Below are 51,098 nucleotides of genomic sequence, written 5' to 3'. Positions count from 1 at the left end.
TCCGAAGAAACGCGGTCGTCCCAAGAAAGATACCACAGCCAAAGACTTGAAAGGCTCTCGGTTTGCTCTGGGAAAGGCTCCGGAGCATCTCACCAAGAAACAGCAAGCTCAGCTTGAATTCATTGCCAAGGCTGACAAGCGGCTGTATCGTGCCTATCTGCTAAAAGAGAAACTCCGTCTTGTTTTCCAGTGCGAGAATGTCGCTATCGCCAAGAAAGAACTGGACGGATGGATTAAATGGGCTCAGCACTGTCGCATCAATGTGTTTGTCGAGCTCCAACGGAAAATACGCCGTCACTACGATGCCATACTGGCAACAATGGAGCATCATCTGTCCAACGCCGTACTGGAGGCGACCAATCGGAAAATCAAGCTATCCGTTTACATGGCCTACGGATTTCGTAATATAGACAACATGATTGATATGATTATGCTCCGCTGCTCCGACATTGATGTAAGGTTACCATGGGATTATGAAGCTACTTAGCAGGCTGGGAATTTCTCCACACAAACTGATGATGCCTCAAATTTTGCCAGATGGAACAATTGTCATCAAGGCACATCCTACCAAAGACGAACAATGCCGTTGCGGCATATGTGGCAGAAAATCTGTCCACTATGACAATGGCCGCGGTGGCACCCGTTCTTGGCGGGCTTGCGACTGGAATACCCACAAAGTCTATATTGTAGCAGATATACATCGTGTCATGTGCCCCAAACATGGGGTCGTTACGGCATCTGTTCCTTGGGCAAGGCATAAGTCCCGTTTTACAAAGGAATTTGAGGAGCTGGCCACTTGGCTCTCCTTGTCCTGCACGAAAACCGCTGTTGCCTCTTTGCTCAGGATTTCTTGGAATACCATCGGCTCTATCATTAGCAGGATGCGGGCTGAACTTGATGCAAATCCAGCCGCACACTTCGTGGGACTTGTCCGCATAGGCGTTGACGAAACCAGCTACAAGAAGGGACACAAGTACATAACGGTGGTCATCAATCATGACACAGGTAAGGTTATCTGGGCTCATGAAGGACATGGCAAGACCATTTTCACCAAGTTCTTCAAGCTGCTGAGCAAAGAACAACTGGCCAATATACAGCTTGTATCTGGTGATGGTGCCAAATGGATTCAGGCATGCATCAACGATTTTTGTCCGGTAGCCAAGCGATGCATTGACCCGTTCCACGTTGTACAGTGGGCTACTGAAGCCCTTGACGAGGTGCGTCGTTTAGCATGGCGTGATGCCTTGAGGAATCCAGCAGATAAGACTCCGAAGAAACGCGGTCGTCCCAAGAAAGATACCACAGCCAAAGACTTGAAAGGCTCTCGGTTTGCTCTGGGAAAGGCTCCGGAGCATCTCACCAAGAAACAGCAAGCTCAGCTTGAATTCATTGCCAAGGCTGACAAGCGGCTGTATCGTGCCTATCTGCTAAAAGAGAAACTCCGTCTTGTTTTCCAGTGCGAGAATGTCGCTATCGCCAAGAAAGAACTGGACGGATGGATTAAATGGGCTCAGCACTGTCGCATCAATGTGTTTGTCGAGCTCCAACGGAAAATACGCCGTCACTACGATGCCATACTGGCAACAATGGAGCATCATCTGTCCAACGCCGTACTGGAGGCGACCAATCGGAAAATCAAGCTATCCGTTTACATGGCCTACGGATTTCGTAATATAGACAACATGATTGATATGATTATGCTCCGCTGCTCCGACATTGATGTAAGGTTACCATGGGATTATGAAGCTACTTAGCAGGCTGGGAATTTCTCCACACAAACTGATGATGCCTCAGATGTAGAGCAATGGCGTTCTTCAAATATTTCAATCCACGCTCCTCATGCGAGGAGCGACATGATATCGACGCGATCGGCGCGGACGTCATCGAATTTCAATCCACGCTCCTCATGCGAGGAGCGACGTCAGTGGTCACGCTTCGACGAGTGGAGCGACATATTTCAATCCACGCTCCTCATGCGAGGAGCGACGGTCGCGTTGTGCGTTTGGAAGTAGTAGAGTGCATTTCAATCCACGCTCCTCATGCGAGGAGCGACCCGGGCGCCTTTCGCCAAATGGCAACAGAGGGTATTTCAATCCACGCTCCTCATGCGAGGAGCGACCGCCGCAGTATATACACCGCATTTCTATAGCGCGATTTCAATCCACGCTCCTCATGCGAGGAGCGACTCACATGATTTCTTTAGAAGCTCTATTTTTTCAAATTTCAATCCACGCTCCTCATGCGAGGAGCGACGCCGGCACCTCGTCTCCTTCCCAGAGGGACGCCTTATTTCAATCCACGCTCCTCATGCGAGGAGCGACAGAAGCAGGATCATGATTTTTTTCAAGATGCCACGATTTCAATCCACGCTCCTCATGCGAGGAGCGACGAAAGTACGAGGCTGTAGAGGCCGGATTCGTTGATATTTCAATCCACGCTCCTCATGCGAGGAGCGACTTGTACGCATTGTTCGCCGCTTCCTGATTCTTGTTATTTCAATCCACGCTCCTCATGCGAGGAGCGACTGTAGTAGTCATGCATGAGCTTGACGGCCATGTCATTTCAATCCACGCTCCTCATGCGAGGAGCGACCACAGCCGCCTATGAGGGAGACACGGACGCACAAATTTCAATCCACGCTCCTCATGCGAGGAGCGACGCCGCACGTGCCCAGATACTATCCGCCGCGAACGGATTTCAATCCACGCTCCTCATGCGAGGAGCGACCATCGCCCAAATTGCAAAACCTTGTCCTTCAACGATTTCAATCCACGCTCCTCATGCGAGGAGCGACTGGACAGACGATGCCACACCACAGAGGACATCTGATTTCAATCCACGCTCCTCATGCGAGGAGCGACACATTGTTTTCCCCTTGGGCGATACTCCAGCGTTATTTCAATCCACGCTCCTCATGCGAGGAGCGACTTAACTCAACGATTGCCTGTGCAAACTCACTAGATTTCAATCCACGCTCCTCATGCGAGGAGCGACCCTGATGACAACATAATATGACAACGTATCTCATTATTTCAATCCACGCTCCTCATGCGAGGAGCGACAAACATTCCTTTGTTCCTCCATCGACAATCAATAGATTTCAATCCACGCTCCTCATGCGAGGAGCGACGTTACTCATCATCCATCCACGGGATTTATTGAGATTTCAATCCACGCTCCTCATGCGAGGAGCGACGCGGATCGAGAAGACAAAGCGCAAGTAAGCGCAATTTCAATCCACGCTCCTCATGCGAGGAGCGACAAGACGACGCCGCGGTGGCAGACCATACCCTCTTTATTTCAATCCACGCTCCTCATGCGAGGAGCGACGTCAAGAGCTGGAAGGTGCGCCACTCCTGGGACCATTTCAATCCACGCTCCTCATGCGAGGAGCGACCCAGGCGGGCGAATGCGGCGAGGTCCTTTTTGTTGAATTTCAATCCACGCTCCTCATGCGAGGAGCGACTTGCCCTTCGTCTTGCGGTGCTTCGGATTGCCAAAATTTCAATCCACGCTCCTCATGCGAGGAGCGACGAGGCGTGATCTCGCTCAAGACGGCCGACAGGATATTTCAATCCACGCTCCTCATGCGAGGAGCGACGAAAAACGCAGAGGATTCCATGCAACAAGCAATGATTTCAATCCACGCTCCTCATGCGAGGAGCGACAATTATATGCTTCAAATTCGTTCACAATCACACATTTCAATCCACGCTCCTCATGCGAGGAGCGACTTTACAAAATGATAAATAATGATAATATCAAATGATTTCAATCCACGCTCCTCATGCGAGGAGCGACATCTCCCCCTGACTCCTGCCCTTCAATGGCAGCATTTCAATCCACGCTCCTCATGCGAGGAGCGACTATACCATTCTTCCTCTAGTGCATTTCGCTAAAATTTCAATCCACGCTCCTCATGCGAGGAGCGACTTCAGATGGCGTCAATTCCACCGATTCGTCAGCAGATTTCAATCCACGCTCCTCATGCGAGGAGCGACCTCAAGTTGTCATTTACCATTTATGGATACCATCATTTCAATCCACGCTCCTCATGCGAGGAGCGACTTCAGCTCTTTAAGATGTTGATTCATCTCTTCAAATTTCAATCCACGCTCCTCATGCGAGGAGCGACGCGATGGATAAGGCTTCAGGCGCACTTACTGTAATGATTTCAATCCACGCTCCTCATGCGAGGAGCGACGTAAACAGTTTGTAGACGAAGATACACCGTAGGTATTTCAATCCACGCTCCTCATGCGAGGAGCGACGTTTCTCGACGTATGGCCCTTCATGCCACTCATCAAATTTCAATCCACGCTCCTCATGCGAGGAGCGACACATGGCTGAGATGATGTACACGGCCAGCACGAATTTCAATCCACGCTCCTCATGCGAGGAGCGACAATGCACTCAGGAGTGGCTTTGTACTTATGGAAATTTCAATCCACGCTCCTCATGCGAGGAGCGACTAGAAAATACGGTTGTTTACCGTGTCTGCCTTGAATTTCAATCCACGCTCCTCATGCGAGGAGCGACGGACATGAGGGGTGCTATCGGCTGTACCAATTTGGATTTCAATCCACGCTCCTCATGCGAGGAGCGACACGGATAGCATAGTGTTCGCCCTTGTATACGATGATTTCAATCCACGCTCCTCATGCGAGGAGCGACACAATAAAGGGCATAGGATTGCATTGTGTCCAGTATTTCAATCCACGCTCCTCATGCGAGGAGCGACGTCATCCCGCATGTCGCGGGCAAGGGCGTCATATTTCAATCCACGCTCCTCATGCGAGGAGCGACTTTAGGGGTAACGGGGCTGAATACTTCTCCGATTATTTCAATCCACGCTCCTCATGCGAGGAGCGACCGAACCGCCATTTCCATTCATGACGATCGTATGATTTCAATCCACGCTCCTCATGCGAGGAGCGACGATACGCCACTCAAGATTCAGGCGAACACGTTTATTTCAATCCACGCTCCTCATGCGAGGAGCGACCTTGACTGTGGCGAGATATTCTTGGAGTCTTGATTTCAATCCACGCTCCTCATGCGAGGAGCGACGAAAGGGGTGAGGACGTGGCAGATGACAAAGCAAATTTCAATCCACGCTCCTCATGCGAGGAGCGACCTCGAGTGACCGCATCGGCCCCGATAAGCTCATATTTCAATCCACGCTCCTCATGCGAGGAGCGACGGCCTAACTCTTCATCGTCGGATGCATCGTAGATGACATTTCAATCCACGCTCCTCATGCGAGGAGCGACGATATTACAATGAGAAAACAATGTATACACAATATTTCAATCCACGCTCCTCATGCGAGGAGCGACGACAATTCCGCAAACGATGACTATAGAAGACGTGATATTTCAATCCACGCTCCTCATGCGAGGAGCGACGCCGACTTCCAACCGGCAAAAAGCCCAGTCCAGCTTATTTCAATCCACGCTCCTCATGCGAGGAGCGACTGATCGCATAGATTGACTCGATGATTGCCTTCTGATTTCAATCCACGCTCCTCATGCGAGGAGCGACTCGAGTACATGCACCTAATACTCTAGACCCTTATTTCAATCCACGCTCCTCATGCGAGGAGCGACTACGAGGTATCACGCTGCGTAGCATAGCGCAGAATTTCAATCCACGCTCCTCATGCGAGGAGCGACGCACCGTAGAGAGCGAGTTGTCCGTATAGTCGTAATTTCAATCCACGCTCCTCATGCGAGGAGCGACGACAATCTGTACTACATGCAGTACAATATAGACAATTTCAATCCACGCTCCTCATGCGAGGAGCGACCCGCCCGGGAGATTATGTCTTTGGCAGTGATGATTTCAATCCACGCTCCTCATGCGAGGAGCGACTCTGCACTGACACAAGCGACAAATAGCCCTCTGATTTCAATCCACGCTCCTCATGCGAGGAGCGACGCAATTACTACAGATCACGGGGTAACCCTGGACATTTCAATCCACGCTCCTCATGCGAGGAGCGACTGACACGCGGAGATGGGCTGACCTGCTCGGCACATTTCAATCCACGCTCCTCATGCGAGGAGCGACGTGCGGATGCGTGCAAGCAGTTCCGGCACGACGACATTTCAATCCACGCTCCTCATGCGAGGAGCGACTGTGTCAATTTTAGGCATTGATTTGCCTGACTTCATCATATATTTTTCGCGAACCTATCCCTTCTCTCCGAAAATGCCAACTTCTAGGCATTTATCTTGCAAACTCCATTTTCTGTGTGATGGCACTTCGCACTTTGGCGACCTATAGACCTATAGAATCATAGGTGCTTCTGCATCATAAGACGGTTTCGCTCCTATATGTTCTATTTTGCTCTTATAGTTCTTGCCGAGGTTGTAGAAGCGTAGACTGTCCGTATCTGTGTCAATGACTTTTTCTAGCGCATGGCGAAAGGCTGCGTACTGTGCGGTGTCAAGATTGCATTCAAATACGGAATTCTGGACACGTTGTCCGTGGCGCACACAGATTTTGGCTACATGGCGCAGTCGCTTGCGCCCTTCTGCGGTGATCGTATTGACATCATAGGTAACCAATAACAGCATATCTTCCCCCTCTTTCAGTTCAGCTCTATCCTCACGTTATTCCATTCCGGCCATCTTCTAGAGCAAAGTGAATCCTTCCCTTACAAAAAGCAGATCATTTCCATAGGAATGCAGGGTATTCCGCCAAATCGCCGCGCAGCGTGCGTGCTAGCAGGAGTGACTGAACATAGGGAACCAGCCCCCAAGGTATCTTTTCTTCCAGGAATGGATGTGTGATGGTTACCTGCTTCTTTGTTTGCCAAGCATTCAAGAACTTCTGTCTGCCGATTTTCTTGAGATAGGTTCCCCCATCCTCTTTCTCCTCAAAATCTGTACCTTTCATGACACGGTTATTGATAAGTGTTATCACAAAACGGTCGACGAAAAGGGCACGCAGTTCTTCCATGAGATCCAGCGCGAGCGACTGTCGTCCGGAACGGGGCCGATGCAGGAATCCCACATAGGCATCCAAGCCAACACTTTCGAGTGCCGCTGCACAGTCGTGTGCTAAAAGGGTATATCCGAAAGAAAGCATTGCATTCACACGCCCAACAGGTGGTCGTTTCACACGGCCAATAAAAGGAAAGGCCCTTCTCTGCTGCAAGATGAGCTGTCCAAACAACTGAAAATATTGGCGTGCAGCATCTCCCTCCAAGCCGCGCAATTGATCATCATCTGCCGCAAGATGTGCCAAGCGCATATTAGAAGCCATAGACGCGCTGCACTCTTCTATAGCATTTACATCGACACTATCTGCATGATCACGCCGTGCGCGCTCCAGTATGGATCTTGCATTGCATATTTTAGCTGTGATGAAGTCCCGTGCGATGATCAGTCTGGCTGCTCCATCATCGGCCACACGATACTGCTGCTGCCTCAGCAGGACATTCCCTGGATTCTCCCCACTGACTCGCGCAAGGAATTTCCCATTCGCTGTCAGAAATGAAAATCCTATCGCGTGACTTGCACAGGCACCCAGCAAAGCAGGGCTTGCACCACGCCAGCTAAAATCGACAATGCTCTCCAAGGTCAAGAGTGGAACACGCCCCAGCACCTTTTCTCCCTGTCTCACGACAACATTCTCATTCTCGAGAGCAAGATATGCATCTTCCGTCAAGACAAACAGTGTATTGAGCAAACGGCGCATTCACCTTTCCCTCCCCAAAGCATCGGCATAATACGCACCGACATCGTGATGTTTCATGAGACGCGGCAGACATATCGGCTTCAACGAGCAGGCTTGGCACGCTTTGCTCGGCTTTACACGCGGTGTATGGCCGCGCGCCATATCCTGATGCATTTCCGAAAAAATCTGGCGCACGCGCTCGCGCAGGCATGAATCAAATGTCACTTCCTCCCGCCGATGCGGTGCAGCATAGAACAGTGCACCTTTGGGCACATCTGTACAATACATCTCTTCGAGGCACATGGCCTGCGCGCAAAGCTGGAGCCTGTCAGCATCCAGAGACTTTCCCTCACCATGTTTGTACTCAACAGGATACGGGACCCAGAATCCCGGATGCTTATGGAGGACTGCCCCCTCCTCCGCCTCATGGAATTCAACCACATCACAGACTCCCGACACGCCCATCGTGCGGGAAAATACGCGCAAACCTCTACTGATGAGCAAGCTGCCTCGTTTTTCCTTCTGACATGCATCATGGCATTTTTCGTGCAGTATCCTGCCTTCTGCCGTGCGCAGATTCTCTTGCCAGATCTGCTCGATGTGGATCAGAGCCCATTGACGACGGCAGAAGGCAAAATGCTGGATGCCTGAGATCATGAGGTATTCGTCTTCAGGATATTCCATACGCTACCTCAAATCATCTGGATGCAGGTAACACCTGTAGGGAGATCTGTATCGTCGACCGTCACCGTATAGTCGCTATAGGCACGTGCTGGTTTCTCTGCTTCTTTCTTCTCGACTTTGATGCGCTCAAAGAGCTGATAAGCCGGTGCATTGCCGAGTTCACTCTCATGCTTGAACACGATGAGCTTGCGCACAGCCATCGTGCCACGCGTTGCCGAGTGGTCATTCTCAAACATATTGATAATGGCCCGCCAGAGGAGCGCCAAGTCCTCCTCCGAGAAGCCCGTCACCTTGCGTGCAAGATTGGCAGAGATGTAGCCGTGCGCAATATAAAGACCATAGGGAACGATGAACTTGTGGCCCAGCATCATATGCTTGCCATCTTCCTGCTCTTTTTCTGAAGCGACTGTCACACGGGAAATGCCGATTTCCTGGGCAAGGATGGGTTCGACACTGCGTGCAAAGTCAAGCTGGACAGGGCCTCGAACTTGACCACAGTTGAGTTTTGCATTGACAAATGTAGTCATGACCGCGCCGAAGGCGCGAATATCATAGAAGTTCTCGCACATGAAATCGCGGATCTTGAGGTCAATATCTGCATCTTTCTTCTTTGCTTCCTTGATCTTTTTCTCATCGACACCAAGGTATTTATAGGCCTCACGGTTATTGCGCTCCAAGGGGACATGGTCTTTGACATAGATGCGGTAGCCCGGTGCGTCTTCCTTGGCAGCCTCGACGTAATTGCGGATCTTGCGCTTGAGGCAGACATCCGTCACCAGGCCGAGGCCCGTTTCCTGATCGATGCGAGGCATATTGCCTGCATCCGGGTCACCATTGGGATTGCCGTTCTCTACATCAAAAATAATCTCAAAATCGTAACGGTTCTTGATTGGCTCTGTCATGATTCAGTCCTCCTTTTCCACAGCAATCTTTGCTGTTTCCGCTTCCTTCAGTTCCTTTTTCTCATACCGTGCCTGCGTCTGCTGATAATAGCCGAGGATGAACATGCCTTGTTCTTCTGCATTCAGGACTTTCGGTATACCTTTCGATGCATCCAGCATCCCCATCAGGTGCGTCATCTGTTTTTCATAATATGTTTTCAGTTTTGGACTTTCCCCTGCGAGTTTCTTGAGATGATGATTTGTCAAACGCTCCAAGATGGGGAACACTCTCGACGGCGTTGTGCTCGCCACATCAAAATAACGGTCTTTGACGGTCGCATTCAGGCTGGGATTCGCTGCCTTTTGGATTCCCTCACGCAGGGAGAAAATCCGTCCCAAGATATATGCAGGATCTGTGATTTCTTCATTGAGTTTCATGCGCAGTTCTCCTCTCTTCTTGTTTTTCATGAGATAAGCCTTGATGATTGAGGCGCGTTCTCCTGTAATCTTATAATGTGGCGGCTTTGCCTCCGTGTCATCGACCTCCGCATGAATGCGCAGCAATACCTGTTCATAGAGGCTAGCCGGATACATCGCATCCTTGAGGATTGCAGTGGCCGTACTTCCTGCCAGGATAGGCAAAGGGCGCTTATTGGAAGCGTTCGGAGAAACAGTCGCCTGCAACCATGCCCAGAGCGGTGGAGCATTCCAGGGCTTGCGCGGCGGCATCACGATAGCCGCCCTTTGGCGATGTGCCTTCACATGCTGAAGGAAATCGCCAAAGGCACCTCTCAGGAAGAATCGCACCGAAAGACGCGCCGCATTCGGTGCGATTCCCAAGATGTAGAATGGATTCGAATAGGGGATCTCTGTTGCCTCAAAGCAAATTGGCTGTCCCTTGACAAGATTCTGAAAGAGTCCATTGAGGGCCTCTTCCGTCAACTGCTTCTTGTCGCTCATCCCGCCGAACATCGACATGGACAGGAGATCCTGCGAGGCTTCGTTCTCCATCTCCGCCCAGTAAACGACTGCGGTGTCACCAATAATCTGCCGATGATCACTGTCCGCCAGCAGCGCATTGAGTGCCATTCCATAAGCAAACGATGCCGCTTCGGAAACAGGAGCATTGGCTCCCTGTTCATGGCAAAAGGAATTACTGGATTCCATATTGAACGAAACGAGATTGGCACCAGATACCTGCGCGCCGGGAACGCCCTTGATCTTCGGATGAAGGCGCGCAATCGGCCCCTTCTTTCCTGTAACCAAGCAGATTCCCTGCGCATCGTCCTGCTGCGCTGTCATGGTACGCTCCCAACGCTCCGCAATTGCTGCATCCTCCTGCACAAAGTGCCCCTGGAACCGGAAGACAAGATTCCCGCCCGCCGCCATTTCCGGAAAGAGTTCCTTCATCGCTTGATTCAGCTTTGCTTTTTCGGGCTGCCATTGCCGGAAGAATGACAGCACAGCACGTGCTGCAGGAACATCCATCCCTTGAAGGAGCTTCTCATGCAACTCTTTGGCTGATGTGAAGCGCTGCAGTGCATCCTGCCTCTTTTTCTCTGCTTTTGCCGGGTCATCCTCTTCTTCAGCGATGCCCAAGAAATAGGTAGCAGTATCGCAGAGGAAATAAGCCGGCGGCTGCCGACCTGACCGCGGTGGATGGTCGGGCACAATCATCCGACGAGGACGGATGACCGTCTTCTTGCCCTGACTCTGTTCTTCTCTGAGGTCATAGACTCGCAGGAGCTCTCCATTCTCCGCGAGTTCCAAGGCAAATGAGACGCCCACATGGCACCAGCCGCGCTGCGGCGCATCACCGTGCTCTGCCATTGTCTGATAGCGTTTTGCGAGTGCTTGAAGAATCATCTGTACACCTCCACTCCACGCAAATCCAGTACGCCGTCCCGGAGCACTGCGCGGAAAAACTGTGGATGGATATGCATTGCATCTGAGTAATCCATATCGTAGAGCATGAAGCCCAAGTCCTTCTCTCCCCGCAGCTCCTCCGGAACCTTCAAAGACACATCATCCTCACAGGGACGCAGCTGCGCAGGGAACTCTCGGCAGCCCAGGTAGGGCTGATGATAGTTCTGTCCCTTCGCCAAGCGCCGGCGAAATATCTCTGAGAATTTCCCGGGATTGTCACTCACTGCTGCCTGCGGTGTCATCTCAAAATGCGCCGTTATGATATAGTGGACATCGGTGAGCAGAAGCGACGCTCGCTGCATGATTTCCCTTGGCGTCGCGATGTAAGGAGGCCGCTCCCCATTTGCCATCGCCTGCCATATGACTCGCGCCTTTGCCTTCACCCCCACCTCATTGCGCCGTACTGTCGTGAACTTGATGGGGTTCAGGACACGGATTTCATCGATGATCCATTTCAGGCCGGGATGCCAGAAAACGGCTTCCAAGATGCCGCGCGCGGCAGACGGCGTTATCAGATCATAGCTTACTCGCTCTGCTTTCAGCTCAGGACGCGTGAACAGCGCAAAGTCACCGCGCACATCTATTCTGACTCCATATCCCATGAGATCACTCCTTTCTTTCACTTATATTTTATTTAAAATCTTTACACCTATTATCATACTCTTATGATTTCGTCTTGTCAATTCTTATTTCCTCCTGCTATAATGTTTTTGTCGTATCGAGGATGCGCGATACGGGGATTGAAATACTTACATTTTTTTTCGCAGCAAAAAGGGCAGGGAAATAACTCCCTGCCCTTTTGCTGTAAGCAACGACCTGTATGAAGTCCTGCGCCCACTTCAGAAGACAACGGCCTGACCATCGGGGATATCCGTTTTCAGCCCCAACGCATCCTCATCGTACCAGCTCATATCCACAAGGACAAAGAGCGCTGTGCTGTTCTCCCAAAGTGGAACAACAACCCCCGCATCAAAAAGACGCTGGAACGGCGAGGGCCTCCCCTCATGCGGGACATTCTGCACGCCCACGGTATAGACGCCTGCACGGCGCAGCAAAGTGCGGCCGCCAGCGCCTTGATACTCCTTGAGCTGTTTCAAAAGGTCTCTTGCCTCTTCATCGAAAGGAATGAATACCGGCACGGATCGATCATCAATCAGCTGAAACTTCTGGTCGATCTCCTTCAACGGTGGCATTTTCTGGCGACAGAGCTTGAGTATCTCCTTCCTGTCCAATGCCATTTCCCCTGAAATGTCGTAGAGTTCTCTGAAATACGCCTCGACCGCGTCAGGATGCGAGAGGCGCGCTGCATATCGGTCAAAGATGCTGTCTGCCACCTTGCCTCGCCGGTCGAGCTCAAATGGCATCTTGTTTCCCTCCAATCGGAAGACTGTGACGATGCTGTCCTCCCGCGGCCTCTTTCCCTCGCGGTTGCAGCGCCCTGCCGCCTGAAGAATGCTGTCAAGTCCCGTAAGTTCTCGGTAGACCAGCGGAAAATCAAGATCAACGCCCGCCTCTATCAGGCTGGTCGAAATGACGCGACAGGGTTCCTTATCCTTCAGTCGAGCGCGAATCTCATGAAGAACGCGAGTGCGGTGCATTGGGCAAAGGTTTGTCGAGAGATGGAATGTCCCCTCCTGTTCTGGCATTGCTTCATAGAGCTGGCGTGCCATTCTCTTGCTGTTCACGACAACAAGCACTTGCATCTTGCCAGCGACTTCCTCGGACAGGGCTTCTGGCGCATATCGGTCCGGACAAACATCAAAGGTCACTCGCGAAAAGAAGTGGAACTGCTCCTCAACATGCGGACATAGTTCTTTCATGCTGCCGCTGAAGAACGGTCCAAGAGCCGGCTGCGTGGCCGTGCAGAGAACCGCTGTACATCCATAGTGTTCAACGAGCGTCCGGATTGCTGTCACGCATGGCTTGAGGAAATTGAGAGGAATCATCTGTGCTTCGTCGAAGATGATGAGGCTGTGCGCTATATTATGCAGTTTCCGGCATTGAGACGTTCGGCTTGCATAAAGTGAGGAAAAGAACTGCACATTCGTCGTCACGATGATTGGCGCATCCCAGTTCTCCGTCGCGAGCCTCTGCCGCCGTCCATCTTCCCGTTCATCATCATACGATGCATTCGCGTAGTGGACGACAACATTCTTCTCACCGAGAAAATCCTGGAATACCCGCGCATTCTGCTCAATGATGCTCGTATACGGGATGACGTAGATGATGCGCTGTACCTCACTGTCCATCCTGACGGCCCGATGTAGGGCAAAGCCAAGAGAAGCGATTGTCTTGCCTCCGCCCGTCGGCACGGTCAAGCGATAGGGATGCTCCGTCCCCTCATCGCCTTCACTCAGACACGCGCGAAGAATCTCGCGTCGATGCACATTGATGGATTCATGGTAGCGCTCGCCGCGCTCATCAAAGAAGCGCGTTCTGACCGTTTCGTCAAATCGGCGTTTCAGCTCCTCCAACGTGTCGAAACCATGACGCGATTTTGTCCCTGCCGTCTGCTCCACCTCTGGCAGGCAGGATTGGTAGAATGCTTCTGTATCAAGAAAATCAGCATCAACAAGGCAAGAAAAGAGCATCCGTGTAAAAAATTGCAATTGATAGATATCCGACGACTTCAAACAGGCAGGCACATGGCTCAGTGCAATTGACGCGCGCTCATCTTCTTGCCATGCGGAAAAATCTGGCAACGGCTTCCTCATGCGGCCACAAAACGTCGCACTGCCCTCTCCATCAAACGCTCCACCGAAGTCTGGCAGACCGCCGTGATGCCCGGCAATGGCCCATGCCGCCAAGCAGAGCAATAGCTGTCTCTTTTGATAAAGAAGCTGCGCCCCTCCTGTCGAATGGTCCCCGCCAGAACTTCTCCCCCCTCGCAGATACTCTTGGAATCGGGCTGAATACTTGCCAACATCATGATAGCGGCCCGCTATCTCGCCCAGTTCTTCCGCACCGAACGATGCTGCAAACTGCGCAGCCAGTGAGGCAACATGATCCAAGTGCTCTTTCAATGGCTGCTTCCTGCCAGTTTCCACATCATAGTGACCCAAGTATTCCATCGTCTAGCACCTCCTATACGATCTGACTATTAGATGACTCAAGGAATCCGCAGGCTCGTGCCGTCGTGGAGCAGGAAGAGAATGCTCTCTTTGACGGGCTTGCCGAGGATGGATTCGACGGCTTCGCGGTAGAGCTCGATCTGCTTGGCGTAGCGGCGGCGGATCTTGTCGGGGGCGGTGTCGCGGTCGGTCTTGTAGTCGAGCAGGACGAGGCTGCCGTCGTTTTCTTCAAAGAGGACATCGATGACGCCTTGGATGAAGATTTTCTCCGCGCTCTCGCTGTAGGCGGGATTGACTTTGCCGACGGGGATCATGCGGCTGAAGGGCAGTTCGCGCCAGACGCGCGCAGCGCTTTTCATGCGCTTGCCGATGGCGGATGAGCAGAAGCGCTCGATGCTCGTGTAGTTGACGGCTGACTCGTGGCCCGCGGCAATCAGGCCCTTTTCCTCCATCAAGGCGACCTGAGCGCGCAGGCCCTCGCGCGTCAGGTCGCCTTGCAGCTCGAGGTTCTGCATGATGCTGTGCATGAGCGTGCCGCGCTCGGCGCCTGACAAGCGTCCTTTCTGCTGCAGGAATTGCGGGCGACGCCAGATGGCGGGCTCAGCGGGCTGCACAGCAGGCAACGAGGCCGGTTCTTCCTCGCGCTGCGCCTCGGCAAAGCGCTGCTTGATCTCGGAGACGGTCATCTTGGCCGTGATGCCCGGCAATACTTCTTCACCGTAATGCCAGCCGAGGCGATGCTCGACCGTCTCGCGCTCTGGCGATGCGGGCAACTCCTTTCCAGCGCGCACGGCCTGCAGGAGCGCGTCGAGCTCTTCTTCCTCTTCATGCGGCTGGATCTTGTCGGCAGCGAGCAGATGGACGGCAAAATGGGCATCGGGCTCGACAGCGTCGAGCATCTCGCCCCAGTCTGCCCCTGCGGCCTCGCGTATCGTCGCACCATCTGTATGGCGCGCCACGGCAGGCGCAATCCAGTCGAGATAGCTGCTTGCCTCGCGTATCATGTCATCGGGCAGAACGAGCTCGCGGCTGCTTAGGCTGCGCGCATAGCGCTCGGCCTGCTTCTCCCACTTCGCGGCGGCCATCGCGCCCGTCAGGATGAGCTTTTCGCGCGCACGCGTCATGGCGACGTAGAGCACGCGCATCTCCTCGGCCTTCGTCTCTGCGACAATGCGCGCGGCGATGGCCTGGTACGGCAGCGTGTCGTACATCTGCCGCCCGACGTCGGAGCGCTCGACGAGACGCGGGCCGATGCCGAGCTCCTTGTGCATCAGGAAGATTCCTCTGGCATCGAGCTGGTTGAAGCCCTTGGCGATATCGGCGACGATGACGACGGGGAACTCAAGGCCCTTGCTCTTGTGGATGCTCATGATGCGCACGACGTCCTCGCTCGCGCCGAGTGTGCGCGCGACGGAGAGGTCCGTATCGCGCTTGCGCAGGTCCTCGAGGAAGCGCAGGAAGCGGAAGAGGCCGCGGTAATTCGTCTTCTCATACTCTGCCGCGCGGTCGGCGAGCATGCGCAGATTCGCCTGGCGCAACAGGCCGCCCTTGAGCCCGCCGACGTAGTCGTAGTAGCCCGTCTCGCGGTAGAGTGTCCAGATGAGCTCCGGCACGCTGTGGCTCACGGCATAGCTGCGCCAGCGGTTGAGCGCGGCACAGAAGTCGGCCGCGCGGTCGGCGAGTCCTTCCTCGAGCGGCGTCTCCGGTGAGTGGCTGCGCAGCAGGGCGCCGAAGAGGTCTTCGTCGGGGACTGACATGCGCAGGCGCGCGAGTTCCTCCATCGTGAAGCCGCCAATTGGCGAGACAAGCACGGCTGCCAGCGGGATCTCCTGGCGCGCGTTGTCGATGGTCTTCAAGAGGGCGAGCACGAGCCGCACCTCATTGGCCTCAAAGTAGCCACCGTCGACGTCGGCGTAGGCAGGGATGCTGTTCTTGCGCAGCAGTTCGAGCAGCGTGTTGGCCTTGCCCTTGACGGCGCGCAGCAGCACAGCGATGTCGCGGTACGCCAAGGGGCGGTAGCCACCAGCATCCTTGTCGAAGACGCGGGCCCCCGACTCCATGAGCGCTGCGATGCGGTCAGCGATGTGCTGCGCCTCGAGTTCAAAGCCCTCGAGCCCGCTGCCATCTGATGCATCATCATCGGCCGTCTGGCTGAGGCCCGCGACGGGCTGCTCCGGCTCACCGCGCAGGATGATGTCAATCTCCATCGGCCCCTTGAGTGTATGCTCGGCCTCAGGATACGAGGCCCCCGGGTAGAGGCGGCTTTTCTCGTCGTACTCGATTTCCATGGCCTCGCGCGTCATGACCTGGTCGAAGATGAAGTTGATCGGCGCAAGGACTTCAGCGCGGCTGCGGAAGTTCTGCTTCATCGTGATGAGCTGTTCCATGTCATCGGGGCCCGGCTTCTCGGGATAGGCATCGTACTTCGCCTGGAACAGGTACGGGTCAGCGAGGCGGAAGCGGTAGATGCTCTGCTTGACGTCGCCGACGGTGAAGCGGTTGTCATCGCGCGCGATGAGGTTCAGGATGGCCTCCTGGACACCGTTCGTATCCTGGTACTCGTCGACCATGATGACAGCATACTTCTCGCGCAGGTCCTCCGCCGCATCCGTGCGCAGCGTCCTGCCCTTCTCACCGCGGAAATCTGCTTCTTCCACTCCAGCAAGTGCCGCAGGATCGCGGCAGAGCACGTCAAGCGCGAAATGCTCGAGGTCGTTGAAGTCGAGGACATTGCGCTCTTTCTTGGCCGCCTGCAGTGCATCGATGAAAGCGGCCGTCAGGTCTGCATAGCGCCGCACCGTCGCGCTGCACGCTCGGATGTCCCCCAGTACATCCTCCTCGGTCTGTGCCATGTAGCGGTCCCTGGCATCCGTGAAGATCTTCTTGGCCTCGTCGCGGTTCTTCTCGAACGACTTGCGGACCTCAGGGAACGCCGTGCGCAGCGCATCGTATTTCTTGCCGCGCAGCACTGGCTGCTTCCACTGCCTGGCCGCAGCGCAGAAATTGTCCCAGCCGCCCGCCTTCTTCTCGGTCAGGGCCTCTCGATAAGCGGACTGCACCTCTTCCAGCTTCTCGATGCAGCCCTGCAGATATTCGGCATAGGGCTGCCAAGCCGCGAGCAAGGCTGCCTCCGCTTCCTCAGAACGGCCGCCCGTGCGGACAAGCGCACACACCTCTTCATAGGTGCGGACGCTGCGCTCAATCTCGCGGCCCACGGCCGAGACAATCGTATCCGTCCAAGGCGTCTGCCAGAAGTCCGCAGACTCCGCTTCATAGCGCTCCTTCTGCTGGCGCAGCCACGCCTTTGGGAAGGGTTGGCTCTGGCAGAAGCTGTAGAGCTTCAGCACGGCATTGTAGACAGCCTCATCGCCGTGGTCGTCGCCGTAGTCGTCGACGAACTCGAGAAAATCCTGCCACCTGGCCTTCCCATCCTCATCCTCTGGCATCTTGTAGGAGGTCTCGAGCAATTCCTCCAGGACATCGCGGCGCATCAGGACCATCTCCTGGTCGCTGGCCAGACGAAACTGCGGGTCCACATCGATGGCGTCGATGTTCTGGCGGATGACCTTCTGGCAGAAGGCGTGGAACGTGCAGATCGAGGCGCCGGACAGCAGCACGATCTGCCGCTCGAGCCATTCGGCTGTCGCGCGGTCATCCGTCTCCAGGAGCTTCTGCTGCAGAGCTTTGTCGATGCGCTCGCGCATCTCTGTCGCCGCTGCATTCGTGAACGTCACGATGAGCATCTCGTCGACACTGCACTCGCGCGCGAGAAGCTGCGCGATGATGCGGTCGACGAGCACGCGCGTCTTGCCCGAGCCTGCCGCCGCTGCGACAAGGATGTTGCGGTGGCGCGCCTCAATCGCTTTCTTCTGATCCTCTGTGTATTGCATCGAGCAAATCTTCCTTTCCTGTACACTCGGCCATCTTCTCCTCCAGCACATCGTCATCCTCCGGGCCGATGTCGCGGTACGCGTAGCCTTCGATGTCGGGGTCGAAACCGCAGACGTCGCGGTATTCGCAGTACGTGCAGGCCGTCTGTTCTTTCTTTGCCTTGAGACGGTACGGGCTCGCACTGATGTCGCCGCCGAGGATGGCCCGCCCCGTATCGCGCAGGATGTAGTCGACATACGCGAGCATGAGCTCGAATTCCTCCGGCTTGCGGATGTAGCCGTACTTCCTGCTATTAGCGTCAAAGTCCATGACGGGCTCGCCGTCCGGGCCGATGACATCCTTCTTCTTCTCGTCTTTGACCTTGCTTAGTCCCGGCTTGATGAAGCCGAAGCTCGCATCGATTGCCTTGGCGACGTCGAGATCAGCCAGCACCCAGCCCGGCATGCGCAGCTCGGCATTGACGCGCTTCTCGAGCTCTGCCTGCGTGTACTTCTTGCGCGTCTGCAACAGTGGATTCTGCAGGAAGGCGTAGAGGATGCCCGCGGGCAGGCGCTTCTCACCCTTCTCTCTGAGCAGCTCGCGCCCGACCATCATGTAGACGAGCAACTGCAGGCGCAAGCCGTAGTATACCTCGAAGAGGTTGATGGCGACATGGCCCGTCTTGTAGTCGAGGATCAGATAGTACGGCGCGCACTCGTGCAGGTCAAGGCGGTCGATCTGGCCTTTGAACGAGAGCGCATAGCCATCGCCGAGCGGCAGTGGCTTTAAATGCACCTCGTCGTCAGGGTGGCCGAATGCCTCCTCGAAGAAGGCCGGCTGGAAGGCCGAGACGGCCGCCCAGGCTGACAGGTGGCCGACGGCCTGCTCCGCCGTCTTCTCGATGCGCTTCTTGAGGTGGCGGTAGTTGTCGCGGCTCAGCAGGATCTCACTCTGCAGGCGCGGAGCGAGCGTGTTGACGAGCTCCTCGCAGAGCTCGGCGCGCTTCTCCTCCGGCACATCCTGCCAGCGGTTTGCGTAGTCGCGCTTGACGATGCTGCCGTACTCCTTGAGCACGGCGTGCAATAGCTGGCCGAGGTCCATCGAGCGGAACTGGTACTCCCTGCGCTCCTGGAGCTTCAGGCCGTAGGCCGCGAAGTGCGCGAACGGACACTGGCGGAATTTCTCGAACTGCGTCACGCTGCCGCGCAGGACCGTGCCTTTGGCGAAGATCTGCTCCGCCAGCTCCTTCGGTATCCTACCATCGCCCGCATGTGCAAAAAGGCCCGAGAGTGCGAGACGAAGCGGCCGCTGCCATTCCTTCTGCCGCATGGCCCAGTTGTAGACATCGCGCCAGCAGGGCTGCATCTCCTGATGCTCGCGCTCGCCGCGCAGGGCATTGGCGAGGCCCGAGAGAGCCGGGCGCGGTGCCGCTAGCAACAGGTCGTCGTCGCGCCGCACCGTCTCCAGCGGAATGGAAAGGAACGCCGCCTTCGGGAAGAGCTCGCGCATTTTCTTGACGAGTGGCGACGGCTGCAGGCCATTGCCCTCCGCATCAGCCAGCGCATAGGAAATCCAGAGGTACTCGCGCGCCTCTGTAAAGCCGCGGTAGAGCAAGAACTTCTCGCCGAAGCTCTTCTCGTGGCCGCCGCGTGAGATCGTGTGCTCCTCTTCGCCCTCTTTCTGGCAGGCAGCCAGCGTCTCCGCGATGTGCAGGCGGTCGGCATCGGAGAAGATGCCCTGCTCGCGCACGCGGCGCGGCATCGTCGCGGCGTCGGCGCCTAAGATGTAGAGACCGCGCATGTTGTCGAGGCTGTTCTGATCAAACGAGGCCAGCGTCACATAGTCGAGCCCCGGCGGGATCAGGGAGATCTGCAGCGCATCGAGGCCGTCGCTCAGGACAGCCTCATAGTCTGATAGCGTCATCTTCTCCGCACCGCTGACTTCAACGAGCTGGTCAAAGAGCGCCATGCTATCGTCCCAGAGCTGGCGGTGCTCGGCTGCATCGGCCAGGCGTCCCTCGCGCTCAGCGATCTCCGCCCACTCCTGCAAGCGCACGGGCACCTCGAGGCGCACGAGGAAGTCGTAGAGAGCCTTCGTATAGCCGCTGACGTCATCGGCCGCGCGCAGGTCGCGCTCCAGCTCGGTCAACGCCTCGACAGACTGGCGGCGCAGGGAGTCGATGAGCGCCAGCGTCGAAGCTGTGTCCTCGTCGACCTGCTCGCCGTCCTCTAAGCTGTAGCGGCGATGCCAGTCCCATGGCTTTTCCTGCTGCCAGCGCTTGCGGCCGCGGATGCCGAACTCGAGCACATAGTTCTCGAGCCGGTCTATGTCCTCGCGCACCGGCGGGAAAAAGCCCGTGCGCAGGCAGCGGAAGACCGTCTCATAGCGCCAGTCACGCGAGACGACCTCGATGGCCGAGCGCATGAGCTCCGCGAGCGGATGGTGGATGCTCGGCCGCTTCGAGTCCTCGAAGAACGGGATGCCGTAATCCTCGAAGACGAGGCGCACGAGATCGCCGTACGCTTCACTGTCGCGCACGAGGATGCCGAGCTCGCGGTAATGCCAGCCCTCGTCGCGCACGAGGCGCAGGATGTCCGCAGCCGCACTCTCGACCTCGAGCCTCCTGTTGGCCGCCTCGACGAGCTGCATGCCCGCATCCTCTGGCCGGGCCGAGCCGCCGTAACGGAAGAGATCCTGCTCCATCCCGCGCAGGATACTTGCCGGCGCGAAGCGATGCTGCTCCGCGAGCAGGTGGATGGGGATTGTACCGCGATAGCCGAGTTCCTCACGCGCCATGCGGCGGATGGCCTGCAAGGTCCGGTACGGGCGGTTGAAGAGCGCCGTCTCCTGCAGATTCTCGGGCAGGTCGAGACGCACGCGCTCCTCTCCTTCTGCTATGCCTGCCATCGGCAGGGAGACATGCACCTTGGCTGCCGTCATGAGCAGAGCGCGCAGCACGGCCATCTCCTGCGGATTGAAGAAGATGAAGCCGTCGAGCCAGACCTCTGCCCCGTTGAGCAGCGGCGCTTCGGGGATGGCCTCAGCGAGCTGGTTCATCATGTCTTCGGCATCGTTGGCCTTGCCCTGCATCTCCACCGCGAATTCATCCGTCAAGAGCGCCATCTCCTGCAGCTTGCCCGCAAGGCGCTCGTTGCCCTTGGCGAGCTCTTCGGCAGCTTCGCGCAGCACATCCGTCGTCAGGCGGTAGCTCTTGAACTCCTGGATGGCGTCCGAGAGGCTCTCCGTGAAGCCGCGCTGGCGCACAGCACGCGCAAAGACATCGAGGTCCTTCTCCTTCTGATGCTTCACGAGGATCTTGCGCAGGAGCAGGCGGCGTCCGACGTCGCTGATGCGCGGCACCTTCATATGGCCCGTCTCCAAGAGCACGTGGCGCGCGAAGCGGCGGAAGCCGAAGACGTAGCTGCGCAGGAAGCCGCTGCCCTTCGGGATGCTCGCGGCGAGCTCGCGCTCCACCTTGAACGTCATGTGTTCCGGCAGGAGCAGGATGAGCGCGGGGCCCATCGGTGCTTCTGCCATGCGCTGCCGCATGGCATCAAGGCAGGCATGCGTCTTGCCTGTCCCCGCTCTGCCTATGATGAAATCGAGTGTTGCTGTCATATCGTCCTCAACTTTCTGCCGTGCCGAGCTCAAAGTGAGCCGTGCTGCCGCCGCTCTTCGTCTTCGTGACCTCGAGCCTTGCCGGGATGCGGCTCCGGAGCTCCTCGACATGCGAGATGATACCGATGAGCCGGCCGCTCTTCTGCAATTCAAACAGGGCCTTGAGCGCGACGTCGAGCGTCTCGCTGTCGAGCGTGCCGAAGCCCTCATCGATGAACATCGTGTCGAGCCGCACACCACCCGCACAAGCCTGCACGACATCAGCGAGGCCGAGCGCCAGCGAAAGTGACGCGAGGAACGACTCGCCGCCCGACAGCGTCGCCAGGGGGCGCGCATACCCAGAATAATGGTCGAAGATCTCCATATCGAGGCCGCCCTGCTGATTGGCCCTTTGGCGCTGCCCGGCGTGCAGCTCATACTGGCCGCGGCTCATGATGAGCAGGCGCTGGTTGGCCATCTCCATGACATCGTCCAAGAGAGAGTGCAGCACGTACGTCTGGAAGGAGACGCGGCTGCCCGTCCTGCCGCCCGCGAGCTCCGAAAGGCCCGTGATGCGCGCGTATGCCTCTGTGAGCGCGCCGCTCTGCTCGCGCAGGGCAGCGAGTTCCTTCTTGCGCTTCTGCCACGAGCGCAGCACCGTCTCAGCCGCAGACGACTCGCGCAGAGCCCTCTGCCAGGCCTGCTGCGACGCACGCGCATCATCTTCAGCCGCCGCGAGGTCCGGCTTCTTCAAGTTCTCGATCGTCTTCTGGCAGGCAGAAAAATTCGTCTGCGCCGTGTGCAAGGCCTGCTCGTGCGCAAGGAGTTCCTGGCGCACCTCGTCGCGGTAGCGGGCATCGCGCCAGCTGCCCTGCAGTGCCTCCTCATAAGCCGCCTCATCCGCAAAGCCCGCCTGCGCCAGGCGCTCAGCAAAGCCCTGCTGCAGGTCTGCGGCCTGCGCCTGACTGCGCAGGAGTTCTTCGCGCTTCGTCTTCCACGCCGACTGCGCCGCATGGTAGCGCGTGTCGAGGTCGTGATAGTCCCGTTCAGCCGCCGCAGCCGCCTCTTCTGCGGCCTGCCATGCCTTCTCGCGCTGCTGGTACTGACGCATGAGCGCCTGAGGCTCTGCTGGCAGTTCCCTGCCCGCAAGCTGCTCCTGCTTATCTTGCACGAGCGCTGCGGCAGCCGCGGCCGCGGCAGCGCTGTCGGCAGCCTTCCGCTCGAGCTCAGCGCTCTTTCCCTTCAGCAGGGCCTCGCTCTGCTGCCCACGCTCGATTGACTTCAACAGGCTGTCATGCATCCGAGCGGCCTCTTGCGCATCCCGCAGGGCGGCTCGGACCTTGGCCAGTTCTTCAGCCAGCCCGGCTGGGTCTTCCCCATCGAGCTGCTTCACCAAGGCTTCTGCCTTGGCCTCGGCAGCGGCGAGCTGGCCGGCCTTCTCCTGCGCTTTGGCCGCAGCAGCCTGATACTGCTGCTCCAGTATGCTGACGTCTCTTTCCTTCTCCTCGAGCATCCCATCCGTGACAACTTCAGTCACGGATTTTGCAAGATCTGGATGGTGCGTCGCGCCGCAGACTGGGCAGGGCTCGCCCTCCTCGAGGTTCTCGGCCAGCAGCACGGCACGCGCCTCCCTGGCCAGTTCGCGCAGGTGCGCGAGTTCAGCGCGGGCTGCCTGCCAGGATTTCTCTGCTGTCTCAGCCGCTCTCGCTGCCTGTCCATGGCTGGCCGCGGCTTCCCGGACGAGTGATTTGCTCGTTGCGGCGGCGGCAGCTTTTTCCTGCTCGGCCAGGAGATTCTGCTCCCTGAGCTTCAGCGAGTCGATAGCCAGCGCCTCTTTCTGCAAGGCTTCAGCCTGCTGCTCCTGTGCCTTGAGCTGCTGCTCCATCTCCGCGAGCCTCTGCTTGGCCGCGGCGGCTTCCTGCTTTCCCTTTTCGCCCGCGGCCTGTTTGGCGGCAGCGTCTCTCTTCGCTTCTTCGAGCTCCTTGGCAACCTCCAGCAATCCCTGCAATACGATGAGCGTTTCGCGCTCAGCATCATGGGCCGGTTTCTGTTGCTGGACCGTGTCAAAGCGTTCCTTCGCCCTTCTGCGTGAAGCTGCGAGCTTCATCCCCTGCTGCCTGAGCGCTTCGAGGTCCTGCCCGCGCGTTGCAGCATCCTGTCTGGCCGCCTGCAGTTGCTTGGCGAGGTCTAAAAGCGCCGCGGCGCGGTCCGCCCTGTCGAGCAGAGCCTTCGCCTCCGCATCCTTTGGCACAGTATCCTCCCATCTCTTGAGCTCATCTGCCGCCCTGTCGGCCTGCGTGAACTTCGCCATCGTCTCGCGCGCCGCATCGCGCTCTTTCTCGCTCGCCTCCTTGCGGGACTGCAGAGCCGCCGTCCGGTCGGCAAGAATTGACGCCTGCTGCTCTCGTTCTTTGAGCAAGGCCGTGAACTCGGCCTCATCCTTGGCATCAGCCTCGGCGAGGTACAATCTCTGCTTCTCGGCGATGCCTTCGTATGACTTGCTGACTTCCGCCGCCTTCGCCTTGAGCTTGTCCTCGAGCTTCTGGTAGATCTCCGTGTTGAACAGGACCTTCATGATCTCCTTGCGTGCGCTCGTGTCGGCCATGAGGAAGCGGCGGAACTCGCCCTGCGGCAGCAGGACGACCTGGCGGAACTGCTTGCACTGGAAGCCGAGCAGGCGCACGATGCGCGCCTGCACCTCGCCATCGCGCGTCCACGACTCCGCCGCGCGGCCATCCTCCAGGCGCTCTAAAAGGACCTCCGGCGCCTGCCGCGCCAGTCCCTTGCCGCGCTTCGCCTTGCGCATGTACTCTGGATTGCGGCGGATGTGCCAGTGCGTGTCACGCACGCAGAATGTCAGGTCGACGTAGGTGTCATCCTCCGGTCCCGCTTCGCGGTTGCGCAGCATGCGAGGCGTCCGCGCCTCCGTCGCTGCCTCACCGTAGAGCGCATAGCAGATGGCATCAAAGATGCTCGTCTTGCCCGCGCCCGTCGCTCCGTGGATCAGGAAGAACGGCTGCTCAGAAAGAACGGAGAAGTCGAGGCAGACTTTCTTCTGGTACGGCCCGAAGGCACAGATGGTCAGGACTTCTGGCTTCATTTTTCATCCCTCTCTTCCCGGTAGATCTCCTGCAGGCAGCTGTGCACGATTGCCTGCTGCTCTTCTGCGAGCGGCTCCCCCGTCATATCCTCGTAATACTGGGAGAACAACGTCTCCTCCGTGAGCTTCAGCACGGCCTGCCCCTCCTGCTCGCGCATCGTACCCTCGCGCTGCAAGTTCGGGTAGAGCACGTGCATGAGGTTCGGGTAAATGGCCTTGAGCTTGTTGAACACATCGAGGATGATGCCGCGGTCCAAGAGCTCAACCTCGATGTAATCGTCCGACTGCGGATACGCCGCGCGGTCACCCTCGATGTCCGCGAAGAGACCGCGCACGCGCCGGACGTCGTGCGGCGGCACGAGCGGCACAAACTGCTGGGTTGCCCGGCCCGTGCCATCGAGGTCCACAAGGATACAGCCCTTTTTCTGCTCGGCTTCATCAAACGAGTACTTCATGAGCGAGCCGCTGTAGCGGATGTGGTCGGCCCCGGCCCGCTGCGGATTGTGCAGGTGGCCGAGCGCCGTGTAGCAGAATGGCCGGAAGATACTAGGACGCACATTTGACGAGCCGCCGACAGCGAGCGGGCGCTCCGAATCCGAGCTCAGGCCGCCCGCCAGGAAAGCGTGTGCCACGGCGATCGAGCGCATATTCCCCGCCCGCTTCGCCAGGCTCCTTTCAATCACCAGCTCATGTGCCTGCTCAAAGTCCAGGGCTTTCTCCACGCCAAGAGCCGCTCGCACCGAAGCTGGCTCCATATACGGATAGAGGTAAACGGCAACCGGGCCGAAGTCATCTTCAACGACAACCGGAGCCATCTCGTCATCCAGCCGCCCGCGCGCAAAGATTCCCGATGCCCGCATGAGCTGGCTGCCGAAGTTCAGACGCGACTCACTGTCGTGATTGCCAGCAATGTAGAAGACCTTGATGTGCATCTCTGCCATCTTCATGAGGAATTCGTCAAAGAGGTCGACCGCCTCGACAGGCGGCACGCCGCGGTCGTAGATATCCCCCGCAATGACGACAGCATCCACCTTTTCCTCCTGCACGAGCGGCACCAGCTGCCCCATGATGATCTCCCGCTGATCCGCCGTCAGGTGCATCCCATGGAAATACCGCCCGAGATGCCAGTCAGCCGTGTGAATAAAGCGCACATGAATCCCTCCTGCTCTATGATTGATTTTCTATCCTCTTGCCGGCGCTGTGCCTCACATATTCTTGTGCATGACGTACTTGTCCGTCGCTGTGTCGAGCATCTCCTGCCACGATGAGAATTTCGTGGCCTTGCGGACCCATGCGTCCATCTTCTCCTCCGGCAGCGCCTCAAAGTCTCTCTGGTTCTCGATCTTGAAGCGGCTGCCCTGCAAGAATTTCTCGAAAGTCCGGAAGCGCGTGTACTTGCGCATGAACGAAGTGTCGAACACCTCATTGAAGTCGACGAGCTCCGGCATCGTCTGATGCGGCAGCTGATAGAACCCAGTGATCTTGATGGCCATATGAACTCCTCCTGATTATCCTGTATGTAGCATTGACTCCATTGTACCAGAAACATCACTGAGAAAAAAGTTTCGGCAAGGGCTGCAAAAATCTGCAAAAAATGCTTGACAGATACATGCAGCGTCTATTATAATAATATCTGTCGTTAGCGGTAACGCGAAGACGGGGGCATAGCTCAGCTGGGAGAGCGCTTGCATGGCATGCAAGAGGTCAGGAGTTCGATTCTCCTTGTCTCCACCATTCTAACTCCTAATTAGCTTAGAAATAAGTTAATTGATATAAAGTAAAGGCACCTTTTACCGGGTGCCTTTTTCGTATACACAAAAAGAGGGCAAGGAATTCAATCCCTGCCCTCTCTGTAGTCAATCATTGCGGCTTATTCCTGCTCCGGCTGCAAAACCGAAGCATCATCTGCTTGACAGAAAACAGCTGGGTTAATCTCTAAAGGCGTGATGGTGATTTCTGCCCTCGGATTGGCCTTGTCTATGCCAGCTATCCGGCACCCATCTAGCGACTTAACAAGCCGGTCATCCGCAAGGATCCATTCCCGTTTGAGTGTCTTGGTGTGGTTCTTATGGCTATACTCATCCGCGAGAATGTCCTGCGTGGCTTGGATAAGGCCGTTCAGGTCGGGATAGGCCCTGCGGTCTTGCAGGTAATACTTGACCTCCAGCGAAACAGGCCCTTCGAAATGCGGTAATGCTCCCCATTTCGCCCTCAGCAGTTCCAGATGCTTATGGAACTGCTTTTCATATGCCTTGTATGCCTTGCTGGGAAGGACCACCGTCCTCCCCATTACCAGTACCGGGCTGTTTTTCTTGGTGGCAGGCTGTCCCGGCACCTCAAAAGTAAACTCTCCATGCTTGTCTAACTTCACGCCTCTGCTCCCTTCAATCGCCAATCGCGGCCGCTTAAATTCACCAGCTCGCACATCCCATAAATCCTGCTCATAATGCGCTGGGCCTGTGAATCATCCTCGGCACCATCATCGTCCCTGCATACCAGGCGGGCGGCTATATTCTGCGGCCCATAATTGCTCGTGATGATGGTCTGCAAGCCCTCGTTGTACCGATGGTTTAGCAGGGAGAAAAGCTGTTCCCCTACCCATAAGGTCATACGCTCGGCCCCCAGGTCGTCGAGGATAAGGCAAGGCACATCTCTGGCCACCTGTATCATTTCCGCCGTGGTATTCTTCCCAAAGCTGGCCCGAATATCGGCAAGGAAATCGGGAACGCTGGAGAAAAGCACCTGCTCCCCTCGGCCTGCCTTTTCGTTGGCTATAACTGCTGCAAGCTTCGTTTTGCCCGACCCCGGTGAGCCGTAGAAGAAAATCCCCTTTCGGTTCCCTTCCTGCAGGCTCCACTTGGCGGCCGCCACCGCTGTCCTGTTATCGTCGGTCAGCTGGTAGGTGTCGAAGGTGTCTCGACTATAAGCGAAGGGAACCTTTGCCCTGCTGAATAAGCGGGCCTGCCGTTTGTTTTCCCGGCGCTGTTTCTCCCATCTGCACATCCGTATTGCGGTATAGAATCGGCCATTATCAGGAGCCACCACAGGAACCATGCCTTGCACTTCCTGCTGGCACTGTACGCCTTTACATCCACGGCATACTGCCTGCTTTTCCTCAATGGCTGCTATATCATCGGCGTGCAGGTCAAACTCACTCTCCAGCAGTTCGCTGTACTTCCCACGGCTTGGGGCGGTTTTCGGCGTACTCGATGTTTTCGAGCAACTGCTTGAAGCTTTCGGAATGTTCGACTTCGCCCTGTTTTCGTTGATTTTTTCGACGAGTGCCTTGAAGTCCTCGGTCATTGGTCTTGCTCCTTTCCGGTCTCTCTGCCTTGAATCCGTTTCGTTCCCAGGCTTCAAGGATGCTCTTGATATACTTCACAGAATGGCCGTTATTTAGGGCCGTTTCTCTGATAGCCTCTGTCAGCCATTGCTCCCCATAGTGGTCGAGCAGGTCTGTGAGGGTGTCTGTCTCTATCTGCCCTGTGATGGGGTGGATGTTATCTTGAAAGAGGTCAAACACTCTGGCAGTGGCATCGTCTTTCTCAGCCAATTCCGTTTCTTCGCCCGGCTCTTTTTCTTCTGGGGGATTATAGGGGGAACTACAACAACTACTAATACTTTTCTTTACTTTACTTTGTGGTGTTTCTGTATGCAGTAACTCCTTTTCGGCGGGGTTATTGTCTACAAAAACTACCGTTGAGTGGGGGTTATTGTATGCAGAAACCTGTTTAGGGGCTGAAATCAGTTTGACTTTTTTACTTTTGACGATTTTTTCCTTGCCCAGCAGGAAAAATTCATCAATCATTTTGATGCTCGACCTGCGCTCAAGCGCCATCAGATAACGGCTCTGGATACCATGAGAGGTTAAAATCTGATATTTTTCAAACAGATTTTTGTCGAATAAGCCGATGTTTTTGCATACAGAAACTACCGTTGAAAGGGTGTTTTTGTCTACAAAAAACCTCCTTGAGTAGATACTGAGTTGAGTTTCTGTCCGCATCATGTAGTAACTATTGCGGTAAATGGTGGATAAAAGCTTCACATATATCGCAAAGCCTTCCAGCCCTGTCTCGGCCTCCAGGTATAGAATCTTTTCATCCTCCGCAATGTCGGTATCCAGTGGGAAATAATCAAGCCCCTCTTTTTGCGGTCTAGCCATGTATTTTCCTTTCCAGCAAGCAGGGCAAATGCCCCGCCCGCTTATTCTGTGTTTACATCAGGCTGGTTTGCCCATCAGCGCCCTGCTCTTTAATCTCCCCTGTTTCCGGGTCAACATTGGCAGGTGCTACATCAGCCGGAACTTCCTCGGCATCCACAGTGATAACCGTTTCATCCGGCTCATCCGTCATGCTCTCGGAAATGTTGGTCTTGATGGTTTCATCACTGGCCACCGCACGAACAAACTCGGTCTTGATGGGGGCATATTTGAGCGCCTGCTTGATGACTGTTTTCTTGGCCATGGCATCGAAATTAGTTGCCCATGGGCTGTAACTGGAGCCTGCCGCCTTGCTGTACTTCTTGGAGTGGTTCTTGATATCTTCCACACTCATTACTGCAAAGCCGCTGCCGCCTGCCTTGGTACGGAATACCGCATAATAGAGAATCACTGCGCCTCTGTCTTTCAGGGCCGGTTTATGTTTCAGCTTTTCTTCGAGGCCTAATTCATATTCGAAATCGTCATTCTCGCAAACTTCGTGAGCAGAAATGCTCGTGATTTCCCCGCTGCGGTATGCAAGGTCGATTAAACCTTTCTAGCCGAGCTGGAACTGACATTCAAGCTGGCCATGATTGCGGTAAGGAATGAGATACGCCTGTCCTAACGGCGTATTCGGTTCTACACCTAACTGAGCCGCCTGCATCATAGCGCCCAGGAAAGTTTATTCTTGCCGCTTTAAGCGTTATATGCATCTGCATAACCCCCTCTCTCGCTTGTCTAAAGACATAATATCACCGTTTAAAGCGGTAGTTAATCCCTAAAAGCGTATTTTTTGCAAAAATTATTGTATATATTACGTTAAAAGCGTAAAATTGTACATAATAAGAAAGGAGCGTGTAACCATGAGCGCATTAGGTAACAAGCAGGTTATGGCATCTAATATACGCCGTTATATGGCAATAATGGGGATTGATAGAAAAGAGTTTTGTCAACGATTGGGGTTTAAGTATTCCACAGTGACCGATTGGCTGAACGCCGAAAAATATCCTCGCATAGATAAAATTGAGCTAATGGCAAATTTCTTCAATATCAGCAAGGCAGACTTGGTTGAACCGCCTGCCACGTCTCCCCCACCGAACGCCATCCCCATGAACCAATACACATACAAAATCCCCCTGCTAGGCCGAGTAGCCGCAGGGGAACCGATATATGCAGACGAGCATATTGAGAGCTATGAATATATAGATAGCCGGTATAAAGACGATGGCAACGAGTATTTCGCCCTGCGCATCGATGGCCAGAGCATGGAGCCGACGATTATGGATGGGGATATCGTAATCGTCCGCCAGCAGTCCTTTGCCGAAAATGGACAGATTGCCATTGTGCTGATAGATGGGGAAGATGCCACCGCGAAGGAAGTAAGGGAGTCCGCCGAGGGAATTACCCTCATCGGGCACAATGTCGCAGTCTATACGCCACACTTCTACTCCCACAAGCAGATTGAGGAGCTGCCGGTGAAGATTATCGGGGTCGTGGCTGAGATTAGAAGACGGCTGCTTATGTGAGGGTATTAAAAAGCCGCCCATATGGACGGCTATCGAAAGGATACGGATTTTAAGCAGGACAAAAAAGCTTTCTAAGAACTGAATATATCTTTACTATCAAACAGGCGAGACAACTCAGGGTAACCATACATACCCCTACCAACAATGCCAGTAGATATAGTATTACGGTTATAGCGATAAATGCTACTAAAATTCCTCCCACAATACCAAAGGTACCACAAAAAGTGAATGCAAAAATATTGTCCACAACATACTGTAAAAATTCCATTTTCCCACCTCCGTAAGAAAGGATTGTATTATAAATGTCAGATTTAGAAATCAATTCAAATGGGATAAAAATCCCTGGCGAAGTCATTACAACCGCATATAATGATGCTATTCATCCAGGCTTGTCTGAAGCTGGAAAGACCATTGCGCTCCCATTTCGTGCGATTAATTGGATTGCCGAAGTTGCCGGCGACTATTGTGTTGCTAAAATGAAAAATACTCAAAAACTTCAAGAATCTGTACAAGAAAAGATAGCTGACATCCCAGAGGAACAACTATGTGAACCGGCTAAAAATATCGCAGTACCTGCTATTCTATCTAATTCTTATACGGATGATGATGAATTACGTTCAATGTATGCCAATCTACTTGCTAATTCGATGAACCAACAAAAAGCTTATCATGCGCATCCATCATTTGTAGAAATAATAAAGCAGCTTACTCCAAATGAGGCACTTCTTTTAAAATCTAGTAATCTCTTAAAAAGGAATGTTCCTACATGTCAAATTAGATATCAAGAGAAGAGTTCATATTCTAACGTCAATGGTTATAATCTTTCTCCATCCAATATTGTTCGTGACTTTCAAACTGGAATACCTATTGTTAAATATTATATACCATCTATTGAAAACATCTCCATTGATGAGATACAAGTAATGATTGATAATTTTATACGTTTAAGCCTTGTAGAAAATCCTAGCGGGAAAATATTAATAGATAAAGATATTTACCAAGTCTTTTATAAGGACAATTTTAGTGCTAATCTTGAAGTTACATATTCACAATCAAATAATAGTTTATCAAATTATGAAATAGCACACATATTGGGTTATATAACGCCGACAACTTTTGGTGAAAGATTCTACAAAATATGCGTAGAATAAACCTTTCCCCTCACTTTTTGCAATATATCTAGGTATATTATACCATTTTATTGCAAAAACGGCACAAATAAGCCGCCCCCGAAGGATGGCTATACGAAAGGATTGGTTATATGGACAATATAATAATTTACAATACCGATGACGGAAAAACCAACGTCAAGCTATACGCTAATGATGGCACGGTGTGGCTGCCTAGGCCGGATATAGCAGAACTATTCCAGTGTACTCGCGCTAATGTTGCCCTCCACGTAAAAAATATATACAAAGAAGGCGAATTAGACGAGTCGGCAACTTGTAAGGATTTCTTACAAGTTCAAAATGAGGGCAGGCGAGAAGTAAAAAGAAACATAACTTTCTATAGTCTGGATATGATACTTGCCGTAGGTTTCCGTGTTCGCTCCCCGCGCGGTGTGCAGTTCCGCCGCTGGGCAAATAGCACATTGAAGGAATATATGCAAAAGGGCTTTGTTATAGACGATGACCGCCTAAAGAATCCGGATGGCCGGCCGGACTACTTCGATGAACTCCTGGAACGTATCCGCGATATTCGCGCCAGTGAAAAGCGGTTTTATCAGAAATTGCGTGATTTGTTCGCCCTATCCTCTGACTACGACAAGACCGACAAGGCCACTCAATTATTCTTTGCTGAAACTCAAAACAAGCTAATCTACGGGGTGACAGGCCAGACAGCAGCCGATTTAGTCATTTCAAGAATAAGTCCGGACCAACCCAATATGGCGTTAACTTCATGGTCAGGTAGCAGGGTCCGTAAAGTCGATGTCATTATCGCTAAGAATTACCTGTCTGGAGATGAAATAGACTCGCTTAACCGGCTGGTGACTATCTTCCTTGAAAGTGCTGAATTACGGGCAAAGATGCACAAAGACCTTACCCTGCAATATTGGCGCGATACTGTTGACAATCTGCTTATAGGGCACGGCATAGCCGTTTTAGACCATCGCGGTAATCACTCCCATGACGAAATGGTGAAAATAGCCCACGATGCTTATGAAGTATTTGACAAGCGCCGCCGTCAGGATGAAGCTATACAAGCCGATAAAGATGATTTAGCGGAACTTGAACGAGCAATGCCGCAGATAAAAAACAGGAAGCAATAAAAGCAAAAGGCGCCTCAACCTAAAAGGAGATGAATCACCATGCTAAATGCCGTAATCTATGCCCGCTATTCATCGGACAATCAGCGGGAAGAATCCATCGATGCCCAGCTCCGTATCTGCCGGAGGCATTGTGCGGATAGGAATTACCGCATCATTCACGAGTACATCGATGAGGCCTTCACTGCCACCAATGACCGCAGGCCCGACTATCAGCAGATGATTAAAGATGCCAAAAAGGGCGGGTTTCAGGTCGCTGTGTTCCACAAAGTCAATCGAAACGCCCGCAATGAATATGACTATTACTTCAACAAAATGCAGCTAATTCGTGCCGGTGTTACTGTGGAATATGCAGGGCAGGCTTTTGACACCACCACCGCCGAAGGTCAGCTCATGGAAAATCAGCTTGTCGGGATGGCCGCTTATTTCTCCCGCAACCTTTCCAAAGAGGTCAAGAAAGGGCAAAATGAAAACGCCCTCAAATGTGTCCATAACGGTGGTACGCCCCCGCTCGGCTATGATGTAGGCCCAGATAGGCATTATGTGATAAACGAGCAGGAGGCGCGTGCTGTACGCCTCATTTTCGATATGTATACCAATGGCAGCCGCTATCCCGATATTGTCGAGGAATGCAATCGCCGGGGATATACCACCAAATCAGGCGGGGAGTTCCGTTATACTTCCCTGCATGATATCCTTGCCAATCAGAAATATGCCGGGTTCTATGTCTATGGCAAGAATCGCGGCCCCCGCAATATGCCCCGCAATGGCCATAAAAACTGTGAGGATGCCTGTGTAATTGAGGGCGGCATCCCTGCCATCATTGACATGGACACATGGAAAAGAGCCTGTGCCTGCATGGATAAGCACAAGCGGGCCCCTGGCAGTGTCCGGGCAAAAGTTGAATACCTGCTGAGTGACTTAATCACCTGTAGGGAGTGCCACCAAAAAAAGCAGGGCAATAGCTACCGGCACCAGCTAAAAACCAAAGTGAAGGAATATCTTTATTATCGGTGCCCAAACTGTGGCAGGCAGATAAAAGGCCGCCCCTTGGAAAAGCAGGTCATTGATGTTATCCGGCACTCGATACTGAATAACCGGAACATCCGCTCCATCGTTGACTCCATCAATGTCAAGCTGGAGGAAAGCAATATGGAATTTGCTGCGGAAATTCACTCCCTGCAGAGTCAAATCACCACGCTGGAGCAATCCAATGACAGGCTGATGGGCCTGCTTGAGACAGGAGAAATCTCTGACCTACTTATCGCCCGAATCAAAAAGAATTCGGAGAAAGCCACAGCCGCCCGCCAGCGATTGCCAGAACTCAAAGAGTACAGCCGTGAGGTTTTATCGGTCGAGAAAGTCAAGGCGGTTATCAATAACTGGAAAATGACGAACAACGAGGAAGGCTACAAAGCCATGATAAATACCTTCGTCCGCTCCGTGACGGTCTACAAAGACAATATCGATGTTGACCTGTACCTCTGCATAGGCTCCAATGAGTACACCTCTGAGAAATTAAAGAAAAGCCTTGCCAAATAAGGCAGGGGAGATTTTAGGAGTTTGCGAGGGTGAGCCTTGTCTCCACCATTCAGAAGTCAGAGGTCAGCAGGAATCTAAATGATTCGGCTGGATAAGGTAAAATATATTTCGCAAATTCAATTTCATAAAAAATAGACATAGTCTATTGCCGCTAGTACAATTAAGTTACCACACAAAATTCGTAAGGAGGCAATAGACCATGTCTGGTAACATTATACAACTTAACGAGGATCTTATAAAGAATAATTTAAAGGATCTCGTACGTGACAGCGTAGAAGAAACGCTGAATGCCCTGCTCGACCACGAGGCGGACGAACTCGTCCGTGCTGGTAAGTATGAGCGAACGGGAGACCGTAAGGGCTACCGTTCCGGTCATTACGAGCGGAATTTCGGCACGACTTCCGGTGAAGTCAAGCTGCGCGTGCCCAAACTCAAGGGCATCCAGTTCGAGACGGCCATCATCGAACGCTACAAACGCCGTGAATGCTCGGTCGAGGAAGCCCTTATTGAGATGTACCTGGCCGGCGTATCCGTGCGCCGTGTCGAGGACATCACCGAAACGCTTTGGGGCACGAAGGTCTCTTCCGGCACCATCAGCAACCTCAACCAGAAGGCGTATAAGCACATCGAAGAATGGCGTCAACGCCCCTTGACGGGCGAATACCCGTATGTTTACGTCGATGGCATTTACCTCAAGCGCTGCTGGGGTGGTGAGATTCAGAATGTATCCGTTTTGGTCGCTATTGGCGTCAACAAAGACGGATTCCGTGAGATTCTCGGCGCGTCAGAGGGCATGAAAGAGGACAAAGAAAGCTGGCTGAACTTTTTCACCTGGCTTAAGGGCCGCGGCCTTGCGGGCGTGCGCCTTATTGTCGGCGATAAATGCTTGGGCATGCTGGAAAGCATCCCTGTGGTCTTTCCTGAGGCCAAATACCAACGATGCACGGTCCATTTTTACCGGAACGTCTTCACGGTGACGCCAAAGACTAAGATGAAGCAGGTTACCTTGATGCTCAAAGCAATCCATGCGCAGGAGAGCAAAGAAGCAGCTCAGGAAAAGGCGGCGTCCATTGCAGCCAAGCTCCGCGAAATGAAGCTCTTGTCCGCAGCCAAGAAGGTTGAGGAAAGCGTTGGCGAAACTTTGACTTACATGGATTTTCCTACTGAGCATTGGAGTCGGATCCGCACGAATAACTTGACGGAACGAGTAAATCGCGAGATACGCCGCCGTACAAGGGCCATTGGTGCATTTCCTGATGGCAACAGTGCGCTGATGCTCGTCTGTGCCAGACTTCGCCATGTTGCCGCCTCAGAATGGGGCTCAAAACGCTATATGGACATGGAGCATCTATTCAAGATGGAAATTGAGCAGCCAGCTGACGAGGAAAATCCATACATCTGATGCCGATATTTACTGGCGGATGAAATGAATTTGCGAAAGAATCTTGACACTACCTTCGGCTGGCCTTTTTTGTATCTACAGGTTATCGATATACAAGAAGAAGGCCGAGCAAATGAACCTCTCTGTCCATTTGCTCGGCCTTCTTTCTGCTTTAAACGGATGACTATCTTGTTGCACTCATCCGCATCAGATCTTGGCATACTCCAGGATGGCGCGCTTGTCGTACATGCGCTCGTAGTAAGTCTGGTAGTCGCCGCTGATGATGCCCATCCACCAGTCACGGTGCTCGAGGTACCACTTGACGGTCTTCTTGATGCCGTCCTCGAACTTCGTCTCCGGCTCCCAGCCGAGCTCTGTGTGGATCTTCGTCGGGTCGATGGCGTAGCGGCGGTCGTGGCCCTTGCGGTCAGTGACATGCTCGATGAGGTCTTCGGGCTTGCCGAGCTCCTTGAGGATGGTCTTGACTACGTCGATGTTGGCGCGCTCATTGTGGCCGCCGATGTTGTAGACCTCGCCGACGCGTCCCTTCTGCAGGATGAGGTCGATGGCGCGGCAGTGATCCTCGACATAGAGCCAGTCGCGGACGTTCTTGCCGTCGCCGTAGACCGGCAACTTCTTGTCGGACAGCGCGTTGATGATCATCAGCGGGATGAGCTTCTCCGGGAAGTGATACGGGCCGTAGTTGTTCGAGCAGCGCGAGATCGTCGTCGGGATCTTGTAGGTGCGGTGATACGCCATGACCAAGAGGTCCGCACCGGCTTTCGAAGCCGAATACGGGCTCGACGTCTTGAGGTTCGTCTCCTCCGTGAAGAACAGGTCCGGACGGTCGAGCGGCAGATCGCCGTAGACCTCATCCGTCGAGACCTGATGGTAGCGGTCGATGCCGTACTTGCGGCAGGCGTCGAGCAGCACGCTCGTGCCGATGACATTCGTCTGCAGGAAGATCTCCGGATTCTCGATGGAGCGGTCGACATGCGACTCCGCCGCAAAGTTGACGACAATGTCCGGCTTCTCCTGCTCAAAGATGCGGTAGACAGCCTGACGATCCGCGATGTCCGCGCGGATGAACTTGAAGTTCTTCTTCTCCATCGCCGCCTCGAGCGTCTCAAGATTGCCCGCATACGTCAGCTTGTCGACGCAGATGATGCGGTCACTCGGATGCTTCTTGAGCATGTAGTAGATGAAGTTTGAGCCAATGAAGCCGGCACCGCCGGTCACGATGATATTCATATATGAATCCCCCTGTATTTCAATTGATGGCAGGACAAAAGCCCCGCACTATTTCTATTATACCTTAAATCGTAGAAGTGTGTGGATTTTTATTTGTTTTCCGCTTTCCACAGGCCATGGACTTCTGTCCTCCTCAAACCAATATCGATAAGACACATCACGGCCGCGTCCACGAAGCAGCATATCGCAGTAACTTCACAGCTTCCTCGTTACTCAAGCTATGCCAGCTAATAGTTGCCCTACTCTCTCGCATATAGCTCCCTGTATGTTATCAAAGCGTTCTGAAAGAAAAGTCTTCACATCGTCTTCTGTATACTGATCGTTCTTGAATTGCGTCAACATCAGGCTTTTCTTTGCCTCTGGCGTAATCTTATGGATATATTCATTGATACTTTTATCTGAAATAGCATTATTATCACGTCTTGTGATATAAATGAAATTAAGTGGCGAATTATAGACACTACGTGGATTTTTTCGCAAATCCTTAGACACTTCGCCTATTTTCTTTACCGATCCTAATGGGATTATATGATGTGCTTCTAAGAACGTATCGGATGAATTCTGATTTTCTGAAAAAGTACTAATTACCTCTTCATTATCGAACATACTGCGATATGTTTTAGATAAAAGGTACTGACAGATATAATCCGCTAAGTTCTTTTTTGGGTAATGTTCATTCTCTACTTTCTCATAGAGCAGAAGTTTTTTATCAGAGTAATCTTGCACATTCAAGATTTTAGATTTCATTTCTTTCAGCCAATCAACATCTTGTTCATGTCTTAAATTTTTCACTAATAACTGGATGTTCTTGATGAAGTTCTTATTTTGATCTTTATCAAATTCACCACTGAAAATAGCACACCAATACCAAGCCTCCAATAAGTTATGTACTTTTTTATCATGGAACCACTCATCCTTGATAAAGATAGACGCTAATAGAACAAGAATAAAAAGGTTATTTACTTCTGATATTTTCCGTACACCGCAACGAGTCTGAAGAAAAAAGCATGCTCTATCAATCCCCTTGCAAGTCACCTCAACATTTTGATCAATTTCTTCTGGTTTAAGATCCAAGATTTTGTCCTGTTTGATATAATCTAATTTATATCCGTCTGAAATAAAGTTTTTATTATGGCATCGAAGTGATATGATATCTAAAAAAGCATTCAAATATTTAGGAGCAATTGTGTTGCTTCCTTCATTATAGCACCCCAGCGTCAATGAAGCATTATAATCTACTAGTTTAGATACTTCCGTATCCATGCATTCTGGAATGACTGATTTATCAATTTCTGATAACTCCTCAATATGCTTAATAAGTCTATGATATAGGGTTTCTGAATTAACCACTGCTACTTTTGCTGTAATCAAATCAAATGTACTAAGGCTTACGCCACCACGATTTAAGTTCTCGTAAATATCAATAGCTCTACCTCTTTGTGCTTCTGAAACAACAATTTGGTTCATTATTATTTTTGTAATACAAGCTGTTAAATATGATTCAAAATTAGACCACCATGTATCAAAAGTAGGGCTTATCGCCTTTTTAAAATTATCGACCTCATCAGGATCACCTTCATATTTTTTGAAAAGTCGCTCCTGTTCTTCTTGCAGCGAAGAATTATAGTAGTCATTAACATCCGATAGAAAATCATCCTTAATTAGCTCTTTAATGCGTGATTTCTTGTTTCCATTTTTCTTATCATTCGATGCTATCAGATAAAGAGGAATGAGATAACAATCTGCTTTACTAACGCAAAATTTAGCTAAGTCATTTGGTTTTATCTTTTCATCTGGAATAAACGGATTAAATGCTCTTTTATCATTTTTATTAAATTCTATAACCTCCAAATTGGGTAGAATATCTCCCGATAGATATGTTGGATTTTCACCAAGGTTATCTGTAGGAAAAGTCAAAGAGTAAAAACCGAAGATATCATTATCACCATTAGGCTTCCATTTAGGCAGCTTAATAAAGAATCGTCTCTTCAGAGCTACAGGTGCTACCAAATCATTAACAGAAGGCAATCCTTGAAAAATAGCATTTGAAAAAACATTGGTCAATACGGTCATACGTTGCTGACCATCAAGCAGATATTCGACATTACCCCCGAGTGTATCTGTATTGATAGGCTGTTTTCTTCCTAGAGCCTTAGATGAAAATTCCTTCGGATTCGATGACTGTAGCAATAGGATACTGCCGACAGGCATTCGAGCCAAAACAGATGAAATAAGTTGTTTTTGCTGATCGACATCTTTCCAGACAAATTCTCTCTGAAAATCTGGTAGCAGTATTTCATTAGCTTCAATCTGCTTAATGAGTTCCGTCAAATCGGATATGTTCTTGTTTTCCATGATTCTTTCCCCTCAATCCCTTAAATACCTGCTTCCCTGCAGAATTTATAGATGTACTCTGGATCATCTTCATGCTCAAACTGGTCGCAAAGATCTACAAAATCCTTCAACCTATGAATATCGTCACTTTTTGTTTCAGCGTCTTGAATCAGCTGCTCATAAAGGATCTCTATACCACCACGAACATATCCTTTAAAAATTTCATCACCTTTGCTACGCTTCTCTTCATCACGGTCATAGCGGAATGCGCGATTCATTCGTTCATCCAAAGAGACACTATCTTGCTGTGCTAAAAGTACAATAGTTCGATAGATGAGTTCCAACTGGTCGATATTATTGATAAGCTGCTCAACGAATATTTTATTTTCTTGTATGTTTTTGTCATTGTCCTTTGGGCTGAAACGATGACACAAGAAGCCAATAACTGGAGCAGCCATTAGGACTTGATAATTCATTTTAAAAGGCCAATCATGATTGGGATCGGGTTTACTGCTGCCTTGTGCTAATGCTCGAAGATATTCGGCATGTTTCCCTGTAAAAACAACATTTTTATCGAACATTATACACACGCCCTTTCTACAACAGTAGAGCGAGTTTTCGTTTCCTGCTCTAAGAGCCATTTCTTACCAATAATATCCTGCATGTATTTTTCGGCAATCTCACCATCAGTATCCTTGATGAAAATGATAACCTGATCAGCAATATGCGGTAAGACAGTACAGATTTTCTTGATTCTGTCCTTATCAAATGCCGAAAGCGGTGCGTCCATGACTAGTGGGAAGCCTTCATCTTCCCGATAAATCTTTTCGCCTGTTACTTCTCTGCTCTCTTTGGCCATTTTAATGATTCCCGCAATAAAAGCAAAAATGATAGCATAACTTTGCGCCGTATTTTTTTCTATTTCATCGCCACTTGCTGCATCGGTATCAATAACGGTAGTCGCAATATTATAGTTCTCACTGACTGAAATCTGTATACCGCCATCATAGATATCTTCAAAAATCTGATTGATGCAGTTTTCAAGATTCTCTCGAACCTGCTCTTCTTTTTTCTTATAACTCGTTTCCAGCTCATCTTTAATTGCCTGTGCATAAGCCAAATACCGTAATTGTTTACGATTTCTCACAGAGGCCTGTCTATAATGAAGCCGTTCTGCCTCTAACCGCTTAATTTGCGACTCTTTTGCCTGAACAAGTCCTGCCAGCTGATATATCTCATCATTCAATCGCTTAGCATTTACTTTTGCCTCCGCAATCCGTCCATTCAGATTTTTTACTTTCTCCTGGTCAGGCAGTAATTTCTCAAGATCATGCATTTGATCCTCTGCTTCTTCAATATTTGTTAGATGCTGTGCGTAATTTGCCATGCGCTCTTGAAAAGCTCTAGCGAACCCACTTGCCCCACGTGTTTGACTCCTTGCACGGTCCGTATACTGACCAATCATATTACCAATGCTGTACGGAGGCAGTGAAGATATCAATTCATTGAGATGTTGTACTGCTTCCGGATGTTCTACTAAATTTGTCCCGCAAATGCATTTACCGCGTTCAAGCAGGAATTTTATAGTATCGGCATGGATATGTGGAATACCCTTATCCAGTTTATTTGCTCCATCCAGTTCATTCAATGCTCGTCTGAGAAGCGGTATCAAAATGTACATGCCAATATTTTTACCAAAATATTCATATATACTTTTACGAGCTTTTTCTTGTTCTGCTTCTTCACGCTCCTTTTTCACCTTGCAGTTTTCATATTCATTTTGGCGCTTGATCCCATCCTGCATGTCCTGTAATTCTTTTCGAAATATGCCAATATCCTGTTGATATCGATCGCGTTCCGGTTTAATCTCCTCTAGACGATTATTCTGATTATCCCGCTCCGTCTGCAGCTTCTCAATCTGCGAACTCAGCTCTGTCTCATCTACATCACCCTGCGCATCGATTTCTGAATTTATCATGCCAATGACGCTTCTCTTCAAATTCTCTCTGCCGAGATGCTCTATCGCATTCATCATAGCAGTTAATCCTACTAAGCCACGAACAGCTCCCTTAAAATTACTGCTCTTACCATGGTTCAATAATTCTTCGCTCATATGCTCTAAGCGTTCGCCATCAAAAAAGAAAAAACCGGACAGTTCTTCGGGCAGAAATTCACGAATCATAGCTGCGCCCTTCGTACTAGCCAAAAGAGTATAGTCACCATTTTCATTCTGCTCGTATACCCAGAAATTCTCCTCCGGATTCTTATCAAAACGAGCACTCTGTTTTTTCAGTCGTTGTTTACGTACAATCTTATAATTCTTCTGATTATGGCTTATCATCAAAGTCACGGATACTCTTTCTTCATCACCGCTAATCATAGCATCTCGTACTTCACGATTAATAAGTTCCTTTAACCGAAATGTATTTTTTCCATAAAGGCACCACATAAAAGCCTGTTCTAACGTCGTCTTCCCTGCACCATTTTCTCCCATAATGACAGTAACATTTTTATGAGAATCTGTGGCGAAATCCAGTGTAGATTCACCTTTAAACTGGCGGAAATTCTCCAGTGTCATGCTTTTAATAATCACGTCATTCACCCCTTTGAAACTTCGTTGACAATGGTTTGGTATATCTTCTCCGCCATTTTATTGTCAAGTGTTCTTTGGTTGCATGGAAATTTCAGGTTTTTATTTTCATCCATGATAATCCTGAATATCAAGCGTTTGACAATACCCTGATCAACTTTAAAATCCTGCTGTCCATCCATATGATTACCCCCACTCTTCTCTTTCATCAACAAATTCAGTTTCTGTTATCGGAATATTGTACGTATCCCTGATTTCATCAATCAAATGATCCGATACATAAAAATTCCTAGCAAGATTACGGAATTCTACCATTCTGTTGAGCTCATTTTTTACCAAGGCCAGTTCATGCCGCCCTAATGCTGCATCTGAATTTCGAACTTCGTCCAATGAACGTGGCAAGGTAATAAAATCATAGATAACTGCAGATTCTTTCCCTGGATAACGCCTTAATACACGCCCCCGTCGCTGGATATATTCTTTCGGGTTTGTCGTACTAGCTAGAATAAACGCCGTGCGAATACTCGGGATATTGATGCCTTCATCAAGACATTTAATGGCCACTAGGGCTTGTATGTCATGTGACTTGAATTCTTCTATCCGCAGAGCTCTTTCGTCCATAGACTCTTTGGATGTGAACTGTGCCGTTCTCATTTCTAATTCAAAATTCAACATACGCGAGATGTAATCAATTTGCCGGATATCCAAATTTTCATCTTCTATGCCGACTTGTGCTGCGCCGCAATAAATCAACATGTCATGCTTATCTTTAAATTCTAGCATCATTTCGCGCAACTTTTCGACTTTGTTCATTGCCCCAGCAACTATACGCGACCTCTTTAGCAGCAGCGTTTTAGCCTTTTGTGTAACAATGATTTTTCCTTTCTTTTTATAGATACCTTTACCTATCTCGATGGTCAGCTGTTGATATTTTTTCAATTCTGTTTCCGTGAGGTAAATGACAACAGGATAATAGTCATACGGCACAAGCTTTTTTTCTTGAATTGCCCGTCCAAGGTCATAATGAATGCATACATCGCCAAAGAATCGATACAGGCACTCTGTTCCCTCCGGATCATTATGTCGGTCCATCGTTGCGGAAAGTGCTAATCGATAGGTATAGTTCTTCTGCAGCGTCTGCATCAATTTTTCAGCACCAAAATTATGTGCTTCGTCTACCACTAAAACTGATGGTTCCTTCAGTTTGGCGAATTCTGCTTGTGCCCAATCAGCAGCAAATGTCGCATTCGTGCAAATAAAGCAGAAAAAATCTCGAGCTCCTAGGTTAAAGCTGAATACTGCCCATCTGAGTCTTTCCTTATAATTATGCTGTGGTGATGCGCTATGTCCGATAATTGGATGCACCTTGAATTTTTCGATATCCTCAACCCACTGGCCAACCAAATGCTGATAAGGACAAACGATAATAACAGCCAGACGCGGCTTCTGCTCACATAAAACCGCCAATGCTCCCAATCCAGTCAGCGTCTTACCTGTTCCTGTCGCCATATCAAAGATGCCACGATAGCCATGCTGCCGCCATGAATCAATTGCCTGCTGCTGATAGGAATAAAGCCTCAATCCCTTAGGGATTTGAAATCCTGACTTTTGAGATTCGACTTTAGCCTCGTTATCGTCAACCGTTTCTGCGATTTGTTCATCTGACTGAGGATGATATACAGGATAAATTTCTTTTATCGGTTTTACTGGGCCTATACGATATTTATCTACCAGATATGATGTAACTTCAGGAAATGTTTGCACCGATGCATGGGAATCAAGATTATACCATAAGCGAGTAAAGTCAGCTGATTTCTGCATGACTCTTGCAGCATCTGCTTCTTGCCATGAACAAAAGACATCGAAGGATTCATAATTCTGCTCCAACGCATTACCGCTCTCATTCATCGATCCCGAAAAGGCCACAATATTGCCAAAAGAATCTTCAAGCAGACCAACTTTCTCATGATACATGCCAATACCTTTTCTGCCTTTTGGCACCACAATCTTGATATCAAGACGTTCATCAGCAATAAGATTTGCCAGCAAGTTCAAGCGATTCAGCGTACAGAAATCTTCATAATCCAATAATTCCCGCCTCAAAGATCGCTCGATAACAGCTTCTCTTGCAGCATATCCCTGTTCGATAGCTTCTATGTCTTCTCTTGAAAGTTTAGGCGATGCCAACAATTCGATTTTGCCTTCGTGCTGATAAAATTCATACAAGCCTGCTGTTATCATTGACAAAATGGATGAAGAGAAAAAGCCCACTGCCCTTTTATATCTGACGGCCTGCTTCAAAGCGGGGATATAAAAATCCTGCGCGATATTATCCTGAAAGGAACGATATTCTGTTTTCAGTGCAATATCCTGTAAACTCATATCTGACCTCTTATATATCTTCTTCTATTTCATCCAAAACGGACTTCAATGCTTCAAAATCCCTTTCTGTCGTGAAATAACTGATACTAAAGCGAAGTGTCCCTGCGGGGAATGTCCCTAAAAACTTGTGTGCCAAGGGTGCACATTGCAGGCCTGTCCGGATGGCAATGTCATGTTCATCAAAAAGTGGTCCCGCACTATCACTGCTGATTCCATCAATAAGCGCCGATACCACACCAATGTACTCTCTTTCCGGATTAACCCTAACCAACTGTAAAAAGTCATATCCTTCAAGAATTTCCAACAGCTGCTGACGATTTGCATGTTCCCGTTTGCGTATATTGTCAATCCCTGTCTCCAGCAGCCAGCCTAACGCTGCATGCAGTCCAGCGACGCCTGAGATATTCATTGTTCCCATCTCATAACGTGCTGGCAAATTCTGCGGCATATCTTGTTCTGCCGAAGCCACACCAGTTCCCCCGAATAGAACTGGCGGTAGCGAAATCTCCGGTTTCATAAGGAATCCTGAAATACCTGTAGGACCGTATAATGTCTTATGTCCAGCAAAAACGGCAAAATCACAATCAGAACGTTGTATATCGATATCTACCAGTCCTGCGGTCTGTGACATATCCAATAATGTACAAGCTTGATATTTTTTTGCTAAAGAGAAAATATCCGGCGCTGGTGCAATCAAACCAATAACATTGCTTGCATGCGATACAATAACAAAATCTGGTGCCTGTTTATCAAACTGATAACGGATGCGTTCCATATCATAAGTAAGATCATCTCTGACTTTGAGTTGATGAACAGACAGCGTGTATTCTTTAGCCAAAGCATGGAGCACCCGGGTGACTGCGTTATGCTCAAATGGCGATATATAGATATTACGACCCCCAGCTTTAATCATTCCCTGAATAATCATATTCAACGCCAATGTAGCTGTCGGTGTAAAGATGACCTCATGATTCGGCGCATGAAAAAGGAATTTAAGCCGGTCTCTTGTCTCAGCAATCAGCATTCCTGCGGACTTTGCTCCTTCATGGGTTCCCCTGCCGGCACTGCCACCATGACTGCGGTAAAATCTGTCCATTTCATGGTAAACACATTCTGGTTTAGGATATGTTGTCGCTGCATTATCAAAATATGCCATAGCTTCCTCCCTTAAAAGAGCTTTTGCAGGATTTCTGCCACTACTTGACGTTTTTCCTCAGGATTGATAGCCTGTCCCATTGCTTCAATATCTGCCGTGATGTTGTTCAACAGCAGCTTAGCTCTAGGAGAATATGGCACCTTGACGAAATGTCTGCGTACCATTTGTCCGGCTTCCGGATAAGAGAAGTAATATCCATCTTCCACTTCTTCTGCTATTTCTGCATTTTTCTGATTTACAGGCTGAAATTCGTCTGCCGTCTGTTTATAACGTTTTACTTTCGTGCAGAATTCTGAATATGTCTTATCTGACCAATCTTCCAGACGCAGCCCTGTTACCTCTCGGGCTAACTGCCGAATGAGCTGTACATCACCTAAGAGGTCACCCTGACAAATTTTAAGGAAGCTAGTTGTACCATCCGAAAAAACTTCTTCTCCAATAGCAGAGGGCAGCTGCTCATACCAGTCCATCAAAATGGAATGAAGAGATGCTCGTTCAGGCTGTGCGTTTCTGAAGACTTTTATCATGAATTGACAAATTTCATTTACCAACGCATCCAGCGCATTATCCAATTCGGTCTTGATATTTTTTATTGCATCAATAAGAAGACCTGCATCATTTATCGTCAACTGACATGCTTCAGGTATTTTGACAAAAAGCAGCTTGCTGCTGCTTCGCTCTGAGCTTACAGCCTTGCGAAATGCCCTGATTTTTTTCTCTAGTTTTTCACCTGTTGGCTTTTGCTGTAATTCTTTAGTATATTTCGGAAGAGCAAGATACCAGGACATAATAGCACGTGCTGTTGCATCGTAATCGACTCTGCCCTGAACATGATCCTGCAGTGATGCGTTAAAGAGCTGCCCCAAATCTTCGATATACGTTTCTTTTTCCTGCGACCAATTAAGTCTTCTCAATTGATAATTTTCTGGATGAGCATTAATCTGCTCCAGCGTGTCAGCCTGAATCGGCAACTGCTCATCCTTTTCATAAATCAACAGCGACTGCAAGTATGGACGCATTGCCACCGCTAATAAAATCGGTATAACGCCCCTGCGCAAACCAATACGTCCAGTCGGTGACATCAACTGATGATACAAATCAGCAAAAGACTCTGGCTGGTTTTCACCTGCATGCTCCAGAAATGCACTAATAGTGGCCATCGTATAATCCATTTCCGCATCTCCGGTATGCTTATGCCACTGCCATTTATCATTATCTGCCGTCAAAATCCCTGTACGCATCAAAGTGCTGCGCATAATAGACATATCCTGCCCTGAGCCTATCAAACCTAAATTTGGCTCTGTTATCGGACGCAGTATGGCTGTTACAACTTTATGACGACTCCTAGCTGCCATTACCGTGATTTCATTTTTATTGATGACTTCATTATTAATAACCGGCGTCATCGGGTAAGTAAAGTCACAGATTTTAGATAACAATGTCGATAACTCTGCACGTCTGCGAATATGCAGACGCTGTCCCATATGATAATAATAGGCCTGTTTCATTTCCGGACGAGTATAGCTCTGCAGGAAAGACCTCACTATGACATAATAATCTTCATAAATCAGGTTATATTCATCGCGAAGAACATAATCTTCTCCCGCTGCATCTCTTAGCTGTCCTGCTGCATAGAAACCGAACAAGGTATCACGAATAGGCTGATAATGCTTTGGTACCACAAAGACAAATCTTTTTGTCTCATCACCAGATTTTTGCAATACATCCGCTGTTTGTTGAATCTCGGCCTCTTCATTTGGCAAGACTGCATAAATGACACCATCTGCTGCTATCGATTCGCTTTTTACCTGCCAATTCACGTCTTCCCTGACTTCTTCAGCCGTAATAAATTCAACTGCAAAAAAGCGGGTAATTTCTCGTTCATCGTTATACCTTGCTGGATAGAGATAGCGGTTAAAATTCATGCCGTTGAGCAGCGTCTTCATATCCATATCCTGATGTGAAGCGATGAAATCTTTTATTTTCTGCTGTACATCAACACCCGAGCTCTGTTTCAGGCAAAGATACCCGTTGCTGCGTTTCAGATATACAACATATTGACGTTCGATTAAATCATCAAGTGCAGAATCAATCGCTTCTGCCGAATAAGCAAAACGCAGGATATTTGTCAATTCTTCTCTTGTCGGTGGCAACACATCAAACTGTTCCACCATGTAAAACAGCGCCAGGATTTTAACAATTTTCTGCTGCAATTCATTCTCATGAACTTTTTGCAGAATGGATTTTGCCAGCAGATAGCGCTGGTGAATTTCTCCGTCGTAAGCTTCCTTTTCCATCAAAGGACGGAAATAATCAAATAAAAGGTCTGCCGTAATAAGATGAAAATCATCCTGGCCATATCGACGCAAAAAATCCCGCAAAGTCGCAGTACCATCTGCCGATAAGAAGGTAAACAGCGTTCTTTCGTTCTGGGCAATACGCTCTGACAAGCGCGGCAGAATAAAGACAGATACCGGATGCAACGGATAAGATTCCAAGATAACACGCGCTGCTACGTTATAATCTAAATCGGCAAATATCGGATGGTTTAAGTATTGCCCTATCAGCAACGTAAATTGGTCATGATATTTTTTAGTGAACGATTTCCACAATAATTCTTCTTTTTGAATGACATTATCAATCAGTTCATACGTCTGGGCGTATTCTGCACGCATATGGATGTGTTTGAATCGTTCCGAGACACCGCGCCAGCCATCGGTCTTTTGTTTTGGCAGACGGTCGATATAATTCGCAATCTCCTTATGCGATATCAGCAAAATATGAAGCTGTTCTTTACCACTGCGATTGCATTTCTCTGCGAAATCCTGCAGCATCTTTGTATCACTGACAGAAGCTTCCTGAATATTCGCTTCCAGATACTTGCTGAATTCATCATAGACGACATAAATTCCTTGATACCCCTTAGCTTTCAAGGAACGCACTACGCTGCTGTAAAGTTCTGCAATATCAAAACCAAGGAATGGATTAAATACACTTCCTGCCGTCAGCTGTGGATACAAACGTTCAAAAGTTTCATAGGCCTGCACATCATATTGTGACAAGCGTTTTATAAAATCTTCTGGCTCATCAGCGATTATATTGGTATATGCCTGATACGTATCCGGATATTCCTGCTGCCATTTTTGAATGCATTGTACCGCTGCCTTGTAATTTGTGTCTGGCATAATATCCAAAAGATTATTATCTCTTAAGGACTGCTCCAAAGCCGTCAGGAACGACTGAGGAATACTTGTACTGCTGCCTGAGATGATGACCGGCAGAATCTTCCCCGAACTACTGTAATAGCGGTCAATCTCCTTTGCTAAAGTCTTATGCTCAGATAATTTAGGCTGTAAATGCTTGAACTTCTGTAAATCTTTTTTCAGCAGCAATCCCAGCATCGTCAGGACCATATGAGATTTTCCTTTACCATAAGCCCCGACTAAGACTCTCGCCCGTTCTGTAGAATTCTCTCTGGTAGACTTCATGATGTCTTCCATAAAATCCAATGCAGCCGAAGTCGGAATGAAGTTTTCTATTTTATCCTCACGATTAAGGTCATAACGCAGATTCACAGAATACTGGAATCCCGATGCTATGTGTATCATTTCACTCATAATTTCCTCTTCATTCCTTTAAGACGTCTTGATAATACTGTTCTATACACTCTTGTGCCGTATATTCTGTCATGATGTGCACTACATCCAGACCTGCCGTACGTACGACTTCGACTTCCCCCAACTGCTCTAATTGTTTCAGCAGCTGCATCAAAGTTGTCATATCAAGGTTAAATGCTCTGCCAATACTTTTAGGCGCATGAAGCAGTGATTCCAAGGAAACCTCTGTATTATCATCATGCTGTAAAAGAATCATGGCTAAAGCAATATATGGAGATAACATCTGCGGCTGGACCATCGTCTTACGATAAATCGTTCTATCTTGACTGACGTAATCAATCAGGCCCAATTCTCCCAAGGGACAGGCAATATTGTTCTCAGGAGAAAACTGCAGTCGGCCGCCTTTGATTCTAGGAATGTATGTATTGATGATGCAGCTAAAATCATCCTGATATGAACGATCCGCTACACTTGTCTCTTCATTCTGCATCAAAACATAATTCTTAAGGCCTCTGATGAAATCATCTCTCGTGAATTCCAACATCTGAAATTCATTAAAGAAAAAATACCACGCTGTCGCTTCTTCCTGATTCGAAGACAACTCATATTGCAGTAATGAAAGCGTTCCCTGTTCCTCTATATAGCGATCATAACGATAGATAAGTTCTCCTAACGGTGTAAACTGCTGAGTTCTCTTACCATGTGTTGGCTCTTTTGTGATGCCAACAGCCTGCATCCAATAGCGAAGAGATTTAACCATATTAGAACCAATTCCCAGGACATCCATGGGCTTTTCTTCTTTGCTGACAAATACGTCTGGATGACGCTTTACATATTTCATCCCTTTGGTAAGCCAGCCTTTACGGATAAAGAATGTCTCATGGCCCCTGAATTTCATACTTGATTCTCCTCACTCATCTATTTGCTATAGTAACGATACGTTACTTCGTTCTTAAATATTTATCCATCATACAGCCGCCCGCTAAGTATTTTGCATTCATGCATTTCTGACAGTGTACGCATTTCTGTGGATCAATATAATAAGAATCTCCAATGATAGAAATAGCCCCTGTCCGACATAAGGATTCACATTTCAGGCAGCGGCGGCATGCGTTGAACTTTCGTATCTGATATCCTGCCATTCTCTGCAGTGCATCATGGTCCTTGACATTCATTGTCTTGACCTTGACTGCATGTTCATAATTATCCTGCTTAAACGGCTGAATGGACAAAATAGGAACATTGGTATGGATATCCAACACTACAGTCTCATGCAGTAATCTTCTGCCAAGTTCCGGTGCTAATTTTCCGAATGGCACAAACATATTCACCAGTTCATCATCATATGGCCGGAACAGTTTATATATCTTTGAATGTTCTTCTGAAGTACAGTTCGTATACTGCAATTTGACAGTTTTAGCTGCAGGAAGTCCATTTCCACCCTGTCGTGCCTTCCACTTGCCCGTATCAACATAAACCTCGGCATCTTCCTTGCCGATCTCATGGGCAAAGTCAATCAAAAAGTTACGCCACTTCGTCGAACGCTCTGGCATATATATATTGGAAAGAAACTGCGCTCTTTTATTATTGTTAGGGCAGCACCAACAGCCAACACGGTCATATCCCAAGCGATAAGCATCATTAAAGTCAATTTTCTCACCCAAGATATAAAGCCAGACATCAATATCCTTCCAATTGAATATAGGGGCAGCAACCGTCTGCTGCTGTATCTTTACCGACTCTGTATTCTTCTCAACGCGATTGTATTTACTGCGGCTGACAGACTCATAACGACGGATACCATAAAAAGTCAAAATCTGCTGATTTCGATACAGATTACTAATGACCCGTGTAATCGGTCCTGTTTTGAACATAGAACAGCACCAGCGCATCATCCTGGCAGGCGGGCCAATTACTTTGCACATATCCATGAAATTTTGTTCCCGATTCTGGGCAATCTGAAAAATGGCCTGTGGATGATTCTTACGGAACCGCTCTGCGTATGTCAATGTTGTCGGGAATTCCAATGTTGTATTGCCA

General features: G+C 50.5%; 32 protein-coding genes, 1 tRNA gene, 1 pseudogene and 1 CRISPR repeat array (1 of these 35 only partly in view). Of the genes and pseudogenes, 8 read left to right on the top strand and 26 right to left on the bottom strand.

Annotated elements, in window-relative coordinates; translation table 11 throughout:
* Together QDI87_RS11210 and QDI87_RS11205 are read left to right on the top strand one after the other, a co-directional pair.
* Positions 1 to 487, top strand: a 487-nt coding sequence (locus QDI87_RS11210) for a transposase (protein ID WP_278743344.1), incomplete at its 5' end; no start/stop codon positions are given.
* Positions 474 to 1,754 (top strand): ISL3 family transposase, encoded by a 1,281-nt coding sequence (locus tag QDI87_RS11205; RefSeq protein WP_278743342.1) that lies wholly within the window; start codon positions 474 to 476, stop codon positions 1,752 to 1,754. The genes QDI87_RS11210 and QDI87_RS11205, both read left to right, overlap by 14 nt.
* 66 nt (positions 1,755 to 1,820) lie before the next feature.
* A CRISPR array of direct repeats spans positions 1,821 to 6,140; the repeat unit is 33 nt; unit sequence ATTTCAATCCACGCTCCTCATGCGAGGAGCGAC.
* Between the two features lie 150 nt (positions 6,141 to 6,290).
* Here QDI87_RS11205 and cas2 read toward each other — a convergent pair.
* The 12 genes from cas2 to QDI87_RS11145 all read right to left on the bottom strand — a co-directional run bounded on the left by cas2 (position 6,291) and on the right by QDI87_RS11145 (position 26,308).
* Positions 6,291 to 6,581, bottom strand: coding sequence for a CRISPR-associated endonuclease Cas2 (cas2, locus tag QDI87_RS11200; RefSeq protein ID WP_278743341.1), 291 nt, complete (start codon positions 6,579 to 6,581; stop codon positions 6,291 to 6,293).
* 94 nt (positions 6,582 to 6,675) lie between these two features.
* Positions 6,676 to 7,707, bottom strand: coding sequence for a type I-C CRISPR-associated endonuclease Cas1c (gene cas1c, locus QDI87_RS11195; RefSeq protein WP_278743340.1), 1,032 nt, complete (start codon positions 7,705 to 7,707; stop codon positions 6,676 to 6,678).
* Entirely contained in the window at positions 7,708 to 8,370 is a 663-nt protein-coding gene (cas4, locus tag QDI87_RS11190) for a CRISPR-associated protein Cas4 (protein ID WP_278743339.1), read from the bottom strand.
* 8 nt (positions 8,371 to 8,378) lie between these two features.
* Complete coding sequence (cas7c, locus tag QDI87_RS11185) at positions 8,379 to 9,272, bottom strand: type I-C CRISPR-associated protein Cas7/Csd2 (protein ID WP_278743338.1); 894 nt, start codon at positions 9,270 to 9,272, stop codon at positions 8,379 to 8,381.
* 3 nt (positions 9,273 to 9,275) lie between these two features.
* Positions 9,276 to 11,117, bottom strand: coding sequence for a type I-C CRISPR-associated protein Cas8c/Csd1 (gene cas8c / locus QDI87_RS11180; RefSeq protein WP_278743336.1), 1,842 nt, complete (start codon positions 11,115 to 11,117; stop codon positions 9,276 to 9,278).
* Positions 11,114 to 11,779 (bottom strand): type I-C CRISPR-associated protein Cas5c, encoded by a 666-nt coding sequence (gene cas5c / locus QDI87_RS11175; protein ID WP_278743334.1) that lies wholly within the window; start codon positions 11,777 to 11,779, stop codon positions 11,114 to 11,116. Before cas5c ends, cas8c begins: the two co-directional genes overlap by 4 nt.
* Before the next feature lie 237 nt (positions 11,780 to 12,016).
* Positions 12,017 to 14,248 (bottom strand): CRISPR-associated helicase Cas3', encoded by a 2,232-nt coding sequence (cas3, locus tag QDI87_RS11170; RefSeq protein ID WP_278743333.1) that lies wholly within the window; start codon positions 14,246 to 14,248, stop codon positions 12,017 to 12,019.
* 38 nt (positions 14,249 to 14,286) lie between these two features.
* Positions 14,287 to 18,138: a helicase-exonuclease AddAB subunit AddA gene (addA, locus tag QDI87_RS11165; RefSeq protein WP_278743332.1), complete on the bottom strand. Its 3,852-nt coding sequence runs from the start codon at positions 18,136 to 18,138 to the stop codon at positions 14,287 to 14,289.
* Positions 18,104 to 21,736: a PD-(D/E)XK nuclease family protein gene (locus tag QDI87_RS11160; protein ID WP_278743330.1), complete on the bottom strand. Its 3,633-nt coding sequence runs from the start codon at positions 21,734 to 21,736 to the stop codon at positions 18,104 to 18,106. The genes addA and QDI87_RS11160 overlap by 35 nt, the downstream gene beginning before the upstream one ends.
* A 7-nt stretch (positions 21,737 to 21,743) precedes the next feature.
* Positions 21,744 to 24,815, bottom strand: coding sequence for an AAA family ATPase (locus QDI87_RS11155; RefSeq protein ID WP_278743329.1), 3,072 nt, complete (start codon positions 24,813 to 24,815; stop codon positions 21,744 to 21,746).
* Positions 24,812 to 25,966, bottom strand: coding sequence for an exonuclease SbcCD subunit D (locus QDI87_RS11150; protein ID WP_278743328.1), 1,155 nt, complete (start codon positions 25,964 to 25,966; stop codon positions 24,812 to 24,814). Before QDI87_RS11150 ends, QDI87_RS11155 begins: the two co-directional genes overlap by 4 nt.
* 54 nt (positions 25,967 to 26,020) lie before the next feature.
* On the bottom strand, positions 26,021 to 26,308 hold the full coding sequence (locus QDI87_RS11145) for a hypothetical protein (protein WP_036378628.1): 288 nt from the start codon (positions 26,306 to 26,308) through the stop codon (positions 26,021 to 26,023).
* Between the two features lie 165 nt (positions 26,309 to 26,473).
* Here QDI87_RS11145 and QDI87_RS11140 point away from each other — a divergent pair.
* Positions 26,474 to 26,549, top strand: a tRNA-Ala gene (locus tag QDI87_RS11140).
* Between the two features lie 136 nt (positions 26,550 to 26,685).
* Here QDI87_RS11140 and QDI87_RS11135 read toward each other — a convergent pair.
* From QDI87_RS11135 to QDI87_RS11120, 4 genes and pseudogenes are all read right to left on the bottom strand, one after another.
* On the bottom strand, positions 26,686 to 27,186 hold the full coding sequence (locus QDI87_RS11135; RefSeq protein ID WP_278520695.1) for a RusA family crossover junction endodeoxyribonuclease: 501 nt from the start codon (positions 27,184 to 27,186) through the stop codon (positions 26,686 to 26,688).
* Entirely contained in the window at positions 27,183 to 27,869 is a 687-nt protein-coding gene (locus tag QDI87_RS11130; RefSeq protein WP_278743326.1) for an ATP-binding protein, read from the bottom strand. The genes QDI87_RS11135 and QDI87_RS11130 overlap by 4 nt, the downstream gene beginning before the upstream one ends.
* Before the next feature lie 97 nt (positions 27,870 to 27,966).
* Positions 27,967 to 28,977 (bottom strand): Lin1244/Lin1753 domain-containing protein, encoded by a 1,011-nt coding sequence (locus tag QDI87_RS11125; protein WP_278520696.1) that lies wholly within the window; start codon positions 28,975 to 28,977, stop codon positions 27,967 to 27,969.
* 52 nt (positions 28,978 to 29,029) lie between these two features.
* Positions 29,030 to 29,680 (bottom strand): annotated as a pseudogene (locus tag QDI87_RS11120) (recombinase RecT).
* A gap of 196 nt (positions 29,681 to 29,876) precedes the next feature.
* On the opposite strand from QDI87_RS11120, the gene QDI87_RS11115 reads away from it, so the two are divergent.
* The 5 genes from QDI87_RS11115 (at position 29,877) to QDI87_RS11095 (ending at position 35,749) form a co-directional block, all read left to right on the top strand.
* On the top strand, positions 29,877 to 30,539 hold the full coding sequence (locus tag QDI87_RS11115; protein WP_278520698.1) for a LexA family protein: 663 nt from the start codon (positions 29,877 to 29,879) through the stop codon (positions 30,537 to 30,539).
* 302 nt (positions 30,540 to 30,841) lie between these two features.
* Positions 30,842 to 31,690, top strand: coding sequence for a DUF4393 domain-containing protein (locus tag QDI87_RS11110; protein WP_278520700.1), 849 nt, complete (start codon positions 30,842 to 30,844; stop codon positions 31,688 to 31,690).
* A 110-nt stretch (positions 31,691 to 31,800) separates the two neighbouring features.
* Positions 31,801 to 32,808, top strand: a complete 1,008-nt coding sequence (locus QDI87_RS11105) for a virulence RhuM family protein (protein WP_278520702.1) — start codon at positions 31,801 to 31,803, stop codon at positions 32,806 to 32,808.
* Positions 32,809 to 32,847: 39 nt separating this feature from the next.
* A complete protein-coding gene (locus tag QDI87_RS11100; protein ID WP_278520705.1) occupies positions 32,848 to 34,347 on the top strand; it encodes a recombinase family protein in 1,500 nt (499 codons plus the stop codon).
* A gap of 199 nt (positions 34,348 to 34,546) precedes the next feature.
* Positions 34,547 to 35,749, top strand: a complete 1,203-nt coding sequence (locus QDI87_RS11095; protein WP_278742051.1) for an IS256 family transposase — start codon at positions 34,547 to 34,549, stop codon at positions 35,747 to 35,749.
* Positions 35,750 to 35,935: 186 nt separating this feature from the next.
* Here the strand turns inward: QDI87_RS11095 and rfbB are convergent, their stop codons facing one another.
* The 10 genes from rfbB to QDI87_RS11045 form a co-directional block, all read right to left on the bottom strand.
* Positions 35,936 to 36,979 (bottom strand): dTDP-glucose 4,6-dehydratase, encoded by a 1,044-nt coding sequence (rfbB, locus tag QDI87_RS11090; RefSeq protein WP_278743325.1) that lies wholly within the window; start codon positions 36,977 to 36,979, stop codon positions 35,936 to 35,938.
* Positions 36,980 to 37,192: 213 nt separating this feature from the next.
* Entirely contained in the window at positions 37,193 to 39,334 is a 2,142-nt protein-coding gene (locus QDI87_RS11085; RefSeq protein WP_278743324.1) for a DUF262 domain-containing protein, read from the bottom strand.
* 20 nt (positions 39,335 to 39,354) lie between these two features.
* Complete coding sequence (locus QDI87_RS11080; protein ID WP_278743323.1) at positions 39,355 to 39,894, bottom strand: hypothetical protein; 540 nt, start codon at positions 39,892 to 39,894, stop codon at positions 39,355 to 39,357.
* Positions 39,894 to 41,906 (bottom strand): AAA family ATPase, encoded by a 2,013-nt coding sequence (locus QDI87_RS11075; protein ID WP_278743322.1) that lies wholly within the window; start codon positions 41,904 to 41,906, stop codon positions 39,894 to 39,896. The genes QDI87_RS11080 and QDI87_RS11075 overlap by 1 nt, the downstream gene beginning before the upstream one ends.
* A gap of 5 nt (positions 41,907 to 41,911) precedes the next feature.
* Complete coding sequence (locus QDI87_RS11070; RefSeq protein ID WP_226868699.1) at positions 41,912 to 42,085, bottom strand: hypothetical protein; 174 nt, start codon at positions 42,083 to 42,085, stop codon at positions 41,912 to 41,914.
* A 4-nt stretch (positions 42,086 to 42,089) separates the two neighbouring features.
* Positions 42,090 to 44,285 (bottom strand): DEAD/DEAH box helicase family protein, encoded by a 2,196-nt coding sequence (locus tag QDI87_RS11065; protein WP_235269434.1) that lies wholly within the window; start codon positions 44,283 to 44,285, stop codon positions 42,090 to 42,092.
* Between the two features lie 10 nt (positions 44,286 to 44,295).
* On the bottom strand, positions 44,296 to 45,441 hold the full coding sequence (locus QDI87_RS11060; RefSeq protein ID WP_278743321.1) for an aminotransferase class V-fold PLP-dependent enzyme: 1,146 nt from the start codon (positions 45,439 to 45,441) through the stop codon (positions 44,296 to 44,298).
* Positions 45,442 to 45,452: 11 nt separating this feature from the next.
* Positions 45,453 to 49,058 (bottom strand): restriction endonuclease subunit S, encoded by a 3,606-nt coding sequence (locus QDI87_RS11055; RefSeq protein WP_278743319.1) that lies wholly within the window; start codon positions 49,056 to 49,058, stop codon positions 45,453 to 45,455.
* A gap of 10 nt (positions 49,059 to 49,068) precedes the next feature.
* Complete coding sequence (locus QDI87_RS11050) at positions 49,069 to 49,956, bottom strand: DUF4007 family protein (protein ID WP_278743317.1); 888 nt, start codon at positions 49,954 to 49,956, stop codon at positions 49,069 to 49,071.
* Positions 49,957 to 49,999: 43 nt separating this feature from the next.
* A protein-coding gene (locus QDI87_RS11045) for a phosphoadenosine phosphosulfate reductase family protein (RefSeq protein ID WP_235269430.1) crosses the window boundary here: on the bottom strand, positions 50,000 to 51,098 show its 3' portion. Its footprint extends 617 nt past the window's final position; only the last 1,099 of its 1,716 coding nucleotides appear in the window; its start codon lies beyond the right edge, outside the window; the stop codon is at positions 50,000 to 50,002.

The sequence above is a fragment of the Mitsuokella jalaludinii genome, assembly GCF_928722185.1.
GTDB lineage: Bacteria > Bacillota > Negativicutes > Selenomonadales > Selenomonadaceae > Mitsuokella > Mitsuokella jalaludinii.
This window is presented reverse-complemented; position numbering and strand designations above follow the sequence as displayed.

What these genes read in the sequence shown, in the direction of transcription:
- QDI87_RS11205 (WP_278743342.1), top strand. Translation starts at nt 474, where the DNA reads ATGAAGCTACTTAGCAGGCTGGGAATTTCTCCACACAAACTGATGATG.
- cas2 (WP_278743341.1), bottom strand. Translation starts at nt 6,581, where the DNA reads ATGCTGTTATTGGTTACCTATGATGTCAATACGATCACCGCAGAAGGG.
- cas1c (WP_278743340.1), bottom strand. Translation starts at nt 7,707, where the DNA reads ATGCGCCGTTTGCTCAATACACTGTTTGTCTTGACGGAAGATGCATAT.
- cas4 (WP_278743339.1), bottom strand. Translation starts at nt 8,370, where the DNA reads ATGGAATATCCTGAAGACGAATACCTCATGATCTCAGGCATCCAGCAT.
- cas7c (WP_278743338.1), bottom strand. Translation starts at nt 9,272, where the DNA reads ATGACAGAGCCAATCAAGAACCGTTACGATTTTGAGATTATTTTTGAT.
- cas8c (WP_278743336.1), bottom strand. Translation starts at nt 11,117, where the DNA reads ATGATTCTTCAAGCACTCGCAAAACGCTATCAGACAATGGCAGAGCAC.
- cas5c (WP_278743334.1), bottom strand. Translation starts at nt 11,779, where the DNA reads ATGGGATATGGAGTCAGAATAGATGTGCGCGGTGACTTTGCGCTGTTC.
- cas3 (WP_278743333.1), bottom strand. Translation starts at nt 14,248, where the DNA reads ATGGAATACTTGGGTCACTATGATGTGGAAACTGGCAGGAAGCAGCCA.
- addA (WP_278743332.1), bottom strand. Translation starts at nt 18,138, where the DNA reads ATGCAATACACAGAGGATCAGAAGAAAGCGATTGAGGCGCGCCACCGC.
- QDI87_RS11160 (WP_278743330.1), bottom strand. Translation starts at nt 21,736, where the DNA reads ATGACAGCAACACTCGATTTCATCATAGGCAGAGCGGGGACAGGCAAG.
- QDI87_RS11155 (WP_278743329.1), bottom strand. Translation starts at nt 24,815, where the DNA reads ATGAAGCCAGAAGTCCTGACCATCTGTGCCTTCGGGCCGTACCAGAAG.
- QDI87_RS11145 (WP_036378628.1), bottom strand. Translation starts at nt 26,308, where the DNA reads ATGGCCATCAAGATCACTGGGTTCTATCAGCTGCCGCATCAGACGATG.
- QDI87_RS11130 (WP_278743326.1), bottom strand. Translation starts at nt 27,869, where the DNA reads ATGGTTCCTGTGGTGGCTCCTGATAATGGCCGATTCTATACCGCAATA.
- QDI87_RS11125 (WP_278520696.1), bottom strand. Translation starts at nt 28,977, where the DNA reads ATGGCTAGACCGCAAAAAGAGGGGCTTGATTATTTCCCACTGGATACC.
- QDI87_RS11115 (WP_278520698.1), top strand. Translation starts at nt 29,877, where the DNA reads ATGAGCGCATTAGGTAACAAGCAGGTTATGGCATCTAATATACGCCGT.
- QDI87_RS11110 (WP_278520700.1), top strand. Translation starts at nt 30,842, where the DNA reads ATGTCAGATTTAGAAATCAATTCAAATGGGATAAAAATCCCTGGCGAA.
- QDI87_RS11105 (WP_278520702.1), top strand. Translation starts at nt 31,801, where the DNA reads ATGGACAATATAATAATTTACAATACCGATGACGGAAAAACCAACGTC.
- QDI87_RS11100 (WP_278520705.1), top strand. Translation starts at nt 32,848, where the DNA reads ATGCTAAATGCCGTAATCTATGCCCGCTATTCATCGGACAATCAGCGG.
- QDI87_RS11095 (WP_278742051.1), top strand. Translation starts at nt 34,547, where the DNA reads ATGTCTGGTAACATTATACAACTTAACGAGGATCTTATAAAGAATAAT.
- rfbB (WP_278743325.1), bottom strand. Translation starts at nt 36,979, where the DNA reads ATGAATATCATCGTGACCGGCGGTGCCGGCTTCATTGGCTCAAACTTC.
- QDI87_RS11085 (WP_278743324.1), bottom strand. Translation starts at nt 39,334, where the DNA reads ATGGAAAACAAGAACATATCCGATTTGACGGAACTCATTAAGCAGATT.
- QDI87_RS11080 (WP_278743323.1), bottom strand. Translation starts at nt 39,894, where the DNA reads ATGTTCGATAAAAATGTTGTTTTTACAGGGAAACATGCCGAATATCTT.
- QDI87_RS11070 (WP_226868699.1), bottom strand. Translation starts at nt 42,085, where the DNA reads ATGGATGGACAGCAGGATTTTAAAGTTGATCAGGGTATTGTCAAACGC.
- QDI87_RS11065 (WP_235269434.1), bottom strand. Translation starts at nt 44,285, where the DNA reads ATGAGTTTACAGGATATTGCACTGAAAACAGAATATCGTTCCTTTCAG.
- QDI87_RS11060 (WP_278743321.1), bottom strand. Translation starts at nt 45,441, where the DNA reads ATGGCATATTTTGATAATGCAGCGACAACATATCCTAAACCAGAATGT.
- QDI87_RS11055 (WP_278743319.1), bottom strand. Translation starts at nt 49,058, where the DNA reads ATGAGTGAAATGATACACATAGCATCGGGATTCCAGTATTCTGTGAAT.
- QDI87_RS11050 (WP_278743317.1), bottom strand. Translation starts at nt 49,956, where the DNA reads ATGAAATTCAGGGGCCATGAGACATTCTTTATCCGTAAAGGCTGGCTT.